The following is a 57671-nucleotide window of genomic DNA, read 5'->3' as shown; positions in this document are numbered from 1 at the left end:
CCGCGAACGAAAAAGAGGTTGGGGCCTTCGGGCCGTGTGGTTGCTATAAGAAAAAGTTTCTTTTGATGTTATATGATTATATGTTTATTGACGTTTGAGTTTAGATTTGCATGATTTAGTTTTACCATAAATTGTTTTATTAATTAATATCGGGCAATCACAATTCAGGGTAATATACAGGGGCGGCTTTCCGGTGACGGAAGGCCGCTCTTCTTTTATATCCCCTGTCAGCCTCTTGCCGTCCGTCTGCCGTGCATGCCCGTTCCGTCGGGAGTTTGTCGCCGCTCTGCCCGGGCAGGTCATCATGCCGCATATATCTTTGCTCTGCAGGAGACTTATTCCTTCTGCCGTTGTGCTGTTCTCCTTTATTCTTTCTGTAGATTTCTGTTGACCGTTGTGCTGTTCTCCTTTATTCTTTCTGTAAATTTCTGTTGACCGTTGTTCTGTTATTCTTCATCATTTCTGTAGATTTCAGTCTGCCGTCATGCTGCTTTCCTTCAGATGTCTTGTAGTTTTCAGTCAGCATTTTTTGCCAGCAGTATGGCGCAGCAGCCGGCGGAATGTTCACCCAAAACTGCCGTTGATGTACGGCAAAATTTGGGCAGCGTGGCGCCGCGATGATTTACGTTTGACGCTCTCAGAATGGCCATGCCCGTGGCGAAACCGCGGTTGGGTGCTGAAAATTGCACAAAAATGCACTTCTGCGTTAACCGCCTGATGTGCAGGGCGTTAAGCCGTTCTGTGGTATGCCGTGCCCATTGTTAAAAAACATTACTGTGCCGTTTGAGGTGCAAAAACGATAGGTTTAAGCCACAGAAGAGGTGCTTCTGCAGCGCAAAAACAGCCCGTTTGCGCCCCGAAAGGCATCATTTTGCGGCAGAGAAAGATACCATAAGGTGAACGTATGTTAAATATTTAGCATCTGTGAGCCTGCTGAATTAACATCCATTATGAATTGATTTTCCAGATTGAGAAAAATTTTTGTCCTGACTTTTTACCTTTTCCGCTGCCTCCGGCTGCCGTTTTCAGCAAAATAGAGAGATATGAATGGCCGTGCATGATGACAATATAATCACAATTTAGCCCTACGTTTTTGTAAAGAAATATGATACCGAGATGGTGGCTGTCCAGTCGCCGTGCAGCCCCAGAACCCCATTGCCGTCAATGATTTTTGCCGCCGTAGGCTGTTGGCCCTAATCTGTTAATTTATTTATACATACAGACCTGAAAATGCAAAAAAACGCCCCTCAGTCCCCGCTTTTTGGCCAATTTGAGCCATTTTTGCTAATTTTTGCCAAATTTGCTCCATTTTCGTCGCCCTATATATTATATTTTTGCAACAGAAAATTTGTGGCAAAATGGCTGAAAATGAAAAATGCGATAAAGCAGCCTGAACAATTTATTTAATAACAAATAAAAAACCTTGAATCATTTAATACCGTAAAAAAGTAAAACAGAGAAAATCATGTGAACATTAACATTTCCAAGTTTAACCCAGAGCGGACGTCAGCCGGCATAATGAGGCTGAGCCGAGAAAAGAAAAAATTAAGAATAATTAATAATCAATACTAATTAACATGAAAAGGAAACTTTCTACTTTATTAATGCTCCTGGCATTGTTCTGCACGCAGGCAGTCTTTGCCCAGACAACAGTGACAGGACAAGTGGTGGATGAAAACGCTGAGCCGCTCATCGGCGCGTCAGTGCAGCTGAAAGGCACATCCACGGGAATGCCTACCGACATCAACGGTAACTTCAAAGTCGACGCAAAGAGCGGACAGACGCTTGTTGTGTCTTACATCGGATATGACACCCGCGAGGTGAAGGTGCCGGCATCGGGCAGCATGAAGATTGTGCTCAAGGCATCAGAAAGCTCACTCGACGGCGTTGTCGTAGTGGGTGTGCTCATGAAGAAGAGCGACCTTACGGGAGCCGTGTCGCATGTCGACGCCGACGTGCTGACCGAGAAGCCCGTGACCACCATCAACGAGGCACTGCAGGGACGCGTTGCCGGCGTGAACATCACAAAGGGTATCACTCCGAGCGACGATTCGTCGATAAAGATCCGCGGTACCAACACCATCAACTCGGGCTCGTCACCTATATATGTAGTAGACGGTCTGGTTATGGACAACCAGTTCGGATTCTTCAACTCTATCAACATCAACGACGTTGAGTCTATCGAGGTTCTCAAGGACGCTTCGGCCACAGCCCTCTACGGTTCGCGCGGTGCCAACGGTGTTATCGTGGTTACAACCAAGAAGGCTCGCAAGGGCGAAGGCACAGTGAGCTACGACGGCTGGGTGAGCTTCTCTACCATGGGCCACCGCCCCGAGACCATGAACGCACAGCAGACATTCGAGCTGCGCGCCGAGGCCTTTGCCAACGGATACGCCTTCAACAACCCCAACGCCACGGCTGAGGAGAAGCAGGCTTACTGGGACAACGTGATAATGGGCTCTAACACTGTGTTCTCCGACGAGGAGTTTGCAGGCTACCGCAGCGGCAAGACATACGACTGGCTGAAGCAGGTTACGCAGACAGGCGTTGAGCACAACCACAGCGTGAGCTTCTCTAAGGGCAGCGACAACAGCAACGTATATGTAAGCCTCGGATACAGCGGACTCGAAGGTATCGTGAAGGGCACAAAGCAGGACAAATACTACGGCCGTATCAACGCCGAGACACAGATAAAGCCCTGGCTGAAGATAGGTACAAACACATCTTATACCTACATGCACGACGACATGCCGTCGGGCGACGTATATAACAAGGCTCTCGAAAAGTCGAACCCGCTCATCGACTACACTCCCTACATGGACGACGCCACACGCCACAACGAAGAATATCTGACTCTCTACTGGCGCGTGCACACAGAGGAGAACAACAACGACTTCAACCCGTTCAACTCTATGGAGATAAAGACAGAGCGCGCACGCTATCACTTCACATCGGCAAACTATGTGAACATCAACCCGATAAAGGGACTCAACATACGCTCTACATTCGCCCTGAACAGATCAGAGCAGAGCTGGAACCAGTTTATACCTACAGGCATACAGGAGTCTATACGCCACAAGAACGGCGACGCCTACGCCACACAGCAGCGCTTCGGCGAGACACAGTGGCAGTGGGACAACACCATCAGCTACGACACACAGATTGACGGAGTGCACAACCTGAATGCCTTCCTCGGAACATCGGCATCAAGATATATATATAATGTGGTTAAGGCAGGCGGCAAGCGCTTCGCAAGCAACGACCTGGGATGGAACGTGCTGGGCAGCTCAGCCGACAGAGAGAACCGCGAGATAGAGTCTGACCTGCAGAACTCATCGCTCATGTCATACGTAGGACGCGTAAACTATAACTACGACCACCGCTACTACGTAACCTTGACCGGACGCTACGACGGATCTTCTAAGTTTGCAGCAGGCAACAGATGGGGCTTCCTGCCGTCATTCTCGCTCGCATGGGATATGACCAACGAGAAGTTCTTCCCGCAGCAGTCATATCTGTCACGCCTGAAGCTGCGCGGAGGCTACGGAGTTGTGGGTAACCAGGACATCAGCAACTACATGTATCTCACGCTCTACTATCCGCAGGCATCCAACGGCGAAGCCTTCTACGGCACCGACGGCCGCCGCGGCACACCGGGACTGACATGGGAGAAGCAGAAGCAGACCAACATAGGAGCCGACCTCGGATTCTTCGACAACAGGCTCAACATCTCGTTCGACTACTACATGATCAGAAACTCTAACCTCCTCATGTCTCACTCGCTGCCAAAGACATCGGGCTACACCTACACCGTGGAGAACATCGGAGAGCTGGAGAACAACGGATTCGAGCTCACCATCGGCGCAACACCTATACGCACCAAGGACTTCACATGGAACATCAGCGCCAACCTGTCGCACGACCAGAACAAGGTTACGAAGCTCTATGCAGGCGTTGACGAGATACTCAACGGCACCGACCGCTCGGGCAACATCTTCATAGGCGAGTCGCTCAGCAACATCTACACATACAAGTGCGGAGGCATTGCCAACGAGAACAACCGCGAGCTCTGGGAGAACGTCGACTTCAACGGACGCACCATCGGACTGGGCGACCTCTTCGTGCTCGACATCGACGGACCTGAGGGCAAGCCCGACGGCGTGGTCGACTCTTACGACCGCTACGTTTACGGCGACACCGACCCCGACATCTACGGAGGCTTCTCTACCGACCTTACATGGAAGGGACTCTCGCTCAACGCCGTATTCACCTACTCGCTCGGCGGACACAGAATCAGCTCTTACTATGAGAACCTCGTAAGCTCTGTAGGTCTGAGCTACGCTTCTACCGACCTGGCTGACCACTGGACAGAGAGCAACACCGACGCCTACTTCCCAAGAGTGATGACAAACACCGTGGGCTACAACAAGTTCTACGCATGGGAGACCGACCGCTACATCCAGAACTCGTCTTACCTGCGCCTGGCTACGCTCACCCTGGCATACAACCTGCCCGACAACTGGCTCAAGCGCATACACATGAAGTCGCTCCGCCTCTACTTCACGGCAAGCAACCTCTTCACCATAACCGACTATAAGGGCTTCGACCCGGAACTTGGCGACTACAACTATCCGCCTACAAGGTCGTACACAATCGGATTAAACTTCAGTTTCTAACACTATCACCATTAAAATAGAAAAACCATGAAAATTAAAAATAAAATAATGACATTGGGCCTGGCGGCAATATCAGCCGTTGCCATGTCTTCATGTTCGGATTTTCTGGATGAAGGACCGAAGACCTCGCTTCCGGAAGACATCATATATTCAGACACAGCCTATGTAGAGTCGAACGTGCAGACTCTCTACAAGAACTGGCGCGGACTCTTCACCGACAGGTATCTCTGGGAGCAGATGGTAGGAACCGACGAGATACAGTCGGGAGCATACCAGGCGCTCAAGGAAGACGGCGGACGCCGCGGATCGCTCGACAAGTATGACGCCCTGCTCACCTCTGAGCTGTCATACGTGGTGGAGCAGTGGGAGAACCGCTGGCCCACAGTGAGCGAGGCTGCCAAGATAGTAAACTCGCTCGGAAAGCTCAATCTTGACGAAGACAAGAAGGTAGCCGGACTCTACGGCGAGGCAAGCTTCATACGCGGCGGACTCATGATGGAGCTGGCCATGCTCTACGGACGCATTCCTATCATCGACGTGAGCCGTCAGGACGAGCTGGGCTACGGCCGTCAGCCGCTAAAGGATGTATGGCAGTTTATCATCAACGACCTGAAGAACGCCGCACAGTATTGCCCCGAGACCAACAACCCTGGACGCGCCACACGCTATGCAGCCTCTATGATGCTGGGATATGCCTACATGGCAGCACCCGAGGAGACAGGCCTGCGCGACTTCAGCCTGGCAAAGGATGCGCTCGAGACCGTTGTGAAAGGCCCCTTCAAGCTCGTGGCTTACTATGACCTGTGGGACTACAGCATAACAAACACAAGCGAGTCGATACTCGAGTGGCAGTTCAACAACGTTTATCCTGACTGCAACAGCGTGCAGTTCCAGATAGGCTCGCGTGCCGTTCAGTCATACTTCGGCGACGGATGCTACTACAGCGGCTACGACCATGCCGTGCCTTCACAGTGGGCATACAGCAACGTTGAGGACGGAGGAATATGGGAAGACGGCGACATACGCAAGGAAGAGTCTATACGCTACGACTTCACATACTACGGACAGACACCTACGCTCGACAACATCCTGTGGGAGGAGCTGGGCGACGACCACGACGAGCTGCTGCCGCATATCAAGAAGTATGAAGACTTCCGCACCGACTCTCACTCAGGCCTTGGCATCAACAACGAGTGGAACTCAGGCAAGAACATCCCGTTCCTGCGTCTTGCCAACGCCATTCTGCTCTACGCCGAGTGTCTCAACGAACTGGGACAGACAGGCGAGGCCGTTAAGCAGGTGAACATCGTGAGAAAGCGCGCATGGGAAGACAGCCTGCCTGCCGACAAGGCATGGAGCGAGGGCATGAGCCAGGACGAGTTCCGCAAGGAGATAATGACAGAGCGCGTGCGCGAGCTCTTCGGCGAGCGCTGGCGCAAGTTCGACCTCATCCGCACAGGCCACTTCCTTGACTACGTGTCAGAGCGCAACAAGTGGGCTAAGCGTTCGGGAACAATCCAGGCTTACAACGTTCTGTGGCCGATACCTCTGACAGAGATCAACCAGAACGAGGACATGACCATGGACGACCAGAACGAGGGTTACAGATAAACAACACAGCGGGCTGCGGCCTTGGCCATAGGCTGCAGCCACGCTGCCTTATAAAGGCGGGGCATAGCAGGGCCGTGTGTGCTTATGATAATAAAAAATATTCTTGCAAACTGTTATATCTGAAGCATACACCAGTTTTAACCTACAGGCATACACTGGCCCGGTTATGCCCCGCCTTAAAAAACAAAACAGGAAAACACAGTCCCTGTCTTACACGCATCATCGGCATCATTGCCGGAGCCTTAGTCTTCAGGATAAAAAAATGAAAATACAGCCAATCATATTGTTGCCGGCGTGCCACATAATCGGCAGGCATCTTGCCCGGGCTGCACAGGCGGCCCTGAGCGCGGCGTAGCCGGCATTCAAAGGCACAGCATGTAATTATTAACCTATTTAATTTATATAAAAGATATGAAAGCAAAACTTTACCTCGTCTCGGCTCTTATAGCCTCTGCCGGTACGGCCTTTGCAGCCTCGCAGAAGCCGCAGTACAATGAGATGACGCTGCCCGGAGGCGTGTCGACGGCATATTTCCGCGGAAGCCTGGTATATGCCGACGTCAACGGCGACGGCAACATGGACCTCATCGTGAAGGGCCGCGACCTTAACAACGGATGGAATCCAGACGTGGTGCTGATAACCACCGACAACAGCGGCAACCTTGACAACTCTGTCAAGCTGCCCGCAAGCATGCCCTATGAGAGCACGCTGAGCGCATTCGACTTCAACAACGACGGCCACGTTGACTATCTGCTCTGCAACTACGGCTACGAACTTTACAGAAACAACGGCGACGGCACCTTTGCCAAGGTGGAGAACTTCGCGCTCGAGAGCAACCTCAACATCAGCGACGACAACGGAACGTCGGAGTGCTGGTATATGGGACTGACGGCCATTGCCGACTTCGACATGGACGGCTATCAGGACCTCGTGGTGATGGATGCCGACGGCAATCCGGTGATGTATAAGAACAACGGCGGCGACGGCACCTTCGCAAAGGTTGCCGACTCGGGACTCTTCGCGCAGCGCAACGGAACAATGGCCGTGGGCGACTTCAACAATGACGGATGCCCCGACCTGGCCGTGAGCGGATGGAGCGACGCCGTGGGCAACGACTGCATAACAATCAACAAGAACAACGGCGACGGCACCTTCACGCGTGTTACTTCTGACGCCTTTGCCGGAACAGAGAAAGGCCAGATAATGTTTGTCGACGTTGACGGCGACGGCCGTCTCGACCTCTTCGTTACGGGACAGAGCGGCACAGAGTCGTGGGCAAGCGTGGCATATATCTACAGAAACAACGGCGACGAGACATTCAGCAAGGTCGACGCATCGCTCACAGGAGCACACAAGAGCGGATGCGACTGGGCAGACGTAAACGGCGACGGCATGATAGACATCATCTACTCGGGCGAGACAAGCAACGAGAGCAGGGCAGTGGTGGCAATCAACGAGGGCGGACTGGCCTTCACACAATATGACGACCTGCTCTGCAAGGCACGCGGAGGCGTGGCCGTGGCTGCATACGATATTAACAAGAACGGTTTCCCAAACATAGCAATAATGGGATACAACAACGACGGAGCGCCCCACATGCACGTGTATAACGGACTTTGCTCGCGCAACGTCAACGAGGCTCCCACAGCACCTGCCAACCTCGCCATGAAGGCTGACGGCGGAAAGGTTACGCTGACATGGGACGCCGCCGCTGACAGCAAGACTCCTGCCGAGGCGCTGCGCTACAACGTGTATGTCAAGCTGACCGACGGAAGCCTTGTTACGGTCATTCCGGCCGACCCCGCAACGGGCGCTCTCAGACTGGGCGACGTAAATGCCGCGCTGACATCGCGCAGCTATACGCTCAACATCAGCTCAGATAAGATAGCGGAGTGGGGCGTGCAGGCAATAGACGGAGGCAAGATGGCAGGACCATTTGCCAAGTATGACCCCACATCGGGCATAGACACTGTAACTGACGGAGCCGCCGGCATCAGCATAATGTGCAGCGGCAACGCCATAACAGTGAGCGCAGACGCAACGCTGACTGTGGCCGACATGGCAGGCAACGTGCTGCTTAGCACAAAGGTTGCTGCCGGACAGGCCGTACAGACAGGTCTTAAAGCCGGAGCCTACATCGTCAGGGCTGAAGGCAAGGACGGAGCAGCAGTGGTGAGAAAATTTATCATCAGATAGTATTGTTTTTCTAAAATTATTAATTAAAGTTTGTTTCTGAATGAGTGAAGCCGGAGGTTTTCCACTTAAAGGGCGTCAAGAATCTCCGGCCGAACTCTCATTCCGGAAGTAAGACAGACAGCCGGGCAGGGTGCAGAATAATAAGCACCCGTTATGCAACAAAATAGGCCCCTGGCAGTTTAATAGTTGTAAAGTAATCATAAAGACATGCCGCGGCAAGGCTGGCATCAGTTACAGAGCCTGTGCGGCAGGCGTTGTCTTCAATAAAAATAAATAATAATATGAAAATAGGAAAAGTGATATCAATGGCCGTTATGCTGGCATGTCCTGCGTGGATGTCGGCACAGCACAATATTACAGACGGCGCATGGAACATAACATTCGACGAGTCGGCCAAGACGCTCACTTACGAGCAGAACGGCAAGCAGCTGATAAAGGGAGCCTACGTTGAGGTGCACAACGCAGCCGAGGAGAAGCTCCTGTCGAAAGACTATCCCAGCGTGTCGCTCACGTCAGAGGCTGTAAGCGACGTGTTCGGCAGCGGAACAAAGTATACATACACCTATTCGGGCCTTGCCGGAAAGGATAACATAGAGCAGTCGATATACATCTATCCGGGCAAGAACTATCTGCTCGTAGAGGCTGCCATCGTGGCAACGGGCGGAACGACAAAGACCAACTACATTGCTCCGATGGTGAGCACCACGTCAACGACCTTCCTCCCCTCGGGCGGAGAGAACGTGGTGTACGACATGCCTCACGACAACGACAACTGGGTGGGCTACTCGGCACAGCCCTGGAGCATAGGTCAGCCTAACACATCGTGCGAGGTGTCGGCCATGTACGACGTGCTCAGCCGCCAGGGACTCGTAGTGGGATCAATAGAACACGACAACTGGAAGAGCGGAATAACCGTTACGCCTAACGGACAGAACCGCCTGCGCAACCTTACGGTGGCTGCCGGAGTGGTGAGCAGCCGCACCAACGACGTGTGGGAAGGACGCCCGTCGCTCACCAAGCACGGCTCTATATCAGGACAGAGAGTGCGCTCGCCTAAGTATTTCTTCGGATATTATGCCGACTGGCGCAACGGTCTTGAGGAGCTGGGCGAGGCTACCGAGAAGCTCTGCCCGAAACTGAAGTGGGACAAGGGCACCATCTTTGCATGGCAGAGCTGGGGCGGAATGGCAGAGCACGTAAACTATGAGGGAGCTGTCAACGTGTCTGACTTCTTCAAGCAGCAGCTCGAGCCTAACAACTTCCACAACGAGAACGGCGAGTGCTACATCGTGCTCGACTCTTTCTGGGACAACCTCAGCGACGACCAGCTCAGAAGCTTCGTGCAGCACTGCAAGCAGAACGGACAGCACCCCGGAATATATCACACACCGTTCTCTTACTGGGGCAACGAGTCGCAGGCTGCCATGTACAGACCTTACGAAGGCAGTCCTTACACATGGGCCGACATAGCCATCAGGGCCAACGGACAGCTCAGAAAGATTGCCTCAATAGCTCTCGACCCGACTCACCCCGGTACGCTCGAGTATAACAGAGAGAGATTCAAGAAGTTCAAGGACCTTGGCTTCGAGTATATCAAGCTCGACTTCATCAACAACGGAACCCTCGAGGCCGACAAGTTCTATGAGCCGGGCATAACAACGGGTATGCAGGCCTACACTTACGGTATGGACAAGATTCTGGAGATGGCCGACGGCATGTTTGTCGACCTGTCTATCGCGCCCGTGTTCCCTGCCAAGGGACATGCACGCCGTATATCATGCGACAGCTGGGGCGAGCTCGACAACAGTATGTACACGCTCAACAGCATTGAGCTGGGCTGGTGGCTCGACCGCGTTTATCCTTACAACGACCCCGACCACCTCGTGCTCTCGAGAGCTGAGAGCGAAGGAGCCGCACGCATAAGATACACCTGCGGAGCCATGACGGGCACGGTGCTGCTCGGCGACAACTACAGTCTGGCAGGATCTTATCCCGGCAAGCAGTCGGAGCGCGACCTGGCAATGAAGATTGCCACCAATGCCGACATCAATGCCGTGGCACACATCGGACGCTCTTTCCGCCCGGTAGACGGCAGACTCGCCACGATGTTCAGCCGTTACGACAAGTACACTTACGGAGTTGACCAGGAGTTTGTGCTCGACACCGAAGACGCTCTCTATTATGTAGTGTTCAATTACGACAAGTCAGCACAGTACACCAAGACTGCCGACTTTGAGCGCCTCGGCATATCAAAGGACAACGTTAAGGGCATAAAGGAGCTCTGGACAGGTCAGACGGTTGAGGTTACAGGCAACGGATTCAATGTTGCCGTTCCGCAGTGCGACGTAAGAATGTACCGCATCGACAAGAACAGCGGCGGCACAGGCATTGCCGGTGTAACCGAAGGAAATTCACAGAATGTTAAAATCAACTATAGCAACGGGAGCCTTACAATGGAGGCTCCCGAAGCCATATCATCTGTTGCAGTCTATGACATGTCGGGAGCATTGCTGCTGAACGACACATTCAAGTCAGCCGCAGGCAGCGCTGCCGTAGCCTTTGACGCCAAGGCCGGAGTGTATGTGGCAAGGATAGTGCTCGAGTCTGGCTGCCCGGTGGCAAAGAAGATTCTCGTAAAATAACATCATGCTTATGGCCGGCATCAGTCCGGCTGACACGGCATAAAGCATCAGTATGGCACAAGCCGTAAGGCTGACATCAGAAACACACTTGCCGCCCGGCGGCAGAAGTATTATCAGAAACAAACAAATTGATCATGAAGCAAAGTACAGTTAAAGCCTCTCAAACCATAGCAGCCCTTATCATGGCCGTGCTTGCGTCAGCCCTGCTGGCGGCATGTCCGGCTTATGCCACGGGCAACTATTCGTTCAAGCGCATTGACAACACCTTCGGGCTGTCGTCGAGCAACGTAAAGTGTGTGGCCGAAGACAGCTACGGATTTATATGGCTCGGCACGAAGAACGGACTGCACCGCTACGACGGCCTCGACATGCGCAGGCTTAACTGCTTTGACCACAAAAAGAAGCAGGGCAACAACAACATTGCGGCCCTGTATGAAGACGAACGCAAGATGATGTGGGTGGGAACAGACCGCGGTGTGTATCTTTACAACCCGAAGACCGACACGTTCAGCTTTCTTGACCGTAAGGACAGGCGCAACGGCAAGTATCCCGACAACTGGGTGCAGACCATCGACGGCGACGGCAAGGGCAACGTGTGGGTGCTTCTGCCCGACCTCGGCGTGTTTCATTATCACGGACAGAGCGTCGACTATTATTCAGTAACGCCGATAAAGGACAACCTGAAAGAAAAGTTCCCGTCTAACATCTGTGTCGACGACAACGGCGACGTGTGGGTAACCACGGCAAGCGCCGGAATATACAAGTTTGACAAGCGTGCCAGAAGGTTTGTAAGGGTGGTGGCCGCCGACGGACAGGACATGGAGGGCGTGATGTTCACCACCGTGGTTGAAGACACCGACGGCTCGCTTATCTTTGCGTCTACCAACGGCTATCTGTTTCGATACAATCCTGTGCATAACACATTCTCTAAAATAAACTTCTCGGCAGAAGGCAAGATATACATGCGCTGCATGCAGTGCTTTGAAGACGAAATATGGATAGGAACACAGCACGGACTGTATATCCTCAACAAATATGACAACACCGAGACCGTGCTGCACGAAGATCCGCTCAACAAGTTCAGTCTGTCTGACGACATAATCTACTGTCTCTACGAGAGCAGGAGCGGCGACGTGTGGATAGGCACGTCTTTCGGCGGAGTGAACTACACATCAAGAAACAAGTTTTACTTTAAGGTGTTCGGCCTGTGGTCGGGGCTTACCGGAAGGGTGGTCAACGGACTTACGCAGAGTGCCGACAACCGCATATGGATAGGAACGGAGGACAGGGGGCTGTTCTCGCTCAATCCGTCAACTAACATAATATCTGCAATCAGTGACATAACGGCAGCACAGAAGACGGTGCTGCTGCTTACAGCATTCAACGGCAGCGTCTATGCCGGATTCTCGCGCGGCGGACTGCTGCGTGTCGACGGCAGCGGCAGGGTGTCAACCGTGCTTAACATCAAGGAGAAGGACAACAGCGTGTATTCATATCTCAAGGACAGCCGCGGCAACGAGTGGGTGGGCCTTGGCTACGCGCTCTACCGCCGCGATGCCGGGCAGAAAGACTTCAGGCACGTCAACGAAACCGGCTATGACTGGATATTCAATCTCTTTGAGGCTCACGACGGCACCGTATGGATAGGCACCATGGGCAACGGCGTATGGAGATACACGCCGTCTACGGGCAAATACAAGAGATACGTGTCGGGCGAGACATCGCGCAGCGGGCTGCGCTCCAACAGCATAAGCTCGTTTATGGAAGACAGCCGCGGCAACGTGTGGGTGTCTACCGACCGCGGCGGAATAAGCCGCTATAACAAGAAAGAAGACAACTTCACGTCGTTCGGAATAGAGGAGGGACTGCCCGACGACGTGGCGTACAACATACTTGAGGACAACAACGGCAACCTGTGGTTCGGCACCAACAAGGGCCTCGTGAAGTTTAATCCCGACACAAGGGCCGTGAGAGTGTTCACCGTGAAAGACGGGCTTCCCAACAACCAGTTTAACTACAACTCGGCCATCAAGGCCAACGACGGTCTGTTCTACTTTGGAAGCATAGGCGGAATAATAGCCTTCAACCCCGACAAGGAAGACAACCAGACCATGCAGTCGTCGCTGTATTTCACTCAGCTGAGGATACTTAACGAGGAAGTTACCGTAGACACAAAGAACTCGCCGCTGAAGGAGAACATCATGTTCACCAGACGCCTCACCCTGCCTTACGACATGGCAACATTCTCGCTGAGGGTGGTGTCGCCGAGCTTCGGCGTTACCAGCGGCAGCATGTACAGCTACAAGCTCGAGCCCGTCAACTCAGAATGGATAAGCATGTCGGGCAACCAGATATCGTTTGCCAACCTGCCTCCGGGCACATATAACCTGTGTGTAAAGGTTGACACACACGGACAGACCATAACCAAAAGTCTTGAGATAGTGATAACTCCGCCATGGTACAGTTCTAAATGGGCCTATCTGGCATACATTATACTTATCGTGGCCGGAGTTATGCTGTGGTTTGTGCTCTACCGCAACCACAAGGAGAAGCAGCTGCGCGAGCGCCAGCACCTCTTTGCCGTGAACAAGGAGAAGGAGCTGTATCAGAACAAGGTGAACTTCTTTACCGAAGTGGCCCACGAGATACGCACGCCGCTGACGCTGATCGACGCGCCGCTCGAGGCCATAGAGGAGATAGGGATAAACAACAGCCGCGTGCAGCACTATCTGAAAGTTACGCGGCAGAACACCAAGCGGCTGCTCAACCTTACGGGCCAGCTGCTCGACTTCCAGAAGATCGACTCCAACAGGCTTACGTTCAAATATGAGAACGTAGACATAAGCGCGCTGGTGAACGAGACCATTGACCGCTTTGAGCCTGCCATGACGCTGAAGGACAAGGAGCTGATAAGAAACGTTGCCGACGAGCCCGTGATAGTTTCTACCGACAGGGAGGCCGTCATCAAGATTCTGAGCAACCTGCTTAACAACGCTCTGAAGTATGCCCGCCGCAGGGTGAAGGTGTCGCTCACTACAGACGACAGCAACTTCATAATAAAGGTTACGAGCGACGGCGACAAGATATCAGACAGCGAGAAGAAGCTAATCTTCAAGCGCTTCTACCAGATAGACAAGTCGAACAGCGGCGAGAACGGCGTGGGCATAGGCCTTCCGCTTTCGCTTTCGCTCGCATCGCTGCTGGGCGGAAGTCTTGAGCTGGCCGACGACGGCAGCGACGGCAACACCTTTGTGGCCATACTGCCGCAGAACAAGGAGGGCATAAAGCACAACAACAAGCTGACCGTTGACACGTCTGACTATCTGCTCGAGGAAGAAACCAACCAGGCAAAGGAGAACACAGGCGGATACACCGTGCTGATAGTTGAGGACAACGACAACATGCGCGAGTTTCTGGCCGAGCAGGCCAACATGTCGTTCACGATAGAGACGGCGCGCAACGGCAAGGAGGCTCTCGAGAAGCTGGCCGGCAGCCACATCGACCTGATAGTGTCTGACGTGATGATGCCCGAGATGGACGGCTTCAGCCTGTGCAAGGCGGTCAAGGCAGACATCAACCTGTCGCACATACCAATAGTGTTCATCACCGCCAAGAACGACCTCGAGAGCAAGATAAAGGGACTGCAGCTCGGTGCTGAGGCATATATAGAGAAGCCCTTCTCGGTGAAGTTCTTCCGCCAGCTCATACGTTCGCTGCTCGACAACAGGCGGCGCGAGCGCGAGTCGTTCTCCAAAAAGCCCTTCTTCAACATGGACAACATGCACATGACGAAGGCCGACGAGGAGTTTATGAACAAGGTCATAAAGATTATAGAGGACAACGTGGGCGAAGACAACTTCAATGTGGAGTGCATGGCCGACATCCTGTGCATGAGCCACTCGAGCCTGCTGCGCAAGATAAAGTCGGTGTTCAATATGTCGCCCGTTGAGCTTATCAGGCTCATCAAGCTGAAGAAGGCTGCCGAACTCATACAGGAGGGCAAGCACCTCATAGGCGACATCTGCTATATGGTGGGCATATCGTCGCCGTCGTATTTCAGCAAGCTGTTCTTCAAGCAGTTTGGCATAAGCCCGAAGGACTTTGAGAAGCAGTGCAGGGAGAAGCAGGGCAACGGCTGAGCACCATAAAAAAACGGACAGACCAGGATCGTTACGGCAACGGCATGTGTGCCGGCACCGGCGCTGAAAGCCGGCGCCGTGGCCCGTGCCATGACCGCGAAGATGATAAGGACAAAATGTTTTAACCTATGAAAACAAGCAATTTCAGACGCATTGCGGCAGCTGCTGCCGTGGCCTTGTGTGCCGCCGGAGCAGACGCAAAGGTGGTGCTGCCTCACTTTGTTACCGACAGCATGGTGGTTCAGCAGCAGAGCCTCTGGACCATAACGGGCAGGAGCAGCGGCAGCAGGGTGAAGGTCAGGGCCTCGTGGAGCAGGCATGCCCTGACGGCTAAGGTGATGAGCGACGGCACGTTCAGCATCAGGCTGGCCACGCCCAAGGCCGGAGGACCCTACACGATAACCTTCGACGACGGCGACAGGACCACGCTGCACGACATCTATTCGGGCGAGGTGTGGCTCTGCTCGGGGCAGTCGAACATGGAGATGCCCGTGGGCGGCTGGGGAAAGGTGATGAACTACTGGCACGAGATAATGTCGGCCAATCATCCCGAAGTGAGATTCTTGCAGATAAGCAAGCAGCGCAGCTTTGTGCCCGCGGCCGACACCGACGTGAACATGGGCGGCTGGCGCACGTGCACGCCGGAGACCGTTGAGAACTTCTCGTCGGTGGCATACTTCTATGCCCGCGAGATGGCAAGGCGCCTTAGCGTCCATGTGGGCGTGATAGACTGCACCTGGGGCGGCACGCCGGCTGAGGCTTGGAGCAGCTATGCAGGCGTCAGCTCGGTTGAGGGCTTTGAGAACGAGACAGGCATGATGGCCGACAACGGCTTCGACAAGGACAGGATAAAGGCCGAATATGAGCGCCGCGTGGCCGAGTGGGTGAGCATGGCTACGGAGGGCGTGGCCGACAGCGGCGGCAAGGTGTGCCTGCCAGCCGACGGCAGTCTGCCCGTGATGCCCGTTCCGGGGCAGTGGGAAAGCTCAGCCCTGCCCGGATTCAACGGCATTGTGCTGATGCAGCGCGAAATTGACATACCTGCCGGATGGGCAGGAAAGCCCGTAGAGCTGCACCTCGGAGCCATAGACGACGAAGACGTCACCTACTTTAACGGAACAAAGATAGCCGAAGGCTCGGGCTACAACGTGGAGCGCACCTACACCGTTCCGGCAGAGCTGGTGAGGGGCGGCAAGGCTCTGATAACCGTAAGGGTTACCGACTTTGAGGGCGAGGGCGGCATCTGCGGCAGCGCTTCAGACCTGTTTGCACGGCAGGGCGACAGCCGCCTGCCGCTCGACGGCAACTGGGCATACAAGGTGGCTGCCGACTTCGGCAAGCTGCCGCGGCGTCCTGTGTCGGCCGAGAGCGCGTCTTTCCCCACGGTGCTATACAACGCCATGCTCTATCCGCTGCGGCAGTTGCCCATAAAGGGCGTGCTGTGGTATCAGGGCTGCGCCAACGTGGGGCGTGCCGCCCAGTATGGGCCGCTGTTCCGCCGGCTTATATCCGACTGGCGCCGCCTGTGGGGCAACGACAGCCTGCCGTTCTACTTTGTTCAGCTGGCGGCATATCTTAAGCCCGTGCAGGTGCAGCCCGACTCTGAGTGGGCAGCGCTGCGGCAGGCACAGGCAGGTGCGCTGAGCCTTGACGGCACGGCCATGGTGGTTACGACAGACATAGGCGACAGCACCGACATACATCCAAAGAACAAGCAGGAGGTGGCGCGCAGGCTGTCGCTCGTTGCCCTCCGGCGCGCCTACGGCTTCAGCGACATAACCGACAGGGCGCCCGCCCTGAGCAGCTGCGAGATAAAGGGCAGCGAGGCCGTGCTGAGGTTTGACGGCGACGTGGTTACCAGGGGCGAGGCTCCGCGAGGCTTCATCGTGCTGACCGACAAGGGGCAGTGGGCTGCGCCCGAAGCCGTGAAGACCGACGCGCGCACCATAAGGATAACCGCAGGCGGAAACATAGTGGCCGTGAGATATAACTGGGCCGACTATCCCTGCGGCAACCTGTTCGGGCCTACGGGGCTGCCCGTGGCTCTGTTTGAGGCAGGCTCACGCTGACCGTGAGGCCCTGCGCACAGGAAAATCAGGACATTAAGGACATAAATATTTTTAACTAATAAAACACAGTAAAGACATGAAAATCGTAACAAAACTATTCGTGGCACTTGGCCTGCTGGCATTTGTCTGCAAGGCCGGAGCCAAAGAACAGATTGTGGTAGAGACCGGCAGCACGAGCCTCGTGTTCACCGTGGGCGACAACGGCCGGCTGTACCAGAGCTACTTCGGCAAGCGCCTTACGGACAAGAGCGAGTATGCCATGCTGCCGCAGGGCAAGGAGGCATACATGACACACGGCATGGAAGACTACTTTGAGCCTGCGCTCCACATAACGCGCTCTGACGGCAACCCTTCGACGCTGCTGAAATACAAGAGGCACGAGACAAAGGCATGCGACGGCGGCACGGAGACCGTGATATACCTTGCCGACCCCGTGTATGCCGACGAGGTGGCAATGCACTTTGTGGCCTACGCCAAGGAAGACGTGTTTAAGGCATGGACCGAGATATTCAACAGGGAGAAGTCGGCCATAACGCTCGAGAAGTATGCCTCGTCGATGCTCCACATGTATGCGCCGAAATATTACCTGACACAGTATAACGGCGACTGGGCCACCGAGGCGGGCAGCCACACGCAGGAGCTTTACTTCGGCAAGAAGGTGATAGACACCAAGCTGGGAGCGCGCGCCGACATGTTCTGCCAGCCCTTCTTCCAGCTGTCGCTCGGCAGCAAGGCCACTGAGAGAGAGGGCGAGGTGCTGGTGGGCACGCTGGCATGGACGGGCAACTTCAGGTTTACGTTCGAGGTTGACAATCTTGGCGGCCTGCGCGTGATAAGCGGCATCAACCCCTATGCGTCGCAGTACACCGTGGCAAAGAACAAGAGCTTCAGGACTCCTGAGTTTATCTTCACCCTGAGCCAGAGCGGAACAGGACACGCCAGCCGCAACCTGCACGACTGGGCACGCAAGTATCAGATAAAGGACGGACAGGGCGACCGCATGACGCTGCTGAACAACTGGGAGGCTACTTACTTCGACTTCGATGAGAACAAGCTGCTCTCGCTCATCGGCGAGGCCAAGGAGCTGGGCGTTGACATGTTCCTGCTCGACGACGGATGGTTCGGCAACAAATACAAGCGCCACAGCGACACGCAGGCACTGGGCGACTGGGAGGTTACGGCCGACAAGCTGCCCAACGGCATAGGACGACTGACGGAGGAGGCCAAGAAGCAGGGCGTGAAGTTCGGCCTGTGGATAGAGCCTGAGATGGTGAGCCCCAAGTCGGAGCTGTATGAGAAGCACAAGGACTGGGTGATAACGCTGCCCAACCGCGAGGAGTATTACTTCAGAAACCAGCTCGTGCTCGACCTGTCTAACCCCAAGGTGCAGGACTATGTGTTCGGCGTGGTGGACGGACTGATGACGAAGTATCCCGACATAGCCTACTTCAAGTGGGACTGCAACAGCCCGATAACCAACATCTACTCTAACTACGAGAAGATGAAGCAGACACACCTTTATGTTGACTACGTGCGCGGACTCTACAACGTGCTGGAGCGCATCAAGGCAAAATATCCCGACCTGCCCATGATGCTGTGCTCGGGCGGAGGCGGACGCACCGACTATGAGGCGCTGAAATATTTTGTAGAGATGTGGCCGAGCGACAACACCGACCCCGTGGAGCGCATCTTCATACAGTGGGGCTACTCGCAGGTGTTCCCTGCCAAGGTGCAGTGTGCCCACGTAACTACATGGAACAAGGCGGCAAGCATAAAGTTCAGGGTGAACGTGGCCATGATGGGCAAGATGGGCTTCGACATCAACCTGCACGACATTCCGGCAGGAGAGCTGGCCTACTGCAAGCAGTCGATAGCCGACTTCAACAGGCTGAAGCCCGTGATACTCGACGGCGACCAGTATCGCCTCGTGTCGCCATACGAGGGCAACCACACCTCTACGATGTATGTCAGCAAGGACAAGGCCAGCGCCGTGGTGTTTGCCTTCGACATATTCCCGCGCTACAGCGAGAAGCTCTACAACGTGGTGATGGACGGTCTCGACGCTTCGAAGAAGTATGACGTGCGCGAGATAAACCGTGCCGACGGCTCGCAGGGCGAGGTGAATACCTACTCGGGCGAGTATCTCATGACCGTTGGTCTGCCGCTCTTCAGCGCGCAGAAGCTTAGCAGCCGCGTGTATGAGCTGAAGGCAAGATAACGGGGCCGATGCTTTTGAAATAAACTAAAAAGGTCCGGCAGCCATGTCCTGATGACGTGGCTGCCGGACTTTCTTTTATCCCATATCTGCCTTCGCAGGGCATGGCTGCCGTTAGTTTGCCTGCCTCATTGCCACAGGATTTTTGGGCGGCATGGGCGGATGTGCAGGGCTGAAGCATGCGGCGCCGTGAATGGTATGATGCGGCTGCATGGCGCCTGACTGGCTGCATGGTGGCTGCCCGTATACTTGCCGCTGCGGACATAAATAAAGCCCGGAGCCAGAGAGTCTGACGCCGGGCAATGAAGCGCTCTTCACAAAAAATAATGTCCTATTTCATAATTTTTATTGCCTTGCTTGTTCCGTCGGCATACTTGCTTACCATGATGCTTACGCCCTGGGCTGCATTGCTGATGCGGCGGCCTGAGAGGTCGAAGTATTCTGTTGCTACGACATCCTTGTTGCTGTTTTCAACATTGCTGATGGCTGTTGTAGACTTGCCTGTTATGGTCATGTTTTTGCAAGATCCGCTGAAATAGTATCCTTCATCATTCTGGCTGTCGCCGGGATAGTAGAAGTAGTCAGTCAGTTCTATTCCGCTCTCAGATGTGTAAGAATCGCTCGAGCTGCTGTATGTGAACGTACAGTCGTCGACAAAGTCTGTTGTCGTTCCAAAGAGCAGTGCAGTGTCGTCGCTTGCCACTCCGTAAGAAGAAACGATGATGTTGTCGCCTTCAAACATTCCAATCATCCATGCCTCAGGATATTCGGGCATGAGGCTCTTTATATAGCAAATATCGCCAAGGTTTACTATGTCGACAGTTGCAGATTTGCTGTTTCCGTAGTAGTCGCTGTATGTATATTTGTGTGAAACGGCTTCGGGGAAGAGTTCTGCCGGATAATAATAAAGCTCTGTGCAGTAGGTGTAAATCTCTGTCTGGCTGCCGTTGGTGATGAATGCTGTGAGATATTCGCCTTCAGCAGAGTAGTAGATTCCGCTCTCGGGGTCGAGCGACAGCTTGAAGCTGCTGCTTGTTAAAGGTTCGCCTGTCTCAGCGTCCATTTTACAAACAAACAGAGATATTCCGTCTTGATTGTATATCTCCTGATTGTTCTCTATGGTTATCTCCTTTGTGCTCTCGTCGTATGTACCTTTAAGATATATGCCTTCGCCCACAATAGTGCTAAGGAACATGTTTGGTATGCTTACCGTGCCGTCATTGCCGAACACGATGTCGTTTTTTACGTGCAGTCTCTGCATTAGGCCTACCTGAGTTACTGACTCGCCGTAGTCTGCATAGTATGATTTTGTTGTTCCTTCAGGTGCTGCCTGTGCCTTCACCTTGTTTGTGCTGTTTGCTTTTTTCAGGTTAACGCGGTTGGAGGTCTCAAATTTCATGCTGTTTTCAGCTTTCAGTCCGTTCAGTCTGGTTGCCTTTAGCATTGGTGTCTGTGCAAATGTGTTCATTGAGAACAGTGTAAATGCAATAAGTAAAAGTTTCTTCATAAGCTAACTTTTAGTCGGTTAAACATTATAAGTTGATGTTGTATTTCTCTTCAAAAGTAATATTTTTTATCTTAAATGAGATTAAAATTGAAATATTTTTTAGTTTTATGTTATCGTAATTGATTTATATCAATCGGAAAATACGAAAAGTTACAGATTGTAAGTCTTTGTGCTGCTTTGTTTGCCCTTTGTCATTTAATAAGTGTAAAGTTGCGTCTTTTATGTTATGTACGTGCGCCTGTGCGTTACTTTTCTTATGGGCGCCGCGTGTGTATGTGCATGCGCCTGTCTCTGCCTGTGCGCGCGTGCGCAGCGGTCTTGTTCGTATGCGTGCGCACGGCCGTGTTTGCAGGGCTTCCGTCGTTGCCGTTATGCCGGCTTTGGGCATCTGGATATGGGCAGGAAGATGGTAAAAACTCAGGACAAAATTATTTTCCGTTCTGGAAAATCAAAGTATAACGGATGTTAAATTATGGTTTTCAAATATATTCTTTTATTAACATCGGTTAGCTTTTGTGTGCGTTGTGTGTCTTAAAACCGGTATTTTCAGACGCCAAAAGGGCGCTTTTCATGGTGCAGGAGCACCGCTTTCGGTGCCTAAACCTATCGTTTTTGCACCTCAAACGGCACAGTAATGTTTTTTAACACGGCCGACCGAGCAGCCGTTTTGATGTAAATGCCTGAATGTCAGATGCTTGGCAAAAATGCTGATTTTCCGGCTTTTTCGCGCCAAACGGCCGTGTCGTCACGGCTGTGGCCATTCTGAGAGCGTCAAGCGTCATGCCTTTTGTCATAAAAGTTTACAAGAGTCTGCCTCTCCGTGCAGCGTGTTCTGCCTGTAGGTATGCCGCCGCCGGCAGGGGCATGTGCGCCCCCGTGGCGTCAGATTATGCCGAAATGGCGCAGCGCCTTGCTCACGCCGTCGTTGTCAACATGGTCGGTAACGTATGATGCCAGCGCCTTCACGTCGTCGATGGCGTTGCCCATGGCCACGCCTATGCCCGCCGCGCAGATTATCGACTTGTCGTTGCCGCCGTCGCCGAAGGCCATAGTCTCGCTGATGTCCATGCCCAGGTGTTCGGCCATGCGCTGCAGCGCCTTGCCCTTGTCGGCCCCGCGCGCCGTCACGTCGGCAAATGCCGGATACCATCTTGCGGCTATGCAGTGGGGCAGCTGCGGCATGACGAGCTTCTCCTGCTGCTCGTCTATGATGGGCGTAAGCTGCAGTATGGGCTGGCTTAGCACCGTTTCGAGACTGATGTCCTCGCCCAGGTCGTTGACGTTGAGCAGCTGTCGGAACACCTTGTCAACCATCTCGTCGGGATGATACACCGTGAGGTCTTTCGCCCCCACCACCATCGTGGCAAAGTTCATCTCGTCTGCCAGCCGTATCAGCGTGCGTGCGTCCTCGAGCGGAATGTCTACGCAGCTCACCACCTTGTCGCCTATGAAGCTGTATGCGCCGTTAGTGGTTATATATCCATCTATCAGATGTTCTATGGCGTGCAGGTTGTTGATCAGTTTCACCGGCCGTCCGGTAGATATATACACGCCCACGCCGTTTCTCTTTGCCTGTTCGAGTGCGTCAACCGTTGATTGTGGTATCTCGTGTGTGTTGAAGCTCACGAGTGTTCCGTCTATGTCAAAAAATAAAGCCTTAATCATACTCTTTTCCTGAAATTATCTTTATTTAGTGCAAAGATAGTGCAAGCCGAGTGCATGGCAAAATGAAAGACGCAGTTTTTTAAGTTTGCAGTGCCGAGGCGCCGCCTATATTATTCAAAGATAGTGCAAGCCGAGTGCATGGCAAAATGAAAGACGCAGTTTTTTTAAGTTTGCAGTGTTGAGGCGCCGCCTATATTATTTAAAGATAGTGCAAGCCGAGTGCACTGCAAAATGAAAGACATAGTTTTTTAAGTTTGCAGTGCCGAGGCGAAGCCTGTTTTATATAATATAAGAAGTATGAATTTCGGATCGCAGATCCTTATATTCTATGCTGTCGGATTTTTCGCTTTGCTCAACAACTCGTGCAAATCCGACAGAACAATAGCCTTGTTTTTTCGCATCGTAAATATGTCTTATATGTAATCAAATACAGATGACATCAGTCTTGTTTTTCGTATTGTAGATTTACATATAGCCACAAATAGTGTTATCATTTTGTAAGACTAATGTTCTGTCGGATTTGCAATCCGACAGCATAGAATATAAGGATCTGTGATCCGCAACTCATACCGCTTAACCAATGAAAATAAAAAATAATATGCATTCATTTTGCCATACACTCACCTTGCACTATCTTTGCCGTAATAAACAAAGGTAATGAATATGTTAAAGACGGAATATGAGATAATAACCGGAGAGATGACGGCGCTGCGTGACGACGCACAGAGCGAGCAGCTGCAGCGCTTCTTCAAGACTGGCGAAGGCGAATACGGGCATGGCGACAAGTTCTTGGGCATTAAGGTGCCTGCGACTCGAAGCGTGGCAAAGCGGCACAAGACGGCTGACAACGACACGTTAAGACGGCTCATGCAGTCGGAATGGCACGAGATAAGGCTCTGCGCGCTGCTCATAATGGTTGAGAAGATGAAGAAGGCCGACGACGGAGCGCGCCGCGAACTTACCGACATGTATCTCTCTGTTACAGACCGCATCAACAACTGGGATCTCGTAGACCTCAGTGCGCCGCATATCGTGGGGACCTATCTGCTCGACAAGCCGCGCGACCTGCTCTACACCCTTGCCGGCAGCCCCCTGCTATGGGACAACCGCATAGCCATGGTGGCCACCTATGCCTTCATAAAGCAGGGCGACCTCGACGACACCTATGCCCTCGCATTGCGCTTCATCAGTCATCCGCATGAGCTTATGCACAAGGCCACGGGCTGGATGCTGCGCGAGGCAGGCAAGCGCGACATGGGCAGACTGAGAGCCTTCGTCATGGAGCATCATGCACAGATGCCGCGCACCATGCTGCGCTATGCCATCGAGAAGTTTCCCGAAGACGAGCGCAAGATGATACTCAGAATGAAGTGAGCCTTAACCCCCAATAGGCTGTTATGCTTTCGGGCTGAAAGCATGAATGCGCAAAATAGATAAAGCTGTGTGCTGTATGATGACCGTCAGGATTGATAAGGCATGCCGCACGCAACGCCAGACAGGCGGATGAACACGGGGCAGACGGCTAATTTGGGTTAAAATGCAAAGTAATGACTAAACCTTTTCAGTCTGCATGCATCTAAATAAAATGAATGCCGTCAGGTTTGCTGACAAACATGAGGCAACGACTAACTATTTACAAACAACAAACGTTACATTTATACCTAAATTATGAAAAAAGGATTCATCGTGATGGCTCTTGCCGCTACATTCGCGCTTACCGCCGTAACGCCGGCTGAGGGCCAGACAAAGAAAACAAGTCAGACTAAAACAGACAAGAAAGACAACAAGCAGAAAACCTATAAGACGTGGACGTCGTGGGCTGCACATCTCGAGCCTGAGTTCTTCACTACGGCCGAGGCAGTGCGCATAGGCGACAACGTGCTGCTGTATCAGCAGAACACGGGCGGATGGCCGAAGAACATCGACATGGCCAGGAACATGACCGACGCCGACAAGAAAAAGGCAGAGGCCGACAAGAGCATTGCCAAGTACAGCACGATAGACAACCGCGCCACCTCTACCGAGATAATCTACCTGTCGAAGCTGTATAACGCCACGGGCACAGAGAAGTATAAGGACGCCGTGCTCAGGGGCATGCAGTATCTCTTTGAGGCACAGTATGACAACGGCGGCTGGCCGCAGTTTTATCCCTACAACAAGAAGTATCACACGCACATCACATATAACGACGACGCCATGATCAACGTGATGAAGATCATGCGCGACGCAAGTCTGGGCAAGGCTCCATTCGCCTTCTTCCCCGACAGCGTGAAGATGAAGGCCAAGACGGCTCTCGACAAGGGCATCAGCTGCATACTGAAGACGCAGTATGTGCAGAACGGCAAGCCCACGGTGTGGTGTGCGCAGCACGACGAGAAGACCCTGCTGCCTGCCAACGCACGCGCCTTCGAGCTGGCGTCGCTCAGCGGACAGGAGTCTGACGACATCGTGCTCTTCCTCATGTCGCTGTCAAAGCCCGCGCCCGAGGTGGTCAACTGCATTGAGGCAGCCGTGGAGTGGTTCCGCCAGAACGAGATAGACGGATACAAGATAGAGAACTTCAAGAACAGCGACGGCAAGAAAGACTGGCGCCTGGTGAAGTGTGCCGAGGGCGAGGTGTCGAAGCCTCTGTGGGCACGCTTCTATACGCTCGAGGACAACCGCCCATTCTTCTGCGACCGCGACGGCGTGATGAAGTTCGACGTCAGCGAGATAGGCCACGAGCGCCGCACAGGCTACAGCTGGTACAACTCTGAGGCTCTTAAGGTGTTTAAGAAGTATGAGCAGTGGAGCAAGAAATACGGAAAGAACAAGACGGAGGGTAACTGATGAGATATTTTATTTATGCAGACAACCGGCAGCAGGGGCCTTTCTCCGTAAGCGAACTTATGGAGCGCGGCCTCTCTTCGGAGACTCTTGTGTGGGCCGAGGGCATGGAGCAGTGGACTCCGGCCTGGCAGGTGAGGGAGCTTAAGGACGCCATGGAGGGCAAGGCGCAGCCCGGCCCCGTGCCTCCGCCCCTGCCGTTTGAGCCGTCGGCACGTGCTGAGAGCGCTTCAGGGCAGGCTGACGACGGGCGTGACGACCGCACAGACGCATCCGGCAGCGCGGCATATTCGGCCGGGCAGGGCGGAGGCAGCGGCACGTCGGGCAGGGCCGATGCTGCCGAAGAGATAATATATGAGCCTCGCCGCAGGCACATCGGCGGCCGCGTGGCAGGCATAGTGGTGGCCGTTGTCATAGCCTTTGCGCTCACCGTAACCTGCCCTACGCGCGAACAGCACTGCGAAGCCGTGGCAGGCGAGATAAGCGCGGCCATAAGTCAGAGCAGCGGTGCATCGGGCTTCTGGGGCATGTTCAGCAACATATTTGCCTCGGGCGTGGTCAACATGGCCGTAAGCCAGTTTCTGGATGTAGACAACTATTATCTCTTCTCCATAGGTACAATCAACATAGAGGGCAAGTCGAGAGCCGTGTCGTTCGGCATTCTCAACCACGTGTTCACCTTCGACAACGACTATATAAGGGAGGCTCTCAACGAGGAGCGCATGGCCGAGTGATGCCTTGCCTGCTCTCGTTCAGTGTAGCGCTACGCCATGACAGTGCGGCAAGGCCGGGTTTTGCTGCCGCACAGCTTGCCGTTGGCAGCGCAGTATGGCCTCGCTTCGTTATTCTCATGGCATGATATGCGCCTGATGGTGCCGCATTTTTAACTTTATAAATATATTGTTCTGCATAAATTATGCTGTTTGTTATGCCCCGCAGCCTGCGTCTCCGTCTGTCGGCACAATGATTTCCGGGCATCACAAGCAGCATTTATTATGCCCCTGTTTATCCTTCCGGCAGCCGTTGCTGCAATGTTTTTCGTGTGAAAAACATGCTTTTTCAGTCATTAAATCCCCCGTCAGCCGCAGAAATTACCAATTGTTAACTGCCTTTCGTTTTTAAACACTTACTTTTGCGCCCCGATATCAACAACTAACAACCGTAAAGTATGATGAAGGACAGTATAGATTTCGGAACAACAAAGGTGTCAAGCCTTTTCAGCAAGCTGCTCATGCCCACGTTGCTCGGCATGGTGTCGTCGGCCCTTTTCGTTATTACCGACGGCATATTCGTTGGCCGCGGCCTTGGCAGCGATGCTCTGGCGGCGGTGAATATCGTTGCGCCGCTGTTTCTTATAAATACCGGCATCGGACTTATGTTCGGCGTGGGCGCGTCGGTGGTGGCGTCTATCCATCTGTCACACGGCAAGCCGAAGACGGCGCGCATAAACGTCACTCAGGCCGTGATAGCCCTCAGCATGCTGGTGGCGGCGTTCAGTGCGCTCATCGTGTGGCGTGCGCCCGGCGTGGCCTGCCTGCTTGGCAGCTCTGAGCGTCTGCTCGCGCCTGCCGTCGAGTATATCTACGGTGCCGTGCCGTTCTTTGTGTTCAGCGCCATGCTCAGCGCCGGAATGTTCTACATAAGGCTCGACGCCTCGCCGCGCTACGCCATGATGTGCAACGTGGTGCCGGCGCTGCTCAACATCGTTCTCGACTATCTTTTTATCTTTGTGTTCCACTGGGGCGTGATAGGCGCAGCCGTGGCCACCAGTCTTGGCTATATAGCCGGTGCCGGCATGGTGCTGTGGTATATGCTGATGATGGGGCGCACCATAAAGTTATGCCGCGTTAAGACCCATCTGCGCAGTCTGCGAATGACGCGCCGCAACGTGGGCTATATGTGCCGTCTGGGCTTCCCGTCGCTGCTCTGCGAGGCGGCCATCGCCACCATGATGTTTGCCGGCAACTATGTGTTCATAGCCTATCTCGGCGAGGACGGCGTGGCGGCTTACAGCATAGCGTGCTATGTGTTCCCGATAATCTTCATGGTGTATAACGCCATAGCGCAGTCGGCTCAGCCCATTCTGAGCTACAACTACGGCGCGCGGCTCACCCGGAGGGTAAGCTCTGCCTTGCGCATGGCTCTGTTTACGGCCCTTGGCAGCGGCGTGATGTTTCTGCTGATAATGTATTTCTTCGCGCCGGACATAGTGTCGCTGTTCATTCCGGCAGGCTTTCCTGCCAACACGATAGCCGTGGGCGGCATGCCCCTGTTTGCGCTGGGCTTCGTGCCGTTTGCCGTCAACATCGTGGCCATAGGCTATTGTCAGAGCGTTGAGCGCGACGCTGCCGCCATGTTCATCACGGCCATGCGCGGCTATGTGCTCATGCTGCTGTGCTTCTGGCTGATGCCCAAGCTGTGCGGGGTGAGCGGCATATGGCTCGCCGTGCCCGTGGCAGAGCTGCTTACGTGCGTATTAATCTTTGTGATGTATTTGAGAAATCGGAAATGATTTGCTACCTTTGCGGCTGTCTATGGCCTTATGGCGGCGGCTGCCGCGGCCTGTCGCTGTCCGTACCGACTTGTCCGGGATGAATGCAGGTGCAGGTGTGCTGACGTGCTGTCAGACAGCGGTGCCGGCGCAACGGGCGGCTGCACGCACGACGGCTGAATGCCCGGTGCAGGCCGTTGGCTGTGGGATATTCGGGCAAAAGGTATGCCGAACGATTTTAATACGTGTGATTATGGAAACTTTTGAGGAGTGTCTGTGCCGGCGCAGCGGACTCAGCATGAGCGACGTTGAGGCTCTCAAGGCGCACATGACACGCATGGAGATACTGAAGGGCGACACGCTTGTGCGCAGGGGAGGGCGCAACACTGACATATATATTATAGTGGACGGGATATGGCGCGCGTCGTATGTCAATTCCGACGGCAACGACATAACCCTGTGGTTTGCGTCAAAGGGCGACATGCTCTTCTCGTCGTGGTGCTTTGTGGGCAACATGCCGTCGATGATAGCGCTCGAGGCCATGAGCGACGGCGTTGTCTATGGCATAAGCCGCAGCGACGCCGAAGACTTCTTCATGTCGTCGGTTGAGGCTGCGCGCATAGGCCGCAGGCTCTATGAGAAGGAGATTTTCGAGATAGAGCGGTGGCTGCTCAGCAGCGGTGCGCCGAGGGCACGCGAGCGATATGAGACTCTGCTGGACGAGAAGGCCGAACTGCTGCAGCACGTGCCGCTGAAATACATCGCCTCGTATCTGTTCATAACGCCCCAGTCGCTCAGCCGCATCAGGGCAGAGATGGCGCGCGGCAGGAAGAAGAGGCACTGACTAATGGCGGACGTAAACCCATGTAGGCAATTATGCCCCATACGGTTTTATCCTTTATGTGTATTCCTGTGTTCAGCCGTCTTTCAGTTTTCTGTTCCCCTTCTTTCGTCCGTTCCTTCTTGACATAGTCTGCCATTCATGCTGATAACAAGACGAAATTCAGCTAAATATAAAGCAAAATGCAGACCGAATTATAGCGCCTTATGGCGGTTAAAGCGTCAGGCTGCATCATGATGACAATGCGCCCGCCTGCGGAGATTTATGCCGCAGGCGGGCGCACTTATTTCAGCTGTTTTTCCACGGCAGTTTGACCATTTTGCAAAAGCTGTCCTTTTGCGCTGCAATATGTGGCATATTGGCGCCCGAAAGGATAGCTTTCGCATCGCCGTTTGCCGCCTTTTGCGCGGTGATGCCTGCCGCCGTCGTGTGTCGGTGCCGCTTGGCAGCATTTCCGGCCGTCTCCGTTGCCGCTTTTTCATGCTAAGAGTCTTGTTTCTGATGTCCACATGATGTTCCACGTCTGTCAGTCTTACGCACTGCCAGATGCGCCCTTTCAGTGCCGCCGTGGCAGGCTGGCATGGGGGCAGAACATGGCAAAAGACTGTGAAGACGGCGTTTTCCGTTTTTTGGGTACATTTATCTGTAAATAATATACCATGCCGCATGCAGGAATATAATAATTTTGTAGCGTCAGAAAAAGGCATGCTCCGCAGCGCTCTTAATCGAGTTACGCCATGCAGGGGCATTGGCCTGAAGAGACAGCAAGAGCAGTTGTTGAACCAAAAAACTATGTAAGTATGAAAAAGTTTCTTTATTATGTCGTTGCGTGTTGCCTTGCCGTATCGCATATCTCGTGCGCCAAGGACAACGGCAGCGACGCCGCCGGCACCACACCGGCAACGCCTGGCGGACAGGCGGATGATGTAATGGTGGTGTATTTCTCGCAGACCGGCACCACCGAAGGCGTGGCGCGCCACATAGCCGACATAACCGGCGCAGGCACATGGCGCATTGAGGCGGCAGAGCCTTACACCGCCGAAGACCTCGACTACAGCAACCCGCAGTCGCGCTCGTCGCTCGAGCAGAACGACCCCGACGCACGCCCGGAGATTAAGGGCAGCGTGCCCGACCTGAGCAAGTGCCGCACGATATACCTTGGCTACCCCATATGGTGGGGGCAGGCGCCGCGCGTTGTCTACACCTTCGTTGAGAGCTGCAACCTCAGCGGCAAGACCGTAATACCCTTCTGCACGTCAGGCTCGAGCGGCATAGGCTCAAGCGCAACCCTGCTGCAGGCGCTCGCGCCCGGAGCCACATGGACCGCAGGGCGCAGGTTTGGCGCAGGCACTCAGCGCAGTGAGGTGGAACAATGGATCAAGTCGATGGAAACCGTAACAGATGAAGACAACAACATAAATTACAGTAAGATGAACATAAAGGTGAACGGCCGCACCCTCACGGCCACAATGGCAGACAACAGCTCGGCAAGAGCGCTGATAGACCTGCTGAAAGAGGGCGACATCGTGATAGACATGAGCGACTACGGCAACTTTGAGAAGGTGGGCAGCCTGGGCCACACGCTGCCGCAGAACAACGAGAACATAACCACGGAGGCTGGCGACCTGATACTGTATCAGGGCAACAATTTCGTTATCTACTACGACACCAACACGTGGAACTTCACGCGTCTGGGCAAGATAGACGGCATGAGTAAGGCAGAGCTTAAAGAACTGCTCGGCAGGGGCAACGTAACAGTAACACTTTCGGCACGCAAGTAAGCGTGCCTTTTTTATTTTCCGCCGCTGTATATCATCTTTGTTATCGCGCCTATCTTGTTCTGTCGGTCGATGGAGAAGGTGCGGCTGTGGGCGTCGATAAACCTGAACAGGCTGAGGGCCATGTCGAGCTGCTGCGTCCTGAACGGCTCGGGACGGTCGTCGGCCTCGGCATAATACAGCTCGGCAAGCATCTCCATGCGGCTTATGCGCTCCTCCTCGGGATACTTTTCGAACGATGACATTATCTCGTCATGCGTTGCCGTGTGATAAAACTCATACGAGCCGAAGTACTGGCGGAACAGGTCTTCGGCCGTCTTGCGGCGCGCTCCTGCCTCGTTCTTCTCGAGATAGCGCTGAAGCGCCGCCATAAACTCACGTATAAGTCGCGAAATGTAGTCTCTCTGAAGCATGTCTTCCTTTGTTTGTTATGTTTCGATGTCTGCTTTTTCTGATGTCTTTATGCTGCCTAAATGCCGGCAGACTCCTGCACGTAGCCGTACAGCTCCTTGTAGAAGGCGTGGCGAGTCATGGTCTGCACGCTGCCAACTATTATCAGTTTCATGCGTGCCCGGGTTATTGCCACGTTCATCCGTCGCAGGTCTGACAGGAAGCCTATCTGCCCGTCGTCGTTCGAGCGCACGAGCGATATTACGATGATGTCGCGCTCCTGCCCCTGAAATCCGTCCACGGTGTTCACCGTTATGCAGCCGCGGTAGGGCTTGAAGAACTCCGCCTTGCGCACCATGCGGCGCAGCAGCTGCACCTGGGCGCGGTAGGGCGATATTACGCCCACGTCGATATGCTCGTCGGCTATGCGCTGACGGCCTATCTTGGTGAAGTAGTTTTTAAGGGCTTCGAGCGTCAGTTCGGCCTCAGTCTTGTTTATCCTGCCGAAGCTCTCGCCCACAAACTCCTCCTTAGCGCCGCTCTCCGACGTGTCTATCCATGTTATCGGGTTGTCGTAGTCGAGTATGCCGCGGTACTTAACCTCGGGCGCCGACTCCACGCGTCCGTCATAAAACCAGTTGCTCGAGAAGCGCATTATCTGTTCGTTCATGCGGTATTGCACCGTCAGCAGCGTAACCACCGACGGCTTGCGCGCCACGATGCGCTCCATGAGCGTTGTGCCCAGTCCGCCCTTCAGCGCCGCAATGCTCTTCACCGTGGGCGGAAGCTGACAGTGGTCGCCCGCCAGCACCACGCGCGATGCCCTGCGTATGGCTATCCAGCATGCGGCTTCGAGCGCCTGTGCCGCCTCGTCGATGAACAGCGTGCCGAACTTCTGCCCTGACAACAAGTGGCTCGCGCTGCCCGTAAGCGTTGAGGCGATGACCTTGGCCTCGCCGAAGAGCTGCGAGTTTATCCTCAGTTCGAGTTCCACGGCACGGCTTTTCAGGCGGTCCATCTTCTGGTGCCAGCCGTTGTCGCGGCGCTTGCGCTCCTGCCGCAGCTTGCGTATGGCCTGGCGTATGCTCCACAGCTGCGGATAGTCGGGATGAGCCTCGAAGCGGCGTTCGTAGGTAAACGACAGCATCTTGTCGTTCACCTTCGTCGGGTTGCCTATGCGTAGCACGCTTATTCCGCGGTCTACGAGCCGCTCGCTAATCCAGTCTACCGCCATGTTGCTCTGTGCGCACACCAGCACCTGGCTCTCGCGCCGCAGCGTCTCGTATATGGCTTCAACGAGAGTGGTGGTCTTTCCCGTACCCGGAGGTCCGTGCACAATGGCCACGTCCTTGGCGCGCAGCACCTTGTTGACGGCCTCCTGCTGCGCCCTGTTGAGCCACGGAAAGCTTATCGGGGCAAAGCTCAGTTCGGCAGCCGGCACGCCCGAATAGAACAGGTCGCGCAGATAGGCAAGGCGGTTGTCGCGTGCGCCTATCACACGGTCTAGAGCCTCGAACATAAGCCGGTAGCTCGTCTCGTCGAAAAACAGCTGCACGCCCAGTCCTTCGGTGGCCTGCAGCTCTGCCACCGGTGCGTTGTCGGGCACGGTGACCACAAGGCGGTCGCCGTCGGCATAGCTCACCGTGCCGGTGAAATTAAAGTATCTTATCGACTTGCCTTCTGTCGCCTCGCTCATGCGGAAGAAGCACACGGGGCGTCCGAACTCGAAGTTGTGCTCAATGTCGGTGTCGGCAGTGCGCACAACCTCGACAGAAAGCTGGTTGAGCGAATTGTAGTAGCTGCGCACGAAGCGCAGCGGATGCCACGCGTCGCCACGTTTCACCTTGCGCGCCAGTCCCGTGGTCTCGGTCTGACGGCGAAAGGCCTCCTTCTCGCTGTTGTACTCTATCTCCAACAGCAGGCGTTGCTGGCGCAGGGCCTGAACGGATGATGACTGAATGTTGTTCACAGATGCAAAGTTAACAATTTTCAGTCAACGGCAGCGCTTCGGCGCTCATATTTGCGGCAGAAACAGATAAAAGCCACGAGTCCCATGACGACGAAGGGCACGCCCACGAGCGCCGACCAGCGCGGAGTGGCCCCGTGCTCCATGGGCAGGCCGCCGCAGAAGGCTCCGATGGCGTTGCCCAGATTGAACGCCACCTGTATGGCAGCGCCGCCAAGCAGCTCGCCGCCCGGCGCATGCTTAAGTATAAGAAACTGCTGCGGACTGCTCAGGGCAAACAGGCAGCCCGTGCACACCACCATCAGTGCGGCCGATATCCAGCCGTAGCCGGCCAAAAGGAATATCAGCAGCAGCGTGGCTATGGTTATGGTCTGTGTGACGGCGGCCACGTGTCCCGGGCGATGACGGTCGCACAGGCGGCCGCTGATAAGGTTGCCCGCCACCATGCCGAATCCCGCGGCTATCATCAGTGCCGACAGTGCCTCATGAGGAAAGCCTCCCACCGACGTGAGCAGCGGACTGACGTAGCTGTACCAGCAGAATATGCCGCCGTTGCCCAGCATCGTGGCGGCAAGGATGAGCCAGGGCGCGCCGTGGCGAAGGAAGGCAAACTGATGACGGAAGCCCTCGTCGGGCAGGGCGCCCACCGACGCCGGAATCCACTTCCACACATAGTATATCACGATGATGCTGATGAAGATGAGAAGCATGAACGGGAAGCGCCACGATATGTGCGAGCTGAGAGCCGTGGCAAGAGGCACGCCGAAGAGGTTGGCCACGGTCATGCCCGCCACCATTATCGACACGGCACTCGTCTTGTGCGCCTCGTCGGCCAGCTTTACTGCCACGATGGACGCCACGCCGAAATAGGCGCCGTGGGGCAGACCTGAGATGAAACGTGCCACGACAAGCATGACGAAGCTCTGCGCCATGGCCGAGAGAGCAGCCCCGAAGAGGATGAGGCCGGCAAGAAACAGCAGCAGGCGCTTTAGCGGATACTTGTGGAACGCCACCAGCAGAGGGGCGCCGCAGCACACGCCCAGGGCGTAGGCCGATATGCAGTGGCCGGCAGTGGGGATGCTGACATCGAAATAACGCGACACATCGGGCAGGATGCCCATCATGACAAACTCGGCTATGCCCAAGGCAAGTGTGCCGAAGGCCAGAGCCACCAGACTTTTCTTCATTTGCTTAGCTTTGATTATTTATCCTGAAAAACGCATGCAAAGTTAATGCAACCGCATTAAAACGCAAAGCCGCCGCACCCTCATTTTTGCGCCACGGGCAAAAATCTTGACATAGGCCTAAGCCGCCTGATGGCGTAGGGCGAGAAATGAGATAACCGTGAAGGCGCAATGCCGCGTGCCCGTGCCTGCGTATAGGGGCAGCCGCAGGCAGCCATGTACATGCCGCTGGAAGATGCCGCTGAAATGTAAAGATATATTACCGGACACGGTCGTGCCGCCCAATATGTGCCCTTTCAGGGGCTGAAAGGTGGCCTTTTACAACGCAAAACACGGCCTTTTGCAGTGCAAAAAGCCGTGTTTCATAACATACTGGATATCAAAACATTACGTCGGCTGCCAACAGCGGTGCCGGCGTCAGGTGTTCTTGTCGTTCTTGTTGCCCTTCACTATCTCCGAGGCGTTGATGTATCCGCGGTCGATGGCCTTCACTATCAGGTCGGCAATGTTGCGTGCGCCCAGCTTCACGAAGAGCCGCTTGCGGTGGGCTTCAACCGTGTTTTCAGATATGAAGAGCATGTTGGCTATCTCCTTCGAGGTGTATCCTCCGGCTATCGCCCTCAGTATGTCGGTCTCTCTCTCCGACGGATGCTCTATGCGCTGCGTGTATCTCGATATCTTGCGCTTCACTCCCGGGCAGAAATACTGCTCGCCGCACATCACGGCCGCTATGGCGCTGACCATCTGCATGAAGTCGGTCGACTTGAACAGTATGGCGTTGACGTCCTTGTCGAGCATGCGCCTTAGCAGCCATATCTCCTCATGTATGGTGTTGACTATTATCCTTGCCCCGGCGTGGCGCGAGCGTATCTTGTCGATGAGCTCAAAGCCGTCGATGTCGGGCAGGCCTATGTCTATTATGTATATGTCGAAGCTGTGGCGGCCCATGGCGTCAATCAGGTCGGCCGCACAGCCAAACGTCTCGACGTTTTTGGCGTTGCAGCCCTGCATCAGACTCTTGAATCCCTCAAGAATCAGCGCGTGGTCGTCGACTATTGCAACCGACAGGTCCTGCAGCAAATATTTTTGTGCCTCGTTCATCGGGGCAAAATTATACCATACATTCATATTTGCAATAACGGAAATCCGTGGTTTTTTAAGAAATTTTATGTCTTACGGCCTTGTCTTCTTTTCGGGCAGACTGCTTATGGTTAGTCTGACGGTGGTGGTGCCGCCCTCGCTCTCCGTGGTTATCTGTCCGTTGATGGCCGCCGCTCGCTGCCTCATGGTGCGCCGTCCGATGCCTGCCGATGCGTGCTGCTGTGGCTGTCCGTTGTCGCTTATGGTCAGACTGAGGCTGTTGCCTTCAAGCCTCATGCCCACGTCTATGCGAGTTGCGCCCGAGTGCTTCATGGCGTTGGCCACGGCCTCCTGCGCTATGCGGTATATCTCGAGCGCCGTAGCGTCGGCCACGCGGCTCCAGTCGGCATCCTCGGGCACGGCCTCATACGTTATCTCACACTGCCCTGCGCCTGCCGCCTGACACAGATAGTCGTCGAGCACCATGCTTATGTCGGCATAGCTGAACTCCGGCGGCATCATCTCGTGCGATATGCGCCTCACCTGTTCGCGGCAGTCGTCGAGCATGGCGGCCTGTCCTGCGGCGTCGCCGTTGCCCGCGGCAATCTTCAGCTGCACGGTGTACAGGCTGTTGCACACGCCGTCGTGAAGCTCGCGCGCCAGCCTTTCGCGCTCGTTCTCCAGTCCGTCCACATACTTCTGCATGAGCCTGCGGTCAGTGTCGGCCTGCAGCCTGCGAAACTCCTCGGCCTGCATGCGCGCCCTGCGCCTCTGCCTCATGATGTAGACCACGGCCATGGCAGCCAGCACCGCCACAACGAGCAGTCCCGTGCTGACATACATGCGCGTCTCGGCCAGCTCGGCCTTCTTCTGCGCCAGCTCGAGTTCCTTCTCCTTGGCCTGATATTTCACGGTAAGCTCGCGCATGCTCTCGGCCTTCTGGCTCTCAAACAAGCTGTCCTTCAGGGCTACGGCCTTGGTCATGGCTCCGTAGGCCTGCTCCCACTGTCCCAGGCGTGCGTAGGCCTCGTGCATGTTGTTGTAGCAGTCGTACACCACGAAGGGCATCTGCTCTATGCCCTTGATTGTCAGAATCTTCTTGAACAGCGGCAGCGCCCCGCGCCAGTTTTCGTGATTAAGTTCAATGCTGCACAATATCTGATAATATGCCACGAGCGTCATCGTAGATTCCACCTTGGGCTCCAGCGTGCGGCACCGTCCGCGCCACATGTCGGCCCCGCGCCTGTCGCCCAGTCTGTCGGCCGTGGCCACCATATATGCCGCCGCGCTCATGGCAGCGTCGGTCTGTCCCAGCTCCATGGCGTAGCCGTAGCTCCGTGTCAGCATGTCGGCAGCCTTGTTGTTGTCGCCCGCCATGAGGAACATCAGTCCGTTCTGCGACAGCATCTGCGCCTTGAAGGCCTTGTCGGCACACTTCTGCGTCCAGTCTACCGACAGTCCGGCGTAATACATGGCCTCCTTCTTGTGCTGCATGTCTATGTGCAGCGTGGCGAGGTTTAGGTAGAGGGCAGCCGCCTCCTGGCGTGCGTCCTCGTCGGCCTTGGCCTTAAATTCGGCAGTGGTGCAGAGTTTCATGGCCTCGTTATAGTGTCTGAGCGCCTCGTCGGTCTTGCCCATGGTGCGCAGATACACGCCCATCGACGAGTTAATGCCCACTATTGCCGTGGTGTTGCGGCTTTTCTGTGCCACGTCGAGAGCCTCGCGCGCCACTATAAGTGCCGAGTCGTTCTTTCCGCCGGCATGCAGCGCGTCGGCCTTCTGCCTCAGTTCACTGAGCTTGTCGGCAGCCGCCATAGGCACAACAGCCATCATTGCGGCCAAAAATAAAATCAGTCGTAATCCTTTCATGGTAATAACAGGTTAAGGTTCATTAATATAAGGCTTGTCTTAATAGCAGCAATAAAGAGGATGGCACGCACATCAGGCGCGGAGCCTGCGTGCCGTAGTATGTTCTGTCGGCGTGCGCAATAACAGCCGTTGCATACGCCGCGGCCGGCGGTTAGCCAAGAGCCTTTATCTCTTCGTCGAGCTCATGCCTTATCTGGCGCATCTCGCCGGCTATCTTTTCGCACATTTCCGCCATGTCGGCGTCGGTCACGCTGCCTATGTGTTCGGGCGACAGGGCCTTCAACTCGTCGACAGAGCGCGCCCCTATCATGGTCAGCATGGGCAGCGCCTTGTGTGCCACGCGGCTTATGGCGGTGCGGTCGGGCCCTGCCTTGGCCTTGTCGAGCATGGCCATGTGGCCGTCTATCTCGGTCATGAAGCTCGAAAGAATCTCGCGGCACGCCTCATTGTCGCCTGCGGCAAACTCGGTTACTGCCCCGAAGTCGTGTCCTCCGGTCCTGCCGCCGTCGTCGTCTCCCGTGGCGTCAGGTGCTTTGTCTGTGCGGCATTCATCGCCGTTGCCGTCTTTATCGGTGCCCCCGCAGCCGTCAGCATCAGCCTTCCCGGCAACCGTCTTGCCGACATCAAGCTCAATGCCTGTGGCAGCCTGGAGCGTGGCACACAGGCGGCCGGTGTTGAACGGCTTGAAAAGGCACGCGTCGAAGCCAGCCTCCAGCAGTCTTGGCTCTATGCTCGGCTCGTGAGCCGTCATGGCTATGAGCAGCGTGTCGTAGCGTCCGGATATGCGGGCAGCCATCTCCGTGCCGCTCATCTCGGGCATCTCTATGTCTATGAAGAACACGTGCGGACGCAGGTCGGCAAGCTGCCTCAGTGCCTCGTCGGCATGGCTGCATGCCGTTATGTGCCATCTACCGCCCGAAATGCCCGTGAGCATCTCGCGCAGAAGCTGCAGCTGCAGGCGGTCGTCGTCAACAATCAGTATGCTGATCCTGTCGGCCGTCATGCCCTCAGGTCTGTGTCCGGGCTTTCTGCCGGCGCCTGCCGGCCTGCTTTCGGTTGCCGCAGTCTCGTCGCCCTGCATGCCGTTGCCGTTGAACTCAAGCGGCAGCGACACATGGAACGTTGTGCCCTTGCCCTTGGCCGACTCGAGCGTGATGCGCCCTCCGAGCAGAGTGGCCAGCTCGCGGGCTATCGACAGGCCCAGGCCCACGCCCTCGGTGCCCTGCGCTCCGGGCAGACGCGTGAAGGCGTTGAATATGCGGCGCGCCTCCTCGGGCGTCATTCCGCGTCCCGTGTCGGCCACATCCACCTGCAGGCGGCTGCCCTGCATGCGCGCCGATATGGCTATGCTGCCATGGTCGGTGTATTTAAGGGCGTTGCTTATAATGTTGTCGAGTATCTGCTTTATGCGGAAGGCGTCGCCCAGACACAGGCGTGAGCCGCATCCGGAGGTGTCGCTCTCGACGACAAGACCCTTGGCCTTGGCCTGCGGACGTATGCCTTCGGCACAGCTGTCGACGAGCTGTCGCGGACTGAAGCTTACGCTGCGCGTCTCCACCTTGCCGCTCTCAAGGCGGTGATAGTCGAGCAGTGCGCTGACCAGATGGAGCAGATGTGTGGCAGAATTCTTGATGTTGCTCAGGTAGGATGCCGCCTTTCCGTCTCTGACATATTCGCCGAGCAGCTCTATGAAGCCCGATATCGAGGCTGCCGGAGCCTTTATGTCGTGCGTGATGGTGAGCAGCAGACGCTCGCGCTGCGCCATTATACGCTCCGTCTCGGCCTTTGCCCGCTCGAGGTTCTCGCTGTAGATGCGTGCCCTGCGCATGTCGCGCCTGACGTAGAGCAGCAGCACCACCGCCGACATGACGGCCACCAGGGCAAGCGATATTATCTTGAGCATGACGCTGCGGCGCCCCGACAGGTCGGTGTCTATAGCTGCCTGCAGCGCGCGGTGCTCCTCGTCGCGTATGTCTTCGAGCAGCTGCTCTATGCGCCGGGCCAGCTGCACGCCCACCAGCTGCTGCGTCTGCCGCTTCTCGTCGAGCTGCTCCTGGCGTGCCCTGCGCGCCTTCAGCTCCTCGCGCTTAATCTCCTTGAGCACTCCGGCCACGGTGTCGGCTATGTTGATGCTGTGGCGTGCAGAGTCGGTTACGGCCTTGCGGCTGCGGTTGCTCACCTGTATGGTGTCGGCATGCTGCTTGCGGAAGGCGTCGGCAAGGCGTGCAAAGAAGCCCTTCTTGCTCTTCACGATGTCGTAGACCACCTCCTTGTTCTCCTGCACTTCTACTGATTTTGGATGTATCACAACCGAGTCTTGCCCCTCCTGCAGCTTGCTTACCTTCTCGCGGAAAAACTTGTCAGGGTTGTTTCTGGCCATCTCGTCGACAATCATCAGCGTGTTTTCGCGCTTCAGCAGGAGCATGTTGCGCAGCGAGTCGATCTTCAGACATTGCGAACTGTCGCTGACCATGGCCTTCAGCGAGTCGGCCAGAGCCATGGTCTTGCGGAGCGATGCGTCGAAATTGTCGAGCTCGTCGGTGTTGCCGAGGCACAATGACCTCTCGCAGTTGTCGGTTTCGAGAAAGCAGTAGATAAGACTGTCAACCACGTCGCGCCGCTCCATAAACTCGCGCTCGGCCTTGTCTATCTGCATGAAGGCCCTGGTGTTGCCGTAGACCAGCCACACCGCCAGGGCGAGCACCAATATTGCAAGCGTGTATCCCGCCGCTATCTTAAACTGTACGCCTGTCTTCATCCGTTTCAAGTATTAGTCCAAGCGCAGACTTCAGCGCTGCCTGCGCGTCGTATTGCATGCCAACCGGGCGTGCCGGGAACAATGTCCCATTTTTGCAAAGATAAAGTAAAAATATGTCAACGGTGCATTATTTTGGCAAAAATAACCGCAAAATGTTCACTTTTTGTAAGTTTTATGCCTTTTTTAGTATCACCTTCGGGCATGATGCATATAAACAAGGCAAACCCCGTCAGCTGGCTGTTACAGCTTCCGGGGCTCGCTTTTGAGATAAAACGCCTTATCTCCGAAAAAATGAATTAACCTATTATTCTTGTCTTAACCGAACTTTTTATTCAGCTGTAGCTACTGTGTCTGCAGGAGCGGGAGTTGTTACTGTTGTGTCTGATACTACTGTGTTCTGTACTTTATTTTCGTTCTGACCTGCAAATACGTTGCTAACTGAAACCAATGCGAGAGCTGCTACTGCAGCGAAAACTAACTTTTTCATAATGCTTTCTTTTTTATTGTTAATAATTTTATTTTCAATGTTCTCGCTTATTCATATTGCAACAGCCGTGCCAAACTATGCCAGAAACAGCTATATCAGTGATTATCAGGCGGTTATGATATTTTGGGGAATTGTGTAATGTGTGGAAAAGTGTGGAAGAGGTGTGGAATTTTTCCACAAAAAAGTGTGGAAACGCCGTTCCACACCTCTACACACGCTCCGCTTTGGCACGCCGGTGAAGATTTTTCGGGGCGTGATCTGCTGTAAAATCTATACCGGTCATCAGGCCGGTGTAAGGTTTAGCCGTGCAGGCATGCTGACGCCTCCGGCCGCCTTATTATATTAAGTCATCGGCTTGCCGCCTGAAGCTATTTTCTAAAAGCATGCCTTTTGCCCTGCGACTGGTGGCCTTTTGCAGCCTAAAAGCATACCTTTTGCATGCTGATTTGCGGTCTTTTGCATCGCACGCGCAAACGCCTGTCAGTCAGATACTTGCAACAAGGGTCTTGCGGATGCCTGCGCCACGGCACGCATGAACCTCCGCCCTGCGCCAAGAAGCATGACAGGACAGCCACACGGCTACATGGGCCGGATGTTGAACTCGCGCCACACGGCAGCCTGGCGGTAGGCATTGAGCGAGGCTGAGGGCACAAGCACCGCTGTACGGCGCGACACGCCGAAGAAGGCGTCGGCACCCACTGCGGGCGGCTCCGTTGCACCTACCGTTATCTGGCGCAGCGACGTGCACACCCTGAACGCCCTGTCGCCTATGGACGTAACGCCTTCGCCTATGACCACGTTGCCAAGATTCATACAATATTTGAACGCCTCGCTGCCTATGCTGGTGGTGCCTGAGGGCATGGTTATGCTGCTTATGCTGCGGCACTTCTCAAAGGCTCCGTCGCCAATGCTTATCAGACTGTCGGGCAACACTATCGAACTGAGCGATACGCAGCCGCTGAACGCCTTGTCGCCTATGCTCATGAGCCGGGCAGGAAGCGATATCCGGGCAAGGCTGCCGCATGAGGCAAAGGCCTCGTCGCCGATGTAAGTCAGTGAGCCGGGCAGGGATATCGAGCTGAGTGAGCCGCACTCTCTGAAGGCAAGGTCGTCTATTATGGCAAGACCTTCGGGCAGGCTAACCTCCCTGAGCGAGCTGCATCCGCCGAACGTGGCTGCCTCTATGATGCGCACACCGGCCGGAACGGCAGCCGACAGAAGCGACCTGCAGTCCATGAACGCGCCGCTGCCTATGCTCCTGACGCCGCTACCCATGCTCACGCGCGATAGCATAAGGCATCCGCTGAACGCCTTGCTGCCTATGCTCTCCACGCTGGCAGGCAGCGACATCGACGTAAGCTGGCTGCAATAGGCAAAGGCCTCTTCTCCGATATGCCGTATGCCCTCGGGCAGGCCTATGCGCCTGAGGCTGCTCTTGACGCTGAATGCCGTTATGCCTATGCCTGTTACCTTATAGCTGATGCCGCCGTGGCTTACCGTGGCGGGCACGTCTATCTCGCTCTCGTAGCTCTCGCACGAGCTGACGTCAACCTCGCCGGCAGTCTTGTCGGTTACCGAGTAAGTAAGGTTTCCTACGCTGAATGTCTGCGCCAGGGCGCATGCCGATGCCGACAGAAGGGCTGTCAGCACTACTAATGTCTGTCTGATGATCATGGTATGAACTGTTGAAATGTTTTTAATAATATCGTATCGACTTGCTAGTATGCACGCCGTATGCCGTTATGCAGGCAGGCTGAAAGGTTACTGCGGCTGCTGCGGAATAAAAAAAGAAGGTGAACGGCCAAAGCATCAGTGCCCGGTCTTCACCTTCAATATTGCTTACGGCTGGATTCTGTCAATTCGGCCGATGCGCTTTTTGCATTTTAGCAAGTGTACTTTTGTAATCCGACGGTAGAGTATAGCTGACTGTACGCCCGACAGGACTTGACAAAAAGACACCGGTAAAGTCAGAAAAGCGGCCCGAACGGATGACGGGAATATATGCATCCTTTATAATCCGAAATTACAGACTCCGCCTTATATATAATACGTCAGAAGCAGCCGGTGCCGTCGAAGCAGTGAGTGCAGAGCTTGCACTTGGGCAGACCGATGGCGTCGACGAGGTTTTCGAGCGTGTTAAACTTGAGCGAAGTGAGGCCCAGGCGCTCGCGTATTATCTCCACCATGCGCTCATATTCGGGCGAGCCTGTGGTGGCATATTTCTCAAGATTCTTGTTCTCGTCGCCCTCAAGCTCCTTTATTATGCGGCGCGTTATCAGTTCGAGGTCGCTCTTCGACGACGTGAAGCCGATGAACGGACAGCCGTAGATGAGCGGCGGACAGGCTATGCGCACGTGAGCCTCGCGCACGCCGTAGTCGAACAGCACCTTAACGTTGTCGCGCAGCTGCGTGCCGCGCACGATAGAGTCGTCGCAGAACAGCAGACGCTTGTCCTTGAGCATGGCGCGGTTGGGTATCAGCTTCATCTTTGCCACGAGGTTGCGCAGCTCCTGACGGCTTGGAGTGAAGCTTCGCGGCCATGTAGGCGTATATTTAGATATGGCGCGGTGGTAGGGCACACCCTTGCCTTCGGCATATCCGAGAGCCATGCCCACGCCCGAGTCGGGTATTCCGCAGGCGCAGTCTACCTCCGACTTGTCCTGCTGTCCCATCTTCTTTCCCATCTCGAAGCGCACCTCCTCAACGTTGCGGCCTTCGTAGCATGACGTGGGGAATCCGTAGTAAACCCACAGGAACGAGCATATCTGCATCTGCTTCTCGGCCTTGCGCATCTGCTCTACGCCGTCGGCCCTGAGGCGCACAATCTCGCCCGGACCAAGATAACGGTCGATTTCATAGTCGAGGTTAGGAAAGCTGCTCGACTCGCTCGTGGCTGCAAACGCGCCTTCCTTGCGGCCTATCACGATAGGCGTGCGGCCCCACTTGTCGCGCGCCGCTATGATTCCGTCCTCGGTGAGTAGCAGCAGCGAGCACGAGCCTTTTATCTTGTTGAACACATTCTCGATGCCCTCAACAAAGTTCTTGCCCATGATTATCAGCAGCGCTATGAGCTCGGTCTGGTTGGTCTTGCCCGAACTCAGCTCCGCCAGATGCATGTTCCTGGCCAGCAGGTCCTGCTCAAGTTCGCTGATGTTGTTCACCTTGCCCACGGTTACGATGGCAAAGCGTCCTAAGTGTGAGTTGATGATGATAGGCTGGGCGTCAGTGTCGCTGATGATGCCTATGCCTGAGTTACCTGAAAACTTGCCGAGCTCGTCTTCAAACTTAGTGCGGAAGTATGTGCTCTCAAGGTTGTGGATTGAGCGCATAAACTGTTTCTCCTCCGCATTATAAGTGGCAAGTCCGCCACGCTTTGTTCCCAAATGCGAATTATAGTCAGTACCGTAGAACAGGTCTGTAACACAATTCGACTTCGAGATTGTTCCGAAGAATCCTCCCATAAGATATGTTTTTGTTAGTGTTCAAGAATCCGAATGGTTTTCGGTGGCTGCAAAGTTACAAAAATATTGGCTAATCATAAACAGCCGGCATGCAGTTTTTTTAACCCATACAGGGCTTTATTATTCAGCCGGGATTCTCGCTTAATGTAAATCAGACGGCCATAAGCCCGATATAAAACGGCAACACAGCCGGGTGTAAAATGGCTGGTCATGGATAAAAAATATCCGGCCCGGACACGAAGCCCGAACCGGAATGTGAACTATGTAAAACAAAAATTATTATTATGTCGCCGTAACCTACGGCCATATCTGCTGTAAGGCGAAAGCTCAATCCTGCACTTTCCAGTCGGATATAGTTCCCGTCTCCGACGAGAAGCTGGCGCCGATCTTGAACACACGGCGGCTGTCTGATTCGTATTCGCGGGCATAGCCCTTGTCTTCTATCTGACTGAGAGCCTCGTCTGCCGTGCCGTCGAGCTTGAACTCAAAGATATAGACATACTGCGGAGTTTCCACCACGCAGTCAACACGCCCCTGGCTCTGCACCTTCTCTGTGTAAACTGTGTAGACGCTGATAAGCCGCATGATGAGATAGAATGTGTACTGGAAGTAGCGTTCGCGCTCCGCCTCGTTGTCCTTGCGGCGCATGGTGTAGGGGATGCTCGACAGGAAGGAGGTGAACAGCGTGCGCAGACTGTCAGCCTCGCCGGCCTCCATGGCGTCAATCACATCGAATATCCATCCGTTGAGACGCTCGCGCGGCTGAAGATACGAAGAAGCAATCATCGTGAGAAAGCCCTTCTTTACCTCGTCGTTGGGGAAGTCGAGAAGGAATGTGTTGTGGCGCATGTTGTAGTCCTTTATCGTGAGGTAGCCGCTCTGATATATCATGGGCAGCGGGCGCTCCACGTCGGCCTTATAGTCTATGAACTCCTCCATGGCGTAATATTTGCCCGTAAGCTCGTTCATGTTCTCGTTGAAGTGTGCAAGCAGGCGGATAAGATAGGTAGGAGTGCCCGAGCGGAACCAGTAGTCATACATTCTGCGGCTGTCCATGGCGTTGAGCAGACTGAATGGATTGTAGACGCCTGTCATTCTGTCGCTGAAGTGATATCCGTCATACTGGCGTCTGAGCCGCTGCTTCATCTCGTCGGTGCTGCATTTATAGTCTTTGGCCATAAGTTCAACAGGCTCGGCAAAATACCGCTCAAGTTCATCCTGCGTTATGCCGCAGAGCGTCTCGTAGCGTGCGTCCATGCTGATGTCCTTGGGCTGGTTGAAACCGCTGAACACGCTGACCTGCGAGAACTTGGTTACGCCCGTTAGCAGGACAAACTGCAGATGGGCGTCGGCTCCCTTAAACACAGAGTAGAAGGCTTTGAGAACGTTGCGGTGGCGGTCTTCAAGCTCGCGGCTCATGTCGAGCACGTCGAGTATCGGCTTGTCATACTCGTCTATCAACACCACAGCGCGGCGGCCAGTCTTGGCATGAGCAGTACGCAAAATTTCAACAAAGCGGTCGCCGTAGCCCAGCTCGTTCTGGCGTACAGGCATGTCATAAAGATGCTCCCATTCCGACAGACAGAAGTTGAGTTTCAGTTCAAGTTCGCCCGCATTTGTGAAGTTTCCGCCGTTGAAGTCAACATGGAACACAGGATAAACGTTCCACTCCTTCTCCATGCCGTCGATGGCAAGACCCTTGAAAAGATCCTTGCGGCCAAGGTAGTAGTTCTTCAGCGTAGACACAAGCAGACTCTTTCCGAAGCGGCGCGGACGGCTCAGAAAGTAGATTCCGCCCTCATGCGTGAGGTCGTAAATCATGTCCGTCTTGTCTACATAAACGTAGCCGTCTTCTATAATCCGGTCGAAGCTCTGTATTCCTATTGGGTATTTCATTTTTGCGTCTTTCCTTTCTATGTATGGTTGACTTATACGGCGGAAGTCCGCCCGTTCATTATGCAAATATAGTGAAAGGCGAGTGCAATGCAAAACAAAAAAACACTTTTTTTGAGTTTGCCTTGCCGAGCCGCCTCCTATATTATGTAAATATAGTGAAAGGCGAGTGCAATGTAAAACAAAAACCACGTTTTTTTGAGTTTGTCTTTCCGAGCCGTCTCCTATATTATTAAATATAGTGAAAGGCGAGTGCATTGCAAAACAAAAACCACTTTTTTTGAGTTTGTCTTTCCGAGCCGCCTCCTAATATTATCTATTGTTATGCGGATATACACAATTTTCGCTGAAGACAGAAAACGCATCGGTATCAGCTGCTGTTTATGCGTGCACATAAAAAACATGAATTTCTGTCTTATTTTATGGTAAAATGTCCATAAAACATCCGTTTTTGACGCTCATACATATTAAATATTCACTTTTTTAAGTTTGTGAACCATTGTGAACTTGTTTTGCGTTTGCTTTTGGCGTATCTTTGCACTCACAAACGATAAACCTTATAAAGACTGTTGGGTATGATTAAGAAAAATATACTTATATGGATGACTGCCGCACTTGCATTCTGCGCATGTTCATCAAGTGAAAACAACGGAGATGAAGGCGAAATCGATCCGCCGTCGCCCCACGCCGTGCCTATAAAGATAAGCACTACGATGGAGAGCGTAGACGGCACGAGAGCCACAGATTACGGATTTGAGGCCGGCGACAGGATAGGTCTGTTCGTAGTGAACCATAATGCCGACGGAACACCGGGAACGCTGCAGCCGGTCGGCAACCATGTTGACAACATGAGGTTTACATACAGCGGAACATGGACTCCTGACGAACAGATATACTGGAAAGATGAGACCACACACGCCGACTTCTATCTCTACTACCCCTACACACCGTCGCTGACATCGGTAAACGCAATGCCGTTCAGCACGATGGCCAACCAGAGCAACACAAGCGACTATAAGGCATCCGACCTGCTTGTGGGAATTACAAAAGACGTGGCACCCACAGAGGCTGCCGTTGGCATAACTGCATCGCACGTGATGAGCCAGATGCTGATAAATCTGGCGGCAGGCAACGGATTTACCGACGAGAGCCTGGCCGCAGCATCAGTAAGCGTGAAGATAAACGGCATAAAGACACAGGCCACGGTAGACCTTGCAACAAAAGCCGTTACGCCCACGGGAACAGCCACAAGCATAACACCGCTGAAAGAAAACGGAAGCTACAAGGCCATAATAGTGCCGCAGACAGTGGCACAGGGCAACCTGGTGACTGTAACCGTTGACGGCCGCGACTACAACCTGCAGAAGGCATTCACATTTGAGAGCGGCAAGCGCCACAAATTCACCGTGACGCTGAGCAAGACAAGCAACGGAATAAACGTCGACATAGATGATTGGGAAGACGACGGCACAGATAATGGCGGAACGGCAGAATAATGTTTCAGGTCGGTTGTACTAATGTAGCATGTAAAAATTTAACGCCATTAAATAAAGTCTGCAGATGATTACCATAAAAAGCAACCAATACAAACTTTTAATATATATAATCACAGTCTGTCATTTATTGGCAGGCTGTTCTGACGATCTTTTCGGCGGAGACGAAAGCCGCGGCAGCGGCAACCGCATAACACTGTCGGGCGAAATTGACCAGCTGGCGGTTACGAGAGTAAACGACAGCGGGTTTGCCGACGGCGACGTGATGGGCGTGTATATTGTCGACTATAACGGCAACACGCCCGGCACTCTGCAGCCGAGCGGCAACAGGGCAGACAACGTGCGCCATACATACGACGCCGCCAACGCCAAATGGAACTCTGCCTACGACATCTACTGGAAAGATGACCACACACACATTGACGTCTACGGATACTATCCCTTCGGCAGTCCGGAGAGCATAGACGCCTACCCGTTCACCGTGGAGCGCGACCAGAGCAAGCCTTCGGAGGACGGCGTGATGGGCGGATATGAGGCCAGCGACTTTCTGTGGGGAAAGGTGGCCGACGTGGCCCCGACTGACAGAGTAATACGTCTGCCCATGGCCCACCGTATGGCCAACGCCCGCGTAACACTTACTGAGGGTACAGGCTTTGCCGACGGCGAATGGGAGCAGACAGAACGCACTGTGCTCGTGGCCAACCTGATACGAGGGGCAAAGATAAACCTTAACGACGGAACGGTGAAAGCCAAAGGCAGCGTAGAGCCTACGGCCACAGTGCCTGCAAGAGTAGGTGACGAGTGGCGCGCCATAGTTGTGCCTCAGACAGTAGCGGCAGGCACAACGCTGTTCACCATAACCGTGGGCGGCATACCTTATAAGTTCAGCAAGAACGAGGCATTCACCTATACGGCAGGAAAGATGAGCAACTTCACCATCCGTGTTGACAAGAAAGCCGAAACAGGACAATACACTCTTACGCTCGTCAACGAGAGCATCACGCCATGGGAGAGCGACCTAGTAAGCCACGACGCCGAAGGCAAGGCGTATATTGTGATAAACACGACACGCGGACATCTTAAAAGTTCTATAATTGCTGCCAACAAAGACTACACAAAGCTGAAAAACCTGAAGATAACAGGAGAGATAGACGCAACAGATTTTGAGTTTATGAAAAATGAGATGACTCAGCTCGAGGCGTTGAATTTGAAGGATGTCAAAGTGTATGGAAAATTTGGGGAACAAGAATGGAATGGGATAAGTGATAATGTAGAAAAAGAGGGCGTGATACCTTATGTAGCAATGGAAGGTAAGTCGTCATTGTTGTATCTAGTGCTTCCAGATAAACTTGAAGCTATTTCTGAACGTGCATTTTCAAATTGTATAAATATTAGTGGATCATTGATGATACCTGAAGGTGTAACACGTATTGGATACAGCGCATTTGCCTTTTGTAGAGGTATAAAAGGGGATTTGTCTTTGCCTAATACTTTAAAATATATTGCTAGTTCTGCATTTCATAGCTGTGATTTTACTTGTCAATTAATTCTTCCCATAAATTTACAATATATAGGTGCTAACGCATTTGAATATAACAATGGATTTTATGGTAATTTAAGTCTTCAAGATAATTTGACGTATATTGGAGCTTGCGCTTTTAATTCTTGCACAAATTTAAGAGGTGATTTAAAAATACCACAAAAAATTAAAGAAATATCAGGAATGTCTTTTGGCAATTGTAGTTTTAATGGCACACTTTATCTTCCAGATGGCATTACAAAAATAGAGAGTATGGCATTTTGTAATAATGATTTTAAAGGAGAACTTATACTTCCTAAAGGTCTTACAAAAATTGGCGATGGTGCCTTTACCGGTTGTTCTTTTTCAGGTAATTTAAAATTTCCTGAGAGTTTATTGTCAATTGGTAATAATGCTTTTAATGAAAATAGTCGGTTGTCTGGAATTTTGGAGTTTCCTGATAAAATACAAACTATAGGAGATAACGCATTTAGCTATTGTTCAGGATTGCAAGGATTAATTATTCCTAGAAGTGTTGAAAGTATTCGTCAAGGAGCTTTTTCAAGTTGCTTCGGCATAAACTCTATCGTATGTGAAGGAGAAATACCTCCTTATATTGGCAGCAATGCTTTCGATGGCGTGCCAAAGGATAATTTTACGGTTGAAGTGCCTGAGTCGGCTGTTCCACAATATCAGACAGCCACCGGCTGGAATGAGTTTAAGCGCATTGCCGCCCATCATGAGTTGGTATGCCGTCCGTCTACGGTATGCGCACTGAACAACGGACACATGCAGACATTGGTGTTGGATGCCGAAGGCGAATGGGAAGTGGAGAGCAAGCCCGACTGGTGTGAGCTGTCGCCAATGAGCGGTAACGGCAAGACGGAAGTAACTATAAGTATAAACACTTTGTCGAAAGGTGCCGGCAACAGAACTGGCGAAGTGGTGTTCAAGCTGAAAAATGAAGACTATACCCATACGTGCAGCGTAAGCCAGTATGACTACATCTATGGTGAAGACGAGTGGCTGACGCTGCAGAAGGCGACACGAGGCAACACAGGCGGAATAAACGTTGTGATTATAGGTGATGGATTCAACGCAAAAGACATAGCCGAAGGCGACTGTCTTCCTGCCCTGAAAGAGGCTGCACAATATCTTATAACCATAGAGCCATATAAGACATACTCAAAATACTTTAACATCTACATAGGCTTTGCCATGTCTAACGAGAGCGGTATAGGCACTTTGAACACCATACGCTACAACCGCTTCGGCACAACGTTTACTAGCGGTACCGGACTAAGTGCCGACTATGACGAGATATTCAGCTATGCGCTTAACGCACCGACCGTAAACCAGAATAACCTGAACCAGACGCTGATAATAATTGTGCCCAACACTACCGAATACGGCGGCATAACGCAGATGTGGGAAGACGGATCTGCCATAGCCATATGTCCGCGCAGCACAGACGCATATCCTTACGACTCGCGTGGAGTTTTGCAGCATGAGGCAGGCGGTCATGCCTTCGGTAAGCTTGGCGATGAGTATATATATCACAATGCCTTCATCGACGCATGTCATTGTATGTGTTGTTCTCATGTGGATGCTATTAATTGGGCAAAGTCGCTCGGCTGGTACGACAACTTGTCGCTCACGGGCAAGATGCACGAAGTGCCATGGAGCCATCTGATATTCGACAGCCGATACAGCAATCTTGTAGATATTTATGAAGGCGGATTTATGCACAGTCGCGGCGTGTTCCGTTCAGAGCAGAACTCGTGCATGAACAACAATGTGCCATACTTCAACGCCATAAGCCGCGAGAGTATAGTAAGGCGAATAAAGAAATATGCCGGCGAGACATTCTCGTTTGAGGAATTTGTGGCCAACGACAAGACTGACGCAAGTAGTGCAGTCAGTGCCACACGCGGCGTAGGCTCAACATCAACATATCATGGACGACAGATGCCGCCCAAGATACATAAGGGCAGTCCGCTAAAGAGCATAAGGAAAGCGCGCAGGCACAGACGCTGACCACGTTCGAGTCTATATGGATGGCGGCTAAAGTCTTAAACAAATGATAAAGCCATAAGATTATGAGAAGACAGAACCAATACAAAATTTTAATATATATATTAGCATTCTGCCACCTGTTGGCAGGATGCTCTGATGATCTGTTTACCGATGACACAGGTCGCGGCAACGGAAAGAAGATAACTTTGTCGGGCGAGATTGACCAGCTGGCGGTTACGAGAGTAAACGACAACGGCTTTGCCGACGGCGACGTGATGGGCGTGTATATTGTCGACTATAACGGCAACACGCCGGGAACACTGCAGTTGAACGGCAATAGGGCAGACAACGTGCGCCATACGTTCGACGAAGCTGCCTATAAATGGAACTCGGCCTATGATATTTATTGGAAAGACGACCACACTCACGTGGACATATACGGATATTATCCCTTCGGCAGTCCCGAGAGCATAGACGCCTATCAGTTCACCGTAGAGCGCGACCAGAGCAAACCATCGGAAGACGGCACGATGGGCGGCTATGAGGCCAGCGACTTTCTGTGGGGCAAGGTGGCCGACGTGGCTCCGACAGATAAGGTTATCCGTCTGCCCATGGCTCACCGCATGGCCAACGCCCGCGTAACACTTACTGAGGGTACAGGCTTTGCCGACGGAGAATGGGAGCAGACAGAGCGTGTGGTACTTGCCACCAACCTGATACGCGAGGCTACGATAAACCTTGCTGACGGAACTGTAAAGGCAAGCGGCGGCATAGAGCAGACATCAACAATGCCGGCACGCGTAGGCGACGAGTGGCGTGCAATAGTTGTGCCTCAGACCGTACCGGCAGGAGCCACGCTGTTCAGCATAACCATCGGCGGAATACCTTATAAGTTCAGTAAGAACGAGGCGTTTACGTATACGGCAGGAAAGATGAGCAACTTCACAATCCGCGTCGATAAAAAGTCTGTAAGCGGACAATATGCCCTCACACTTGTAAGCGAGAGCATCACGCCATGGGAGAACGACCTCGTAAGCCATAACGCCACTGCAAAAGAGTATATTATAATAAACTCTACCCCCGGCCATCTTAAAGACGCAATAATTGCCGCAAACAAAGACTATACAAGGTTGAAGAACCTGAAGATAACGGGAAGGATAAACAGTCAAGACTTCTATTTCATGCGTGACTCTATGGATATGTTGCAGTCGCTGAACATGAAAGAAGTTAGAGTTAGTGGAGCTATGGGACTTAAACCTTGGGTTAAAGGCGATGCACCCGATAGTAATGAAGAAAAAGATGATATAATAACTAGAAGTGCGTTTAACGAAAAAACTTCACTTCTGAGAGTTGTTCTCCCAGACACGCTAAAAGGTATTGGTGAATGTGCTTTTCGTAGTTGTGTAAATCTTACCGGCTCAATAACAATACCTGAAGGTGTAACCGAAATTGGACCAAGCGCATTTTTATGGTGCACATCACTTACAGGAACTTTGTCATTGCCAAGTACTCTTGAGTATATTGGCGGTGGCGGAGCTGCAGACATTCATGGAGCATTTAACGATTGTCATTTTAATTGCGAACTGAAACTTCCAAACAATTTGAAATATATCGGACATAATGCTTTTGCTGGAAATGATGGTTATTATGGCAATCTTGTACTTCCTGAAAAGCTAGAATTCATAGGTGACTTTGCTTTTGCAAAAGCTACTAACCTTTCAGGTGACCTGAGAATACCGCAAGGAGTAACATCAATATCACAATATGCATTCCAAAATACAGGTCTTAATGGAACTCTCCAATTGCATGATGGCATAACGGGGATACAGACAGGTGCGTTTGAAGGTAGTCCTCTCAAAGGTGAATTAGTATTACCAAAGGATTTGACAACGCTTGGAGCAAACGCTTTTTTCGGATGCGATTTTTCAGGTACGCTTAAACTTCCTAATGATATAGCATCGATAGGAAATGGTGCATTTGCCGGCAACTGGCGTCTTATGGGTGTTGTTGAATTTCCTGATGGCTTGCAGACAATAGGCTCTGATGCATTCTCAAACTGCCGCAGCCTGGAAGGATTGATAATACCCGAAAGTATTGAAAACATACAAAGCAATGCTTTTAACGAGTGCTACGGCATCGGTTCGATTGTATGTAAGGGTGAAGTGCCACCGCGTGTGTCGGATAATTCTTTCAACGGTGTTGCCAAGGATAATTTTACGCTTGAGGTGCCCGAAAGTGCCATAGCCCAGTATCAGGCGGCACCGGGATGGTGCGACTTCAAGCGCATTGCCGCCCATCATGAATTGGTATGCCGTCCGTCTACGGTATGCGCACTGAACAACGGACATACGCAGACATTGGTGCTGGATGCTGAAGGCGAATGGGAAGTGGAGAGCAAGCCCGACTGGTGTGAACTGTCGCCAATGAGCGGCAAAGGCAAGACGGAGGTTACCATAAGTATAAACACTTTGTCGAAAGGTGCCGGCAACAGAACCGGCGAAGTGGTGTTCAAACTGAAAAATGAAGACTATACCCATACGTGCAGCGTAAGCCAGTATGACTACATCTATGGTGAAGACGAGTGGCTGACGCTGCAGAAAGCAACACGAGGCAACACAGGCGGAATAAACGTTGTGATTATAGGCGACGGATACAACGCCAAAGACATAGCCGAAGGCGACTGTCTTCCTGCCCTGAAAGAGGCTGCTCAATATCTTATAACCATAGAGCCTTATAAGACATACTCAAAATACTTCAACATCTACATAGGTTTTGCCATGTCTAACGAGAGCGGTATAGGCACGGTGAACACCATACGCTACAACCGTTTCGGCACAACATTCACCAGTGGTGTCGGCTTGCGTGCCGACTATGACGAGATATTCAGCTATGCACTCAATGCACCGACCGTAAACCAGAACAACTTGAACCAGACGCTGATAATAATTGTGCCCAACACTACCGAATACGGCGGCATCTGCCAGATGTGGGAGGATGGTTCGGCTATAGCCTTCTGTCCGCGGAGCACCTATGGCTATCCGCTCGACACCCGCGGAGTGATACAACATGAGGCAGGCGGCCACGGCTTCGGCAAGCTTGGCGACGAGTATATCTACCATAACGCCTTCATCGACTTCTGCAACTGCACGTGCTGCGGCCATGTAGACGCCATCAACTGGGCAAAGTCGCTTGGATGGTACGACAACCTGTCGCTTACGGGCAAGATGCACGAAGTGCCATGGAGCCACCTTATTTCCGACAGCCGATACAGCGATGTTGTTGACATCTATGAAGGCGGATTCATGCACAGTCGCGGAGTGTTCCGTTCAGAACAGAATTCATGCATGAACAACGATATTCCTTATTACAGCACAATAAGCCGTGAGAGCATCGTAAGGCGTATCAAACGCTATGCCGGCGAGACATTCTCGTTCGAGGAATTTGTTGCCAACGACAAACGTGATGCAGGCATCGTAACCCGCGGCATGGGTGTCGGTTCTGTAAGCGTCGGGCACGGACAGCATATGCCGCCCAAGATACATAAGGGCAGTCCGCTCAGCAACATGCGCAAGGCACGCCGCCACAGATAAAAACATGAAACGGAAATTGTGGATAACGTGAAAAATGCTATTTTAGTATAAATTTTTAAGTAAATTAAATAATAAAGACGATGAAAAAGCGTATTATACATATAGGTCTTGCACTTGTTGCGCTGATAGCAGCCGGATGCAGCCAGGAAGACGACACACCGGTAGACGCAAGGCATACGCCCATGAGGTTTGAGGTGACTCATCCTTCACAGCGCACAAGGGTGACCGACTCGGGATTCGAGAACGGCGACAGGATAGGCCTGTTCGCAAGCAGCACCGACAAGCCCCTCGAGATAGGCGGCAATCTTGTGAACAACGAGCCGCTGACGTGCAGCGGCAGCTCATGGACTGCAAGCCGCACACTCTATTGGGATGAAGGCACGTATAATTTCTACGCCTATTATCCCTACATGACGTCCGTAAGCTCTATCGAGGACCTGCCCTTCAGCGTGCAGACCGACCAGAGCACGGCCGACGGCTATGAGGCCAGCGACTTCCTGTATGCACAGACCAACAACGTCAGCGCGTCAAACTCTCCCGTAACCCTGGCCTTCAAGCACATAATGAGCAAGCTCACCATACGCCTGATAAAGGGCGAGGACTTTGAGGGCGAGATGCCTACATACGCCGAGGTGTATGTGCATAACACTGTGCCTGAGTCGACCATAGACCTAAGTGCCGGCGTTGCCACAAAATATGTAAGGGGCAACGGCACCACGATAAGGGCCCGACAGATAAGCAGCTATATCTATTCGGCCATAATAGTGCCTCAGCGCGTGGCCAACCGCATGCCGCTGATAGAGGTTGTGATGGACGGCGTGTCGTATCTCTACGAGAGCACGTTCCAGTTTAAGCCCGGTACGGAACATCTTGTAAACTTCATCATATCAGGCAACCCTGAACAGATTAAAATTGAAATAGGAGGCGAGATTGTCGGTTGGCAATAGTCTTGCCGGTTATCAACTTGAATGAAAGCGACAATATATATACTATCCATACTAACTCTCATTTTAGGGGGTGTGGCTGTGGCTTTGGGGCTGCAGCCCACCCTCGGACAGACTGACAGCAAAAAAACATCAACAGATACGGGCTGCATGAGGGGCTCGAGCTTGTTGGCCGCGTTGACGGCAAGGGATATGAGACCTTTGCGGTGGTAGACGAAAACGACAGACTGCTCTTCGCCATACCGCTGCGCAACTGCATGTTCGACGTGCGCTACCGCAACGGACAGCTGCGCTTCCGCGAGAACGGCACAGGCCGCGAGGGATTTGTCGACCGCAACGGCAACGTGACGTTCTTCAGCACAGGCACTGGCATACCCTCTACGGTTGAGCAAGAGGAGAGCAGCACCATGGCACAGGCCCCCGGACAGAGCACATACGAAGGCGGACAGAATAGCGGCAAGGCAGACAGGTCGGGCAGCATGACCGGCGGTGACCTGAAACAAATGGCACGCAGCAATCCTTTCTATAAGGAGGCTGCCAAGATCCTTGCAGGCAAACTGTCAGTTGACGACGCTCAGCGCCGCCGCGTGATACTCAACTACTGCGAACACTTCCGCATGGCCTACACTACCAAGGACATCGACTTTCTGCGCCAGGTGTTCAGCGAGCAGGCCCTCATCATCGTGGGCAACGTGGTCAAGACCAAGGCCGGCAGCGAAGGCAAGTTTATGCCGGCGTCGCGTGTTGAGTATAACATCCGCACCAAGAAAGAATACATATCGCGGCTAAGCAAGGCCTTTGCCGCCAGCAAGAACATAAGCGTAAAGTTCTCCGACTTCCGCATAATGCGCCATCCAACCATGGACGGCATCTACGGCGTCAGCCTCCGCCAGCAGTACAAGAGCGACCGCTATGCTGACGACGGCTACCTCTTCCTGCTCTGGGACTTCCGCAACGAGTCGATGCCGCTGATACATGTGCGCACATGGCAGCCGACAGAGACCATCAGCGATGATAACGAAGTGATGAACATCAGAGACTTCAACCTGGAGTAACTAAAGACAAGTTAAGCTAAGACAAACGACATTATCACTTTAAACAAACCTATATGACAGGCAAGATGTTACATATACGCACGTTAAAGGCACTGCTGCTGACGCTCATGCTCTGCATGGCAGGCTGCGGCACGGCCCTGGCACAGCAGTTCAGCGTGACTAAGTTTCGCGTCTTGCCCAACGACGTGAGCGCCTTTATCACTCCGGTGCGCGACCTCAACGACGAGGCGTGCGCCCTGCTGAAGGTTACGGCCACGCCCGAGTATGCCTTCTCGTCGCCTTTGGGCATTGTCATGCGTAAGGACAATGTAGGCGAGATATGGCTTTATCTGCCCAAAGGCACAAAAAAGATTACCATAAAACATCCTGAATGGGGCGTCATGCGCGACTATAAGTTTGAGAAACCGCTCGAGAGCCACATGACCTACGAGATGGTCATCAACTCGCCCAAGCCTGACATAGCCCTTAAGCACGACACTATTGTGCTGACAAAGACCATCGTCGACACAATAGCCGTGAAGAAGCGGCGGCCGAAGCTGCCGCTCAGGACTCATGCCCTGTTTACAGTTTCGATGCACGAAAACGGACCTTCGTGGGGTGTCATGGTGGCATTAATGCGCCGCCATGGCTTCTTCGTTCATGCAAGTGCCGACCTGCGCAGCATAGGCAAGACCGTAACCACCTGCGACAAGGAAGGATTTACCGACGGAAGCAGCATAAAACCATATTACACAGGACAGACACGCCACTCGACATACACCGTGACGGCCGGAGCGATACACCGCCTCGGGCGCATGGTCAGCCTGTTTGAGGGCATTGGCTATGGCCGCACGGCCACGGCATGGGAGCTGGCTGAGAGCGAAGGAGGCGGACTTGCGCTCAACGACGGCCTGACACACAAGGGCCTCGCAGCCGAGCTTGGCGTGGTGCTGTCGTTCGGACGGATAAGCGTGTCGGCATCTGCCGTAACCATAGCCGGACGCCAGTGGCAGGGCTGCATAGGTGTAGGCATTAACATTGGCAAAAGATGAAGACAAGGATATTATCACTCACCACACTGATAGCGCTGCTGCTGACGCTGGCCGCATGCAGCAGCGATGAGGCTCCGGATAACTTTGAGCCGCGCCTCGTAACGGGTGAGGCTTCGGGCGTAACGCGCACAGAGGCCGTCATCGCAGGCGAGGTGGTGCTGCAGGGAAGTACCGACATGCCGGAGCTGCGCTTCAGATACGGTACGACAGACCAGATGGACCACACCACAGGCGTGCTTGCCCCCGACGGCAACAAGGTGAAAATACAGCTGACGGGGC

The 57671-nt window shown here is 53.5% G+C and carries 32 protein-coding genes (1 of these 32 cut by a window edge); 20 read left to right on the top strand and 12 right to left on the bottom strand.

Annotation, left to right across the window (positions count from 1 at the left end; translation table 11 throughout):
• The first annotated feature begins 1577 nt into the window (after positions 1-1577).
• The 7 genes from ACU52_RS02610 to ACU52_RS02580 all read left to right on the top strand — a co-directional run bounded on the left by ACU52_RS02610 (position 1578) and on the right by ACU52_RS02580 (position 19551).
• Complete coding sequence (locus ACU52_RS02610; protein ID WP_021855842.1) at positions 1578-4676, top strand: SusC/RagA family TonB-linked outer membrane protein; 3099 nt, start codon at positions 1578-1580, stop codon at positions 4674-4676.
• 27 nt (positions 4677-4703) lie between these two features.
• Complete coding sequence (locus ACU52_RS02605; protein ID WP_053397648.1) at positions 4704-6287, top strand: RagB/SusD family nutrient uptake outer membrane protein; 1584 nt, start codon at positions 4704-4706, stop codon at positions 6285-6287.
• Between the two features lie 411 nt (positions 6288-6698).
• Positions 6699-8483 (top strand): T9SS type A sorting domain-containing protein, encoded by a 1785-nt coding sequence (locus ACU52_RS02600; RefSeq protein WP_053397647.1) that lies wholly within the window; start codon positions 6699-6701, stop codon positions 8481-8483.
• A 281-nt stretch (positions 8484-8764) separates the two neighbouring features.
• Complete coding sequence (locus tag ACU52_RS02595) at positions 8765-11125, top strand: hypothetical protein (protein WP_053397646.1); 2361 nt, start codon at positions 8765-8767, stop codon at positions 11123-11125.
• Between the two features lie 134 nt (positions 11126-11259).
• Positions 11260-15264 (top strand): hybrid sensor histidine kinase/response regulator transcription factor, encoded by a 4005-nt coding sequence (locus tag ACU52_RS02590; protein WP_082335132.1) that lies wholly within the window; start codon positions 11260-11262, stop codon positions 15262-15264.
• Between the two features lie 128 nt (positions 15265-15392).
• The gene (locus ACU52_RS02585; protein ID WP_082335131.1) at positions 15393-17333 is read left to right on the top strand and encodes a sialate O-acetylesterase; all 1941 of its coding nucleotides are present in this window, start codon (positions 15393-15395) and stop codon (positions 17331-17333) included.
• 76 nt (positions 17334-17409) lie between these two features.
• Positions 17410-19551 (top strand): alpha-galactosidase, encoded by a 2142-nt coding sequence (locus ACU52_RS02580; RefSeq protein WP_053397644.1) that lies wholly within the window; start codon positions 17410-17412, stop codon positions 19549-19551.
• 328 nt (positions 19552-19879) lie between these two features.
• Here the strand turns inward: ACU52_RS02580 and ACU52_RS02575 are convergent, their stop codons facing one another.
• Both ACU52_RS02575 and ACU52_RS02570 read right to left on the bottom strand, forming a co-directional pair.
• On the bottom strand, positions 19880-21055 hold the full coding sequence (locus ACU52_RS02575) for a hypothetical protein (RefSeq protein WP_147630745.1): 1176 nt from the start codon (positions 21053-21055) through the stop codon (positions 19880-19882).
• Between the two features lie 882 nt (positions 21056-21937).
• Complete coding sequence (locus tag ACU52_RS02570; protein ID WP_053397642.1) at positions 21938-22720, bottom strand: Cof-type HAD-IIB family hydrolase; 783 nt, start codon at positions 22718-22720, stop codon at positions 21938-21940.
• Positions 22721-23383: 663 nt separating this feature from the next.
• Between ACU52_RS02570 and ACU52_RS02565 the strand changes: the two genes are divergently transcribed.
• The 6 genes from ACU52_RS02565 (at position 23384) to ACU52_RS15465 (ending at position 30659) form a co-directional block, all read left to right on the top strand.
• A complete protein-coding gene (locus tag ACU52_RS02565) occupies positions 23384-24094 on the top strand; it encodes a DNA alkylation repair protein (RefSeq protein ID WP_053397673.1) in 711 nt (236 codons plus the stop codon).
• 294 nt (positions 24095-24388) lie between these two features.
• The gene (gene pelA, locus ACU52_RS02560; protein WP_053397641.1) at positions 24389-25549 is read left to right on the top strand and encodes a pectate lyase; all 1161 of its coding nucleotides are present in this window, start codon (positions 24389-24391) and stop codon (positions 25547-25549) included.
• Positions 25549-26280, top strand: coding sequence for a GYF domain-containing protein (locus tag ACU52_RS02555; protein WP_053397640.1), 732 nt, complete (start codon positions 25549-25551; stop codon positions 26278-26280). The genes pelA and ACU52_RS02555 overlap by 1 nt, the downstream gene beginning before the upstream one ends.
• Positions 26281-26717: 437 nt before the next feature.
• On the top strand, positions 26718-28058 hold the full coding sequence (locus ACU52_RS02550) for an MATE family efflux transporter (protein WP_053397672.1): 1341 nt from the start codon (positions 26718-26720) through the stop codon (positions 28056-28058).
• Between the two features lie 232 nt (positions 28059-28290).
• On the top strand, positions 28291-28881 hold the full coding sequence (locus tag ACU52_RS02545; protein ID WP_053397639.1) for a Crp/Fnr family transcriptional regulator: 591 nt from the start codon (positions 28291-28293) through the stop codon (positions 28879-28881).
• A gap of 797 nt (positions 28882-29678) precedes the next feature.
• Positions 29679-30659, top strand: coding sequence for a flavodoxin (locus tag ACU52_RS15465; RefSeq protein ID WP_053397637.1), 981 nt, complete (start codon positions 29679-29681; stop codon positions 30657-30659).
• 11 nt (positions 30660-30670) lie between these two features.
• On the opposite strand, the gene ACU52_RS02530 is transcribed toward ACU52_RS15465, so the two are convergent.
• From ACU52_RS02530 to ACU52_RS02485, 10 genes are all read right to left on the bottom strand, one after another.
• Positions 30671-31069, bottom strand: a complete 399-nt coding sequence (locus ACU52_RS02530) for a hypothetical protein (RefSeq protein ID WP_021855857.1) — start codon at positions 31067-31069, stop codon at positions 30671-30673.
• A gap of 56 nt (positions 31070-31125) precedes the next feature.
• Positions 31126-33015 (bottom strand): AAA domain-containing protein, encoded by a 1890-nt coding sequence (locus ACU52_RS02525; protein ID WP_239684854.1) that lies wholly within the window; start codon positions 33013-33015, stop codon positions 31126-31128.
• A gap of 20 nt (positions 33016-33035) precedes the next feature.
• Positions 33036-34199 carry an MFS transporter gene (locus tag ACU52_RS02520; RefSeq protein ID WP_021855859.1) on the bottom strand — a complete coding sequence of 388 codons (1164 nt, stop codon included), beginning with the start codon at positions 34197-34199 and terminating at the stop codon, positions 33036-33038.
• A 414-nt stretch (positions 34200-34613) separates the two neighbouring features.
• Entirely contained in the window at positions 34614-35297 is a 684-nt protein-coding gene (locus ACU52_RS02515; protein WP_053397636.1) for a response regulator, read from the bottom strand.
• Between the two features lie 72 nt (positions 35298-35369).
• On the bottom strand, positions 35370-37145 hold the full coding sequence (locus tag ACU52_RS02510; RefSeq protein ID WP_082335130.1) for a sensor histidine kinase: 1776 nt from the start codon (positions 37143-37145) through the stop codon (positions 35370-35372).
• A 151-nt stretch (positions 37146-37296) separates the two neighbouring features.
• Positions 37297-39903, bottom strand: a complete 2607-nt coding sequence (locus tag ACU52_RS02505) for a hybrid sensor histidine kinase/response regulator (RefSeq protein ID WP_053397634.1) — start codon at positions 39901-39903, stop codon at positions 37297-37299.
• A 328-nt stretch (positions 39904-40231) separates the two neighbouring features.
• Positions 40232-40390 (bottom strand): hypothetical protein, encoded by a 159-nt coding sequence (locus tag ACU52_RS14945; RefSeq protein WP_021855864.1) that lies wholly within the window; start codon positions 40388-40390, stop codon positions 40232-40234.
• A gap of 579 nt (positions 40391-40969) precedes the next feature.
• Complete coding sequence (locus ACU52_RS02495) at positions 40970-42064, bottom strand: leucine-rich repeat domain-containing protein (protein WP_053397632.1); 1095 nt, start codon at positions 42062-42064, stop codon at positions 40970-40972.
• A gap of 377 nt (positions 42065-42441) precedes the next feature.
• A complete protein-coding gene (locus ACU52_RS02490; RefSeq protein ID WP_021855866.1) occupies positions 42442-43851 on the bottom strand; it encodes an amidophosphoribosyltransferase in 1410 nt (469 codons plus the stop codon).
• A 327-nt stretch (positions 43852-44178) separates the two neighbouring features.
• On the bottom strand, positions 44179-45747 hold the full coding sequence (locus ACU52_RS02485) for an ATP-binding protein (protein WP_053397631.1): 1569 nt from the start codon (positions 45745-45747) through the stop codon (positions 44179-44181).
• Positions 45748-46319: 572 nt separating this feature from the next.
• Here ACU52_RS02485 and ACU52_RS02480 point away from each other — a divergent pair.
• The 7 genes from ACU52_RS02480 to ACU52_RS02445 all read left to right on the top strand — a co-directional run.
• Positions 46320-47240, top strand: a complete 921-nt coding sequence (locus ACU52_RS02480; RefSeq protein ID WP_021855869.1) for a fimbrillin family protein — start codon at positions 46320-46322, stop codon at positions 47238-47240.
• A gap of 64 nt (positions 47241-47304) precedes the next feature.
• Complete coding sequence (locus ACU52_RS02475) at positions 47305-50793, top strand: leucine-rich repeat protein (protein ID WP_082335129.1); 3489 nt, start codon at positions 47305-47307, stop codon at positions 50791-50793.
• Positions 50794-50855: 62 nt separating this feature from the next.
• Positions 50856-54362, top strand: coding sequence for a leucine-rich repeat protein (locus tag ACU52_RS02470; protein ID WP_082335128.1), 3507 nt, complete (start codon positions 50856-50858; stop codon positions 54360-54362).
• An 80-nt stretch (positions 54363-54442) separates the two neighbouring features.
• Complete coding sequence (locus ACU52_RS02465; RefSeq protein ID WP_053397628.1) at positions 54443-55309, top strand: fimbrillin family protein; 867 nt, start codon at positions 54443-54445, stop codon at positions 55307-55309.
• Between the two features lie 203 nt (positions 55310-55512).
• Positions 55513-56361, top strand: coding sequence for a hypothetical protein (locus tag ACU52_RS02455; RefSeq protein ID WP_053397626.1), 849 nt, complete (start codon positions 55513-55515; stop codon positions 56359-56361).
• A gap of 53 nt (positions 56362-56414) precedes the next feature.
• Entirely contained in the window at positions 56415-57392 is a 978-nt protein-coding gene (locus ACU52_RS02450; protein WP_053397625.1) for a hypothetical protein, read from the top strand.
• Positions 57389-57671 carry the beginning of a leucine-rich repeat domain-containing protein gene (locus tag ACU52_RS02445; RefSeq protein WP_053397624.1) on the top strand. The gene runs 1346 nt beyond the window's last position, so only the first 283 of its 1629 coding nucleotides appear in the window; it begins with the start codon at positions 57389-57391; the stop codon falls past the right edge of the window. The genes ACU52_RS02450 and ACU52_RS02445 overlap by 4 nt, the downstream gene beginning before the upstream one ends.

The sequence above is a fragment of the Xylanibacter rarus genome (genome assembly GCF_001275135.1).
GTDB classification, from domain to species: domain Bacteria; phylum Bacteroidota; class Bacteroidia; order Bacteroidales; family Bacteroidaceae; genus Prevotella; species Prevotella rara.
The sequence above is the reverse complement of the archived record's forward strand: the minus strand, read 5'-3'. Positions and strand labels throughout refer to the sequence as shown.

Bases quoted from the DNA above. Each gene is read 5' to 3' on its own strand.
- ACU52_RS02610 (WP_021855842.1), top strand. From the start codon at position 1,578: ATGAAAAGGAAACTTTCTACTTTATTAATGCTCCTGGCATTGTTCTGC.
- ACU52_RS02605 (WP_053397648.1), top strand. From the start codon at position 4,704: ATGAAAATTAAAAATAAAATAATGACATTGGGCCTGGCGGCAATATCA.
- ACU52_RS02600 (WP_053397647.1), top strand. From the start codon at position 6,699: ATGAAAGCAAAACTTTACCTCGTCTCGGCTCTTATAGCCTCTGCCGGT.
- ACU52_RS02595 (WP_053397646.1), top strand. From the start codon at position 8,765: ATGAAAATAGGAAAAGTGATATCAATGGCCGTTATGCTGGCATGTCCT.
- ACU52_RS02590 (WP_082335132.1), top strand. From the start codon at position 11,260: ATGAAGCAAAGTACAGTTAAAGCCTCTCAAACCATAGCAGCCCTTATC.
- ACU52_RS02585 (WP_082335131.1), top strand. From the start codon at position 15,393: ATGAAAACAAGCAATTTCAGACGCATTGCGGCAGCTGCTGCCGTGGCC.
- ACU52_RS02580 (WP_053397644.1), top strand. From the start codon at position 17,410: ATGAAAATCGTAACAAAACTATTCGTGGCACTTGGCCTGCTGGCATTT.
- ACU52_RS02575 (WP_147630745.1), bottom strand. From the start codon at position 21,055: ATGAAGAAACTTTTACTTATTGCATTTACACTGTTCTCAATGAACACA.
- ACU52_RS02570 (WP_053397642.1), bottom strand. From the start codon at position 22,720: ATGATTAAGGCTTTATTTTTTGACATAGACGGAACACTCGTGAGCTTC.
- ACU52_RS02565 (WP_053397673.1), top strand. From the start codon at position 23,384: ATGTTAAAGACGGAATATGAGATAATAACCGGAGAGATGACGGCGCTG.
- pelA (WP_053397641.1), top strand. From the start codon at position 24,389: ATGAAAAAAGGATTCATCGTGATGGCTCTTGCCGCTACATTCGCGCTT.
- ACU52_RS02555 (WP_053397640.1), top strand. From the start codon at position 25,549: ATGAGATATTTTATTTATGCAGACAACCGGCAGCAGGGGCCTTTCTCC.
- ACU52_RS02550 (WP_053397672.1), top strand. From the start codon at position 26,718: ATGAAGGACAGTATAGATTTCGGAACAACAAAGGTGTCAAGCCTTTTC.
- ACU52_RS02545 (WP_053397639.1), top strand. From the start codon at position 28,291: ATGGAAACTTTTGAGGAGTGTCTGTGCCGGCGCAGCGGACTCAGCATG.
- ACU52_RS15465 (WP_053397637.1), top strand. From the start codon at position 29,679: ATGAAAAAGTTTCTTTATTATGTCGTTGCGTGTTGCCTTGCCGTATCG.
- ACU52_RS02530 (WP_021855857.1), bottom strand. From the start codon at position 31,069: ATGCTTCAGAGAGACTACATTTCGCGACTTATACGTGAGTTTATGGCG.
- ACU52_RS02520 (WP_021855859.1), bottom strand. From the start codon at position 34,199: ATGAAGAAAAGTCTGGTGGCTCTGGCCTTCGGCACACTTGCCTTGGGC.
- ACU52_RS02515 (WP_053397636.1), bottom strand. From the start codon at position 35,297: ATGAACGAGGCACAAAAATATTTGCTGCAGGACCTGTCGGTTGCAATA.
- ACU52_RS02510 (WP_082335130.1), bottom strand. From the start codon at position 37,145: ATGAAAGGATTACGACTGATTTTATTTTTGGCCGCAATGATGGCTGTT.
- ACU52_RS02505 (WP_053397634.1), bottom strand. From the start codon at position 39,903: ATGAAGACAGGCGTACAGTTTAAGATAGCGGCGGGATACACGCTTGCA.
- ACU52_RS14945 (WP_021855864.1), bottom strand. From the start codon at position 40,390: ATGAAAAAGTTAGTTTTCGCTGCAGTAGCAGCTCTCGCATTGGTTTCA.
- ACU52_RS02495 (WP_053397632.1), bottom strand. From the start codon at position 42,064: ATGATCATCAGACAGACATTAGTAGTGCTGACAGCCCTTCTGTCGGCA.
- ACU52_RS02490 (WP_021855866.1), bottom strand. From the start codon at position 43,851: ATGGGAGGATTCTTCGGAACAATCTCGAAGTCGAATTGTGTTACAGAC.
- ACU52_RS02485 (WP_053397631.1), bottom strand. From the start codon at position 45,747: ATGAAATACCCAATAGGAATACAGAGCTTCGACCGGATTATAGAAGAC.
- ACU52_RS02480 (WP_021855869.1), top strand. From the start codon at position 46,320: ATGATTAAGAAAAATATACTTATATGGATGACTGCCGCACTTGCATTC.
- ACU52_RS02475 (WP_082335129.1), top strand. From the start codon at position 47,305: ATGATTACCATAAAAAGCAACCAATACAAACTTTTAATATATATAATC.
- ACU52_RS02470 (WP_082335128.1), top strand. From the start codon at position 50,856: ATGAGAAGACAGAACCAATACAAAATTTTAATATATATATTAGCATTC.
- ACU52_RS02465 (WP_053397628.1), top strand. From the start codon at position 54,443: ATGAAAAAGCGTATTATACATATAGGTCTTGCACTTGTTGCGCTGATA.
- ACU52_RS02450 (WP_053397625.1), top strand. From the start codon at position 56,415: ATGACAGGCAAGATGTTACATATACGCACGTTAAAGGCACTGCTGCTG.